The organism is Longimicrobium sp. (assembly GCA_036389795.1).
Classification (GTDB): Bacteria; Gemmatimonadota; Gemmatimonadetes; order Longimicrobiales; family Longimicrobiaceae; genus Longimicrobium.
This window is the reverse complement of the sequence record DASVWD010000139.1, coordinates 1-56,890: the sequence shown is the minus strand read 5'-3', so window position 1 is coordinate 56,890 and position 56,890 is coordinate 1. Positions and strand designations below refer to the sequence as shown.

At 72.8% G+C, this 56,890-nt stretch carries 49 protein-coding genes and 1 riboswitch (1 of these 50 cut by a window edge); of the genes, 29 read left to right on the top strand and 20 right to left on the bottom strand.

What is annotated here, in order from left to right:
* From VF746_18425 to VF746_18415, 3 genes are all read left to right on the top strand, one after another.
* Nucleotides 1-621, top strand: the 3' portion of a protein-coding gene (locus VF746_18425) for a multicopper oxidase family protein (protein ID HEX8694404.1). The gene continues 786 nt to the left of window position 1, outside the view; only the last 621 of its 1,407 coding nucleotides appear in the window; the start codon falls outside the window, past its left edge; it ends in the stop codon at nt 619-621.
* Between the two features lie 207 nt (nt 622-828).
* A complete protein-coding gene (locus tag VF746_18420) occupies nt 829-2,502 on the top strand; it encodes an ABC-F family ATP-binding cassette domain-containing protein (GenBank protein HEX8694403.1) in 1,674 nt (557 codons plus the stop codon).
* A gap of 137 nt (nt 2,503-2,639) precedes the next feature.
* Nucleotides 2,640-4,940, top strand: a complete 2,301-nt coding sequence (locus VF746_18415; GenBank protein ID HEX8694402.1) for a ribonuclease H-like domain-containing protein — start codon at nt 2,640-2,642, stop codon at nt 4,938-4,940.
* A gap of 137 nt (nt 4,941-5,077) precedes the next feature.
* Here VF746_18415 and VF746_18410 read toward each other — a convergent pair whose 3' ends face one another.
* Together VF746_18410 and VF746_18405 are read right to left on the bottom strand one after the other, a co-directional pair.
* Nucleotides 5,078-5,677, bottom strand: a complete 600-nt coding sequence (locus VF746_18410) for a hypothetical protein (protein HEX8694401.1) — start codon at nt 5,675-5,677, stop codon at nt 5,078-5,080.
* Nucleotides 5,674-6,777: a BtpA/SgcQ family protein gene (locus tag VF746_18405; protein HEX8694400.1), complete on the bottom strand. Its 1,104-nt coding sequence runs from the start codon at nt 6,775-6,777 to the stop codon at nt 5,674-5,676. The genes VF746_18410 and VF746_18405 overlap by 4 nt, the downstream gene beginning before the upstream one ends.
* Here VF746_18405 and VF746_18400 point away from each other — a divergent pair.
* The 4 genes from VF746_18400 (at nt 6,776) to VF746_18385 (ending at nt 10,727) form a co-directional block, all read left to right on the top strand.
* Complete coding sequence (locus tag VF746_18400; protein ID HEX8694399.1) at nt 6,776-7,354, top strand: hypothetical protein; 579 nt, start codon at nt 6,776-6,778, stop codon at nt 7,352-7,354. The two genes, VF746_18405 and VF746_18400, sit on opposite strands and share 2 nt — an antisense overlap.
* A gap of 111 nt (nt 7,355-7,465) precedes the next feature.
* A complete protein-coding gene (locus VF746_18395; protein ID HEX8694398.1) occupies nt 7,466-7,870 on the top strand; it encodes a VOC family protein in 405 nt (134 codons plus the stop codon).
* 91 nt (nt 7,871-7,961) lie between these two features.
* A complete protein-coding gene (locus VF746_18390; protein ID HEX8694397.1) occupies nt 7,962-8,411 on the top strand; it encodes a nuclear transport factor 2 family protein in 450 nt (149 codons plus the stop codon).
* A 456-nt stretch (nt 8,412-8,867) separates the two neighbouring features.
* Nucleotides 8,868-10,727: a DUF4157 domain-containing protein gene (locus tag VF746_18385; GenBank protein ID HEX8694396.1), complete on the top strand. Its 1,860-nt coding sequence runs from the start codon at nt 8,868-8,870 to the stop codon at nt 10,725-10,727.
* A gap of 548 nt (nt 10,728-11,275) precedes the next feature.
* Here VF746_18385 and VF746_18380 read toward each other — a convergent pair.
* A complete protein-coding gene (locus VF746_18380; GenBank protein ID HEX8694395.1) occupies nt 11,276-12,148 on the bottom strand; it encodes a sigma-70 family RNA polymerase sigma factor in 873 nt (290 codons plus the stop codon).
* Nucleotides 12,145-13,374, bottom strand: a complete 1,230-nt coding sequence (locus VF746_18375; GenBank protein ID HEX8694394.1) for a DoxX family protein — start codon at nt 13,372-13,374, stop codon at nt 12,145-12,147. The genes VF746_18380 and VF746_18375 overlap by 4 nt, the downstream gene beginning before the upstream one ends.
* A 106-nt stretch (nt 13,375-13,480) precedes the next feature.
* Here VF746_18375 and VF746_18370 point away from each other — a divergent pair, with 106 nt between their 5' ends.
* Nucleotides 13,481-13,675: a hypothetical protein gene (locus VF746_18370; protein HEX8694393.1), complete on the top strand. Its 195-nt coding sequence runs from the start codon at nt 13,481-13,483 to the stop codon at nt 13,673-13,675.
* A 355-nt stretch (nt 13,676-14,030) separates the two neighbouring features.
* Here VF746_18370 and VF746_18365 read toward each other — a convergent pair whose 3' ends face one another.
* The 4 genes from VF746_18365 to VF746_18350 all read right to left on the bottom strand — a co-directional run bounded on the left by VF746_18365 (nt 14,031) and on the right by VF746_18350 (nt 18,011).
* Nucleotides 14,031-14,429: a surface-adhesin E family protein gene (locus VF746_18365; protein HEX8694392.1), complete on the bottom strand. Its 399-nt coding sequence runs from the start codon at nt 14,427-14,429 to the stop codon at nt 14,031-14,033.
* A 141-nt stretch (nt 14,430-14,570) separates the two neighbouring features.
* A complete protein-coding gene (locus tag VF746_18360; protein HEX8694391.1) occupies nt 14,571-15,335 on the bottom strand; it encodes an SRPBCC family protein in 765 nt (254 codons plus the stop codon).
* Nucleotides 15,336-15,567: 232 nt separating this feature from the next.
* The gene (locus VF746_18355; GenBank protein HEX8694390.1) at nt 15,568-17,862 is read right to left on the bottom strand and encodes a DEAD/DEAH box helicase family protein; all 2,295 of its coding nucleotides are present in this window, start codon (nt 17,860-17,862) and stop codon (nt 15,568-15,570) included.
* Nucleotides 17,859-18,011: a hypothetical protein gene (locus tag VF746_18350; GenBank protein HEX8694389.1), complete on the bottom strand. Its 153-nt coding sequence runs from the start codon at nt 18,009-18,011 to the stop codon at nt 17,859-17,861. Before VF746_18350 ends, VF746_18355 begins: the two co-directional genes overlap by 4 nt.
* 245 nt (nt 18,012-18,256) lie before the next feature.
* On the opposite strand from VF746_18350, the gene VF746_18345 reads away from it, so the two are divergent.
* The 9 genes from VF746_18345 (at nt 18,257) to VF746_18305 (ending at nt 28,091) form a co-directional block, all read left to right on the top strand.
* The gene (locus VF746_18345) at nt 18,257-18,880 is read left to right on the top strand and encodes a nucleotidyltransferase domain-containing protein (GenBank protein HEX8694388.1); all 624 of its coding nucleotides are present in this window, start codon (nt 18,257-18,259) and stop codon (nt 18,878-18,880) included.
* A complete protein-coding gene (locus VF746_18340) occupies nt 18,877-19,374 on the top strand; it encodes a HEPN domain-containing protein (protein ID HEX8694387.1) in 498 nt (165 codons plus the stop codon). The genes VF746_18345 and VF746_18340 overlap by 4 nt, the downstream gene beginning before the upstream one ends.
* Before the next feature lie 293 nt (nt 19,375-19,667).
* Complete coding sequence (locus VF746_18335) at nt 19,668-20,192, top strand: DUF305 domain-containing protein (protein HEX8694386.1); 525 nt, start codon at nt 19,668-19,670, stop codon at nt 20,190-20,192.
* A 55-nt stretch (nt 20,193-20,247) separates the two neighbouring features.
* A complete protein-coding gene (locus VF746_18330; protein ID HEX8694385.1) occupies nt 20,248-22,011 on the top strand; it encodes a hypothetical protein in 1,764 nt (587 codons plus the stop codon).
* A gap of 445 nt (nt 22,012-22,456) precedes the next feature.
* Nucleotides 22,457-22,840 (top strand): hypothetical protein, encoded by a 384-nt coding sequence (locus VF746_18325; protein HEX8694384.1) that lies wholly within the window; start codon nt 22,457-22,459, stop codon nt 22,838-22,840.
* A gap of 239 nt (nt 22,841-23,079) precedes the next feature.
* Nucleotides 23,080-24,012, top strand: a complete 933-nt coding sequence (locus VF746_18320; protein HEX8694383.1) for a hypothetical protein — start codon at nt 23,080-23,082, stop codon at nt 24,010-24,012.
* A gap of 156 nt (nt 24,013-24,168) precedes the next feature.
* Nucleotides 24,169-25,557 (top strand): glycosyltransferase family 39 protein, encoded by a 1,389-nt coding sequence (locus tag VF746_18315; protein ID HEX8694382.1) that lies wholly within the window; start codon nt 24,169-24,171, stop codon nt 25,555-25,557.
* 306 nt (nt 25,558-25,863) lie between these two features.
* On the top strand, nt 25,864-26,676 hold the full coding sequence (locus VF746_18310) for a dolichyl-phosphate beta-glucosyltransferase (GenBank protein ID HEX8694381.1): 813 nt from the start codon (nt 25,864-25,866) through the stop codon (nt 26,674-26,676).
* Between the two features lie 26 nt (nt 26,677-26,702).
* Entirely contained in the window at nt 26,703-28,091 is a 1,389-nt protein-coding gene (locus tag VF746_18305) for an O-antigen ligase family protein (GenBank protein ID HEX8694380.1), read from the top strand.
* Between the two features lie 430 nt (nt 28,092-28,521).
* Here VF746_18305 and VF746_18300 read toward each other — a convergent pair whose 3' ends face one another.
* Nucleotides 28,522-30,039 (bottom strand): lipopolysaccharide biosynthesis protein, encoded by a 1,518-nt coding sequence (locus VF746_18300; protein ID HEX8694379.1) that lies wholly within the window; start codon nt 30,037-30,039, stop codon nt 28,522-28,524.
* Nucleotides 30,040-30,360: 321 nt separating this feature from the next.
* Here VF746_18300 and VF746_18295 point away from each other — a divergent pair, with 321 nt between their 5' ends.
* The 4 genes from VF746_18295 to VF746_18280 are packed head-to-tail and all read left to right on the top strand — an operon-like array spanning nt 30,361 to nt 34,998.
* The gene (locus VF746_18295) at nt 30,361-31,428 is read left to right on the top strand and encodes a GNAT family N-acetyltransferase (GenBank protein HEX8694378.1); all 1,068 of its coding nucleotides are present in this window, start codon (nt 30,361-30,363) and stop codon (nt 31,426-31,428) included.
* Nucleotides 31,425-32,687, top strand: a complete 1,263-nt coding sequence (locus VF746_18290) for a hypothetical protein (GenBank protein HEX8694377.1) — start codon at nt 31,425-31,427, stop codon at nt 32,685-32,687. Before VF746_18295 ends, VF746_18290 begins: the two co-directional genes overlap by 4 nt.
* 11 nt (nt 32,688-32,698) lie before the next feature.
* Nucleotides 32,699-33,814: a glycosyltransferase gene (locus VF746_18285; GenBank protein HEX8694376.1), complete on the top strand. Its 1,116-nt coding sequence runs from the start codon at nt 32,699-32,701 to the stop codon at nt 33,812-33,814.
* Between the two features lie 2 nt (nt 33,815-33,816).
* The gene (locus VF746_18280) at nt 33,817-34,998 is read left to right on the top strand and encodes a glycosyltransferase (GenBank protein ID HEX8694375.1); all 1,182 of its coding nucleotides are present in this window, start codon (nt 33,817-33,819) and stop codon (nt 34,996-34,998) included.
* Between the two features lie 174 nt (nt 34,999-35,172).
* On the opposite strand, the gene VF746_18275 is transcribed toward VF746_18280, so the two are convergent.
* A complete protein-coding gene (locus VF746_18275; protein HEX8694374.1) occupies nt 35,173-35,862 on the bottom strand; it encodes a PHP-associated domain-containing protein in 690 nt (229 codons plus the stop codon).
* A gap of 359 nt (nt 35,863-36,221) precedes the next feature.
* Between VF746_18275 and VF746_18270 the strand changes: the two genes are divergently transcribed.
* From VF746_18270 to VF746_18260, 3 genes are all read left to right on the top strand, one after another.
* A complete protein-coding gene (locus tag VF746_18270) occupies nt 36,222-36,746 on the top strand; it encodes a response regulator (protein ID HEX8694373.1) in 525 nt (174 codons plus the stop codon).
* Between the two features lie 259 nt (nt 36,747-37,005).
* Nucleotides 37,006-37,377, top strand: coding sequence for a hypothetical protein (locus tag VF746_18265; GenBank protein ID HEX8694372.1), 372 nt, complete (start codon nt 37,006-37,008; stop codon nt 37,375-37,377).
* Nucleotides 37,374-37,745 carry a helix-turn-helix transcriptional regulator gene (locus tag VF746_18260; protein ID HEX8694371.1) on the top strand — a complete coding sequence of 124 codons (372 nt, stop codon included), beginning with the start codon at nt 37,374-37,376 and terminating at the stop codon, nt 37,743-37,745. Before VF746_18265 ends, VF746_18260 begins: the two co-directional genes overlap by 4 nt.
* Nucleotides 37,746-37,829: 84 nt before the next feature.
* Here the strand turns inward: VF746_18260 and VF746_18255 are convergent, their stop codons facing one another.
* From VF746_18255 to VF746_18230, 6 genes are all read right to left on the bottom strand, one after another.
* Nucleotides 37,830-38,807 carry a hypothetical protein gene (locus VF746_18255; protein ID HEX8694370.1) on the bottom strand — a complete coding sequence of 326 codons (978 nt, stop codon included), beginning with the start codon at nt 38,805-38,807 and terminating at the stop codon, nt 37,830-37,832.
* The gene (locus tag VF746_18250) at nt 38,807-39,994 is read right to left on the bottom strand and encodes a hypothetical protein (protein ID HEX8694369.1); all 1,188 of its coding nucleotides are present in this window, start codon (nt 39,992-39,994) and stop codon (nt 38,807-38,809) included. The genes VF746_18255 and VF746_18250 overlap by 1 nt, the downstream gene beginning before the upstream one ends.
* Nucleotides 39,991-40,218 carry an acyl carrier protein gene (locus VF746_18245; protein ID HEX8694368.1) on the bottom strand — a complete coding sequence of 76 codons (228 nt, stop codon included), beginning with the start codon at nt 40,216-40,218 and terminating at the stop codon, nt 39,991-39,993. The genes VF746_18250 and VF746_18245 overlap by 4 nt, the downstream gene beginning before the upstream one ends.
* A complete protein-coding gene (locus tag VF746_18240) occupies nt 40,208-42,508 on the bottom strand; it encodes an HAD-IIIC family phosphatase (GenBank protein HEX8694367.1) in 2,301 nt (766 codons plus the stop codon). The genes VF746_18245 and VF746_18240 overlap by 11 nt, the downstream gene beginning before the upstream one ends.
* A gap of 713 nt (nt 42,509-43,221) precedes the next feature.
* Nucleotides 43,222-44,292: a GNAT family N-acetyltransferase gene (locus VF746_18235; protein HEX8694366.1), complete on the bottom strand. Its 1,071-nt coding sequence runs from the start codon at nt 44,290-44,292 to the stop codon at nt 43,222-43,224.
* A gap of 119 nt (nt 44,293-44,411) precedes the next feature.
* Nucleotides 44,412-45,482 carry a GNAT family N-acetyltransferase gene (locus VF746_18230; GenBank protein HEX8694365.1) on the bottom strand — a complete coding sequence of 357 codons (1,071 nt, stop codon included), beginning with the start codon at nt 45,480-45,482 and terminating at the stop codon, nt 44,412-44,414.
* A 380-nt stretch (nt 45,483-45,862) separates the two neighbouring features.
* On the opposite strand from VF746_18230, the gene VF746_18225 reads away from it, so the two are divergent.
* The 3 genes from VF746_18225 to VF746_18215 all read left to right on the top strand — a co-directional run bounded on the left by VF746_18225 (nt 45,863) and on the right by VF746_18215 (nt 48,159).
* Nucleotides 45,863-47,170: a VanZ family protein gene (locus VF746_18225; protein ID HEX8694364.1), complete on the top strand. Its 1,308-nt coding sequence runs from the start codon at nt 45,863-45,865 to the stop codon at nt 47,168-47,170.
* Nucleotides 47,171-47,324: 154 nt separating this feature from the next.
* Entirely contained in the window at nt 47,325-47,891 is a 567-nt protein-coding gene (locus tag VF746_18220; GenBank protein HEX8694363.1) for a Panacea domain-containing protein, read from the top strand.
* Nucleotides 47,869-48,159, top strand: a complete 291-nt coding sequence (locus VF746_18215) for a hypothetical protein (GenBank protein HEX8694362.1) — start codon at nt 47,869-47,871, stop codon at nt 48,157-48,159. Before VF746_18220 ends, VF746_18215 begins: the two co-directional genes overlap by 23 nt.
* 170 nt (nt 48,160-48,329) lie before the next feature.
* Here the strand turns inward: VF746_18215 and VF746_18210 are convergent, their stop codons facing one another.
* From VF746_18210 to VF746_18195, 4 genes are all read right to left on the bottom strand, one after another.
* Nucleotides 48,330-49,085, bottom strand: a complete 756-nt coding sequence (locus VF746_18210) for a sugar transferase (protein HEX8694361.1) — start codon at nt 49,083-49,085, stop codon at nt 48,330-48,332.
* A gap of 401 nt (nt 49,086-49,486) precedes the next feature.
* Nucleotides 49,487-50,563, bottom strand: coding sequence for a HAMP domain-containing sensor histidine kinase (locus VF746_18205; protein ID HEX8694360.1), 1,077 nt, complete (start codon nt 50,561-50,563; stop codon nt 49,487-49,489).
* A gap of 28 nt (nt 50,564-50,591) precedes the next feature.
* The gene (locus tag VF746_18200) at nt 50,592-52,103 is read right to left on the bottom strand and encodes a sigma-54 dependent transcriptional regulator (GenBank protein ID HEX8694359.1); all 1,512 of its coding nucleotides are present in this window, start codon (nt 52,101-52,103) and stop codon (nt 50,592-50,594) included.
* 114 nt (nt 52,104-52,217) lie between these two features.
* Nucleotides 52,218-52,928: a hypothetical protein gene (locus tag VF746_18195; GenBank protein HEX8694358.1), complete on the bottom strand. Its 711-nt coding sequence runs from the start codon at nt 52,926-52,928 to the stop codon at nt 52,218-52,220.
* 58 nt (nt 52,929-52,986) lie between these two features.
* Nucleotides 52,987-53,061: riboswitch (cyclic di-GMP riboswitch) on the bottom strand.
* Nucleotides 53,062-53,989: 928 nt separating this feature from the next.
* Between VF746_18195 and VF746_18190 the strand changes: the two genes are divergently transcribed.
* Complete coding sequence (locus tag VF746_18190) at nt 53,990-56,374, top strand: GNVR domain-containing protein (GenBank protein HEX8694357.1); 2,385 nt, start codon at nt 53,990-53,992, stop codon at nt 56,372-56,374.
* A gap of 263 nt (nt 56,375-56,637) precedes the next feature.
* Nucleotides 56,638-56,853, top strand: a complete 216-nt coding sequence (locus VF746_18185; protein HEX8694356.1) for a hypothetical protein — start codon at nt 56,638-56,640, stop codon at nt 56,851-56,853.
* Nucleotides 56,854-56,890: the final 37 nt, after the last annotated feature.

Below are 56,890 nucleotides of genomic sequence, written 5' to 3'. Positions count from 1 at the left end.
GGCCTCCTCGCCGCGCCGGTGACGGCGAGCGAGGTGCTGCTCGCGCCGGCGGACCGCGTGGACCTGGCCGTGGGGCCCTTCGCGGAGGGAGAGACGCTGCGGGTCGAGTCGCTCCGCTACCGCCGGGGCTCGTTCAAGCGGGCGAAGCGCGAGGAGCTGTTCGCGACGCTGCGGGTGGGCCCGGCCGCCGCCTCGCGGGCGGTGATCCCGGAGAGACTGCGGCACATCGAGCCGCTGGTGACGGGGCCCGCCGCCCCCACGCGCGAGGTGCGCCTGGGCTTCAAGGTGAGCCCGCGGAGAGGCGTCGACTTCGTGATCAACCGCGAGTCGCACCACCGGGCCGACCCGGTCAGGCTGGGCGAGCTCCAGGTGTGGGACATCGTCAACGCCACGCCGGTCGACCACCCGTTCCACCTGCACGGGTACTTCTTCCAGGTGCTGGAGGTGAACGGCCGGCCGCCGGAGTTCCTCTCCTGGGAGGACACGGTGAACGTGCCGGCCCGCGGCCGGGTGCGGATCGCCTGGATGCCCGACGAGCGGCCGGGGGAGTGGATGTACCACTGCCACATCCTGGAGCACCACGCCGGGGGGATGATGGCCCACTTCGAGGTGGTGCCGTAGCGGGCCGCGCCCGTCCGGGTCGAGGGAGCAGGAACCCGGGTCGGCGCGCCGCCCGGCGCTCGCGGGACGGTTCGAGCCGCCGGGCGGCGCGGCTCCGGGACGAACGAACCCGGGCGTGCGGCGTACCAGCGTCCCGGGCCGGCGCGCGCGACCCGCCGGGTCCGCCGGTGCCCGCCGTCGATGGCGATTCCCCCTGTATCCTCCGGAATGATCTCCGTCTCCAATCTCGCGAAGGAATTCGGCGACCGCGTGCTGTTCGCCGACGCCTCGTTCCAGCTCAACCCGGGCGAGCGCTACGGCATCGTGGGCGCCAACGGCTCCGGCAAGACCACGCTGCTCAACCTCCTGAGCGGCGACGCCCAGCCCACCCGGGGCGCCGTCTCCATCCCGAAGTCGCTGCGGCTGGGGGTGCTGCGCCAGGACCAGTTCCTCTACGAGGACGAGGAGGTGCTGGGCGTGGCGCTCCGCGGGCACCCGGAGCTCTGGGACGCCATGGTCGAGAAGGAGGCGCTCCTGGCCCGGGCCCACGAGCACTTCGACGCGGACCGCTTCTCGGCGCTCGAAGAGACGGTGCAGCGGCTCGACGGGTACACCGCCGAGGCGCGGGCGGCCACCATCCTGGAGGGGCTCGGGCTTCCCGCGCAGGTGCACCGCCAGCCGCTGTCCACCCTCTCCGGCGGCTTCAAGCTGCGGGTGCTCCTGGCGCAGGTGCTGGCGGGCGCCCCCGACGCCCTGCTCCTGGACGAGCCCACCAACCACCTCGACGTCCTCTCCATCCGCTGGCTGGAGAAGTTCCTGCGCGACCAGGAGGGCCCGGTGGCGGTCGTCTCGCACGACCACCGCTTCCTGGACAACGTGGCCACGCACATCCTGGACGTGGACTACCAGACGGTCACGCTCTACCGGGGCAACTACACGGAGTTCCTGGAGCAGAAGCGGGAAGACCGGGAGCGCAAGGAGAAGGAGATCGAGGGCCGGCAGAAGGAGATCGCCCACCACCAGAAGTTCGTGGACCGCTTCAAGGCGAAGGCGAGCAAGGCCCGGCAGGCGCAGAGCAAGCTGCGGATGATCGAGAGGAAGGCCGAAGAGCTCGTGGAGCTCCCCGGCAGCTCCCGGCGCTACCCGAAGTTCCGCTTCGAGCAGCGGCGCCCGAGTGGGCGCGAGGTGCTGGCGGTCACCGGGCTCCGCAAGGCGTTCGGCGACACGGAGGTCCTGCACGGGGTGGACCTGCGGGTGGCCCGCGGCGACCGCCTGGTCATCCTGGGCCCCAACGGGATCGGGAAGTCCACGCTGCTCAAGATCGTGATGGGCGAGCTGCGGCCCGACCAGGGGCGGGTGGAGTGGGGGTACGAGACCCACCCCGGCTACTTCGCCCAGGACCACCACGAGCAGCTGGACGACCCCGAGCGCACGGCGGAGGAGTGGCTCTGGGACTTCTGCCCGGGGAAGGACCGGGGCTTCGTGCGGGGGCACCTGGGGCTGATGCTCTTCTCCGGCGACGACGGGGAGAAGCGCCTCTCCACCCTGTCGGGCGGGGAGGCCACCCGGCTCGTGTTCAGCCGGCTGGCGCTGGAGCGGCCGAACGTCCTGGTGCTCGACGAGCCCACCAACCACCTGGACCTGGAGTCGATCGAGGCGCTGGTCGCCGCGCTGCAGGGCTACGAGGGCACGCTGATCCTGGTGTCGCACGACCGCTGGCTGGTGGGCCGGCTGGCCACCCGCGTGGTGGAGATCACCCGCGAGGGGATCCGCGACTACCACGGCACCTACGAGGAGTACGTCCACGCCTGCGGCGACGACCACCTGGACGCCGACACCGTGGTGCTCAAGGCCCGGCGCGAGGAGCGCAAGGGGAAGCGGAAGGAGCTGCTGGAAGCCTGAACGGTCTCCCGGCTGCGGGCGCGAACGCGGGACAGGCCGGCGCTTCCCGGGGAGGTCCGCCCCTGGAGCCCTCGAGAGCCGGCCTCCGCGAGGATGAATGGCTGTGGGGGTGGGACCCCACGCCGGGGATCGTCTCGGTGTGGGCCGAGCCGGACGGCCGCGCGATCGTCTGGCGCAGGCTCCCGGAGACGGGCGCGCTGGTGCGCGAGGACGAGCGGTTCCGCCCCTGGATCCTCCTCGACCGCCTGGACGACCTGCGCCACCTGGGCCCGCGGCTCGGGCCCGGGGGCGACGCCGGCGCCGACGTCTGGGTCCGCGAGCTGGGCGGCCCCGGCGAGCTGCGGTTCCTGGTCTCCGCCGCCGACGGCAGGGCGCTGGCGGCGGCGGTGCTGCACGGCGCGTCGCACCGGCTCGGGCGGCGCGTGGGGCACCTGCGCGAGCTCGGCCAGGCCGGCGTGCTCGCGCTCCCGCCCGAGGAGCAATACCTGGTGGCGACGGGGCGCACGTACTTCCGCGGCCTCGCCTTCGACCAGCTGCACCGGCTGCAGTTCGACCTGGAGACCACGGGGCTCGACCCCGCGCGCGACCGCGTCTTCATGGTCGCCGTGCGCCATCCGTCGGGCGCCACCGAGGTGCTGGAGGCGGAGGGTGCCGGCGACGCGGCCGAGGCCGGCCTGATCCGGCGGCTGGTCGAGGTGGTGCGGGCGGCCGACCCGGACGTGATCGAGAACCACAACCTGCACGGGTTCGACCTCCCCTTCCTCGCGCACCGTGCGCGCCGGCTGGGGGTGCCGCTCGCGCTCGGCCGCCTGGGGAAGCTGGGGGTGCGCGAGCGCGCCGCCCGCCGCGGCACCGCGCGCGAGGGCGACGCCGGCCGGCGGGTGCGCCTGGTGGCCCCGGGGCGCGAGCTGATCGACACGCTGGACGCGGTGCAGCGCTACGACTTCGCCGCGCGCGACCTGCCGGGCCACGGGCTCAAGGTGGTGGCGCGGCACCTGGGCGTGGCGGTGCCGGACCGCGAGTACGTCCCCGGGAGCCAGGTCTACGCCGTCTGGCGGCGCGACCCGGAGCGCGTGCGCCGCTACGCCACCGACGACGTCGAGGAGACCGCCGCCATCTCGCGCCTGCTGGGCGGGGCCGCGTTCGCCCTGGCGCGCATGGCCCCGCGCCGCTACGAGCGGCTCGCCGACGCCGGCCCGGCCACCGGCGTGATCGACCCGCTGCTGGTGCGGGCCTACCTGCGCGCGGGCGCCGCCCTCCCCGCGCACCGGCCGGGCGACGGCACGCCCCACAGCGGCGCCGCGCTCCACCTCTTCGCCACCGGCGTGGCGTGGCGCGTGGTGAAGGCCGACGTGGCGAGCCTGTACCCGTCGCTCATGCGCGCCTACCGCATCGGCCCGGCGCGCGACCATCTGGGGGCGCTGCTGGCGCTGGTGGACCGGCTGGTGGAGCAGCGGCTGGCGGCCAAGGCCAGCGCGCGGGCGGCGCCCCCCGGCTCGGCCGAGCGCCACACGCACGAGGCGACCTCCGCGGCGATGAAGCTCATCGTCAACTCGGCCTACGGCTACCTGGCCGCGGGGGGCGAGCTGACGCGCTTCGCCGACGTGCACGCCGCCAACGAGGTGACGCGCCGCGGCCGCGAGACGCTGGCGCTGATGTGCCGCGAGCTCGCTGCGCGCGGGGTGACGCTGCTGGAGGCCGACACCGACGGCGTCTACTTCGCCGTCCCCGAGGGGTGGGGCGAGGCCGAGGAGCGGCGCGTGGTGGCCGAGGTGGCCGCGCTCCTGCCGCCGCTGGTCCACCTCGAGCTCGAGGGGCGCTACGCGGCGATGCTGTCGCACGAGCCGAAGAACTACGCCCTGCTCGGCTACGACGGGACGCTCACCCTGCGCGGGGTGGCGTTCCGCTCCAGCCGCGCGGAGCCGTTCGGCGAGGCGTTCCTGCGCCGCGCGCTGGTGCGGCTGTTCGCGGGCGACCTGGGCGGGGTGCGCGAGGCGTACCTGGCCACGCTCGACGCGCTGCGCCGCCGCGAGCTTCCCACCTTCGACGTCTCGTCGCGCGTGCGGCTGACCAAGTCGCCCGCCCGCTACGCCGCCACGCGCGAGACGCGGCGCGAGCTCGCCTACGAGGCGCTGCTCGCCAGCGGGCGCACGCAATGGCGCGTGGGCGAGCGGGTGCGCGTCTACCGCACGCAGGGCGGCGGGTGCGCCGTGGCCGCGCCGGCCGACGAAGCGCCCGGGTCTGTTGACCGGCGTGACTACGACGTGGAGCACTACGCGCGTGTGCTGCGCGACACCTACGCCGCCCGGCTCGCGCGCGCGCTCACGCCGGGCGACTTCGCCGCGGTGTTCGCCGACCCCGACCAGCTGTCGCTCTTCGCGCCGCCCACCGCGGCGATGCGGCCGGTGCTCGTCCCGCGCCCGGGGCCGGGCCGGTGACGCGGGCGGGTTGATCGGGGAACTCCCGGCGGCGGCAAAGCCCGCCCGGTCCGGCAGCGCGCTACGAGCTCAGGCCGCGTCCCGGTCCTTCAGAATGCTCGACTCTCCACCGCTGATCGAAGGCGGCCGTCGCGGGCTCAGGAGATGACCGCCGTGTTGAAGATGGTCTGGACGAGCAGGGCGACCCCGAAGCCGAGCCCGAGCAGGAGCCAGTGCACCCGGCGGCGCCGCGTGAAGAGCAGCGGCACGTAGATCACTGCGATCCAGCCGACCAGGAGCCCGGCGTAGCGGACCCCGCCCAGGCGGGCGAAGTGCTCGCGCCTGTGCAGGAGCGTGTCGGGGATGTCCAGGAGGATGTAGAGCGCCATCAGCGGGACCACCCAGCGGACCACGCCGAAGTAGTGCGTGTCGAGGTCGATGTTCGTCCCCGGCTCCACGTCGGGCATGAACAGGCGCGCCATGAAGAGCAGCAGCGACGGCTTCACCAGCAGGAACGCGAAGAGCCAGAAGCCGAACGGCGCCTGGTGGCGCCACCCGTAGAGCAGCCACCACTCGTAGGCGTTGAACAGCACCAGGCTGAGCGCCCAGAACACGAACAGCCCGGACCAGCGCACGCGGCCCGAGCCGGGGCGCAGGTGGTGCTGCACCAGGTCCGCCAGGCCGCCCAGCACGCGCGTGAGCGCGAGCGCGGGGATCAGGGCGATGAAGGTGACCAGGTAGGAGAACGCGTCCATCATCCCCCGCACTGTGCGTGCGCCGCCATGAACCGCTCCACGCGGCGCGGGTCCACGGCCCCGTGCCACCGGCCGTCCACCTTGAACGCCGAGCCGACGATGAACCCGTCCGCGCCGGCGTAGTACTCCCGGAGGTTCTCCGGCGTGATCCCGGAGCCGAGGTAGAGCGGCAGCCGGCAGCGCGCGCGCACCTCGTCGATGTCCCGCAGGCTCGGGCGCTCGCCCGTCGCCGAGCCGGTGACGATCACGGCGTCGGCGCGCATGAACTCCGCCGCCCCGGCGGTCTCGCCGATGCCCACGTCGGCGGTGAGCGCGTGCGAGGCGTGCTTCTTCTTCACGTCCGCCCACACCTGCACCCGCTCGGCCCCGATGTGCCGGCGGAAGCGCAGCAGCGGTGCCGCCGACGACTCGATGATTCCCTCGTCGGCGACGTGCGCGTACGCGAACCCCTCCACCCGCACGAAGTCGAGCCCCGCGGCGTGCGCCACGGCCAGGGCCTCGCGGTTCGCGCCGGCCAGGATCTGGATCCCGCACGGGAGCCCGCTCGCCTCCTTCACCGCCCGCGCCAGCACCGTCATCGCCGCCGTGATCTCCGGGCCCACGCCGCCGCGCAGGTAGGGCACGTCGTGCATGTTCTCCAGCGCCACGCCGTGCACCCCCGCCTCGCGGTAGACGGCGCACTCCGCCACCGCCCGCGCCTCGAGCTCGCCGAGCGTCTCCCGGCTCGCCGGCGTTCCGGGGAGCGCGCCGACGTGGACCATCGCGATGACCGGCTTCGGTGAAGCGAACAAGGGACGGTTGCGGAAGAGGGTGGCGGCGGAGAATGCCCGCGTCCTGGCGAGCTGTCGCTCGAGGGACGGAAACTGGCCGCGGCACAATCTACAGTGCGAAGCGACCCGGGGGAGAGGATGGCGGAAAGCCGCCCGTGGCGCTCGACATGGGCAGCCGGCATTCGTCTTGATGGGTGCGGTGCGGCGGCGTAGTATCCCGCGAAGGGGCAGGTGGCGCAAGGAACGCAAGGGCTTTCGCTCCCTCGTGACTCCGGCGCCCGGACCCGCGCCACCGGGCCTGGTTCCGTCAGGACGCGACGCACGAACAGCCATGCGCTTCCGCTCAGCCGTTGCCGCGCTCCTCCTCGCCGGATGTACGGTGGGATCGACGAGCGATCCGGATCGGCCCACCGTCCTCGTCGGACGCGAGAGCGACGATCCCGGGGCGCACATGGCTCGGCTCAAGGCGGTCGTCCGGCAGGATGCCAGGACGAGCTACGGTGCGGAGTGCGGCACGATCTCCGTCCCCGACGATGCGTTCATCCCCATCGAAATCACCGGCGGAGGATTGGCCGAGGTGGCCGTCACCTTCGGACGCGTCCGCTGCGGTCTCGGGCCGACCCGGTTCAGCGGCACCGGAGGCGTCCTGGTGCAGTTCTGGATCGGGAGCGGCGGTCCCGTGCGGCTGCTCCTGGAGCAGCAGATGCACGGCTTCACCCCGGTGGATGAGGGTCTGGTCACGATGCAGCACGGCGGCTACTGTCCGGACGGCGCCGGACCGGACCAGTGCCGCGTCACCTACCGGTGGAACGACCGGGACCGCCGGCTCGAAGTGGTCGAGCGGCGGCTCGCCTCGAGCCCTGGCCGGGTCGAGGCCATGGCGTACGATTGGGAGACGCTGTCGCGTTGACCGGATCGGGAATCCCGCCCGCTGTTTGGTCGGGCGGCAACACGGCGCCCGATCCATCCGGGCGGACCCTGCGACCGTGGCGGCGACCCACGGGGTGGACGGAGTGACGCGATGCGACTGGACGTCTATTTGAACTATCGCGGCAACTGCGAGCAGGCGTTTCGCTTCTACGAGCGGCACCTCGGCGGCAGGATCACCGGGATCGCCCGGCATGGGGAGCAGCCCAATCCCTCGCTGCCGGCCGACTGGAAGGACAGGGTCCTTCACGCCCGGATCGAGATCGGCTCGACGGTGCTCATGGGTGCGGACGTTCCCCAAGCCGAGCCCATGCGCAGCGCCTATCTCACCCTCACTTTCGACGGTGAAGCGGACGCCGAGCGCACGTACGCCCTGCTCGCGGACGGGGGCGAGATCTTCATGAAGATGGAGAAGACGCCCTTCGCCAACCGCTTCGCCATGCTCCGCGACAGGTTCGGGACGTCCTGGATGCTCCTCCATCAACCTGCATCCACATGAGGGCCTCGATTGCGGCTCCTCGCGCGTCGCGGCGGGCGTCAGGCCGGTTGCCTGACTCGACAGGATCGTCCCCGCACCTTTCGCCCCCGACATGACGGATCTCGACGGCGTCGCCGTGATGCGGGCCGTTCTCGTCGGCGAAGACGCACCCGAGATCGTCGCGTGCGAGGCCCGGATCCGCGCGGCCCAGCTGGCCGCCGACCTGGCCGCGCTCGATCCTCTCATCGCCGAAGAGCTCCTCTTCACCGGCCCCGACGGCCAGCTCGCGACGAAGGCCGGCGACCTGGCTGCGCACGGATCCGGAGTGGTCCGCTTCCGGGAGCACGTGCCCGAGGAATTGCGCGTGCGCCGCATCGGTGCCGACGTGGCCGTTGCCGCGCTCCGTGCGCGGCTGGCCGTGGAAGTCGCCGGCACGCTGCTGCGCGGTACGTACCGGTACACGCGGGTGTGGGCGCGTGAAGACGGCGGCTCCTGGAAGGTGGTCGGCGGGCACATCAGCGAAGTGCCCGCCGGCCCGGATGCCGGCGGCGCGCTGGCGTGACCCGGCTGCGGGCGACGCAGGCCGGCGCAGGCTCAGGGCGGAGATCTTCCCAGACCTTCCCGGGCGTGATTCCTGGATGTCGATGTGCATCACGTCCAGGTGCGACACGGCATCCACCACCGCATTCACGATGGCGGACAGGGTGCCGGCGGCCGCGCGGGGCAGGGCACGTCGTGCACGTTCTCCAGCGCCACGCCTTGCCTCGCGGTGGATGGCGCACTCCGCAACGGCCCGCGCCTCGGGACACAATCCAGCAGCCTGGGTCTGATGTTTGTGTTGTTTGGCGCGGTGTAGCGCCGTATCATCGGAGAAGTCAGGTGGACGAGGTGTAGGTTGCATTCGTGTATCCGAGCGGGTGACGGGCTGCGCGTGGGAAGGTGAGCATCTGCGCACGCGCTGCGAGGCGCAACCTGCTACGTGTTGGGCGGCAGATCCGCGGCAAAATAGGAATCAGACATGCGAGCCTTTGCACAAAAGCAGAAGCAAGCTCAAAAGCCAGTATCCTCCAGCCTTGCCCGGCCTGGCACGGCAGCGTCCACAACCCATCATGCGGCACCTCCTCACCTGCTCCTGCAACTCGCGACGGGGATTCTGACGGTGCAAAGGACGCCGCGGACTCATGCTGAAGAGCTCGATGGATCGAGCGGTCCGACATCACCTCACTTTGAGCACGATCATAGCCAGACCCCCGTACATACTCCTGCAGCAGGAGCGATACAGACGAAGCTGGAGATCAACCAGCCGGGAGACGAATACGAGCAGGAGGCAGACCGTGTTGCCGATCAGGCGATGGCGACGCCGGCCGCTACCGCCGTCAGCGGCGCGCCACCACGTATCCAGCGCTTCTCCGGGCAACCGAACGGGCAGAGGGATGCGGCGCCCGCCAGCGTAGACCAGGCCCTTGCCAGTCCCGGCAGGCCGCTGGAGCCGGCATTGCGGCAAGACATGGAACAGCGCTTGGGCCACGACTTTTCGCGAGTGCGGCTGCATTCTGGGGGTCTCGCAGAGCAATCTGCTCAAGATCTGAACGCCCATGCCTACACCGTGGGATCCGACGTGGTTTTCGGTGCCGGCCGGTTCGCTCCGGAAACACACGAGGGTCGCCGGCTGATTGCCCATGAGCTGGCGCACGTGGTGCAGCAGACAGGTGCGGATGGGACTTACGCTAGTCCACGTGATGAAAAACGGGGTCCGTCCTCGATTCGGCTGTTCGGCCATTCGCCTGCTCGCCTTCGCCACACCTCGGAGACATCGATTCAACGGCAGGTGGATTTTGGCCTGGCAACAAGCCAGAACGTCGGCGGCTATGCAACGAAAGTGAAGGCATTCCAGAGTGACAGGGCAAATCGAAGTAAATCGTTCGAAGTCCTGGCTCGTTATGCTCTGGACGTATGTAACGACGAGCTTCGGGCGATGGACATCCCAGCCGTGAAACTGAGAGTGGAGCCCATCGACACGATCGCGAACTTCTGGCCGATCGCCTGGAGGATGCGCGTGAACACGACCGCGTATACCGGAAAAGCCGGGCCTCTGACCATCGGGCAGCTGACCAGACAGCAGTCGACGGAACTGGTGGAATCCATCTACCATGAAGCCCGCCACGCGGAGCAGTATTTCAAGATGGCCCGGCTCCTCGCCGGTCAGGGGAAATCGGAAAGGACGATACGCTGGGATGTGGGCATTCCTGAAGAGATCGCAAAAGAGGCGAAGGCGAAGCCGCTGGCCGCTCTCAATCCCGAAACCGCGAGTTTTGCCGAGCTTGTGAGCGAGACGATGGATAAGCGCAAAGGCGTAGATCCCAAGACTACTTCAAAGCAACAGCAAGATTTCCGGAAAAGGGTCACGGAACACAATCAGGAGGTGCAGCAGGTACAGGACTGGTATCGAGAGAGGCCATTGGAAGATCTGATTTATGATTACGACCGCAAGACCCACGACGCCCTCTCCACGATCCGGGAGGAAGCGAAGCAACGGAAGAAAGGAAGCTGGGACACAAGCAAACTCCAGCCTGCAATAGATGTCGTCAAGAAGAACCTGATACCGCGGTTGGATACGGAAATCGCACGCGTGTCCGCCCAAAAAGGCCGATCCCGGATGGTTACTCACCTGAAGGCGCTGAAAACGAACGCCACCGAAATGGTGGACCTCGTTCAACGGCAAACAACCAGTCGGACGCTGATCACCGAATTCGAATTGATCGATCTGGATGCCCGCAGCATCGCCGCAGAACTGGAGGTAGCCTATCGAGAACTGCTGACCGAAGCGGACGCTTATGCGCAACAGTGGAAAGTCACGGCGGCAATGAAGCGAAATTGACGGGGGTCACCAGGGGGGAAGGGAGCCCCATACCCGGTTCCTTTCGCGGCAGACCCCCGTTGCAATCCGACTCGCCGCCTCGCTCCACCCCGGTGGGCACGCCGACACTACTGCTCTCCGCCGACGCTCCACCGGTCTCGCCGCTTCCGCTACTCAACCACCCTTCTCGTGCAGGATCTTCCACACCTACTCGGAGGTGATCGGGACGTCGATGTGCGTCACGCCCGAGTGCGACAGGGCGTCCACCACCGCGTTGGCGATGGCCGGGAGGCGCGCACACGGTGGCCGACTCGCCCACCACGCCCCCATGGCTCCAGCGAAGTAGGTAGTGCTGAGTGCCGAGTGCCGAGTGCTGAGTTGCTGAATCGTGTATCATCTGCGCAGTTCAGCACTTAGCACTTAGCACTCAGGACTTGAAAGTCGACAGAACTTTCGAGCACTTACTTAGATCGTCTCCCGGCCGACGCGAGGGTGTGAAGGTGCCTTCCAGCGGGTGACGACACTCGCGGGGGTCCGGCCGCCCCCGATACATGGCCGATTCGCCGCCGTCACCTCGCGCGGTCCGTCTTCCACGCGACCCCCAGGCGCTCACCGAACTCGTAGTATACGAAATGGGTGACTTCGCCTTGCCGGTTGCGCCCGAAGCGGCCTTCGCCGTCGTAGCGGCCCGTCACGAGCGACGCCTCGCCGAGCGACGCGAGGACATGGCGCTGCCGGCCGGAAATGCTGACCAGGGAATCCCCTTCCCTGACGATCGAGACGACGAGGTCGGGACGCCGGTCGAAGCGGTACTCGCCGACGTACTCGTCGTACATGCCCAGCCGCACTTTCTCCGCGAACGTGCGCGAAGGGGTAGCCCGCACGAACTCGCTCCTCACCGACGGCGGCAGCCGATGTCGAATCCGCAGCCTGGCAGAATGCAGGCGCTTGGCGACCGTTCCCGGCTTCAGGCGCAGTACCCTGGCGATCTCCGGCTGGCTGTACCCTAGGAAGTAGAAGAGGACGGTGACCTGCCGCTCGCCGTCCGGGAGCGCGGCGACGGCGGATGCGACCAGGGCCTGGTAGTCGACCCGGCGGCTCTCGGCCTCGACGAACCGGGGCAGCTCCGCGGCCTCGGGCCGGCGCGCCCGGCGCCGCAGCTGCCGTGCGCATTGCGAGGCGACGATCGTCCTCAGCCAGGTCGGGAACGCGGATGGGTCGCGGAGCTGGCGCAGGCGAAGCCAGGCCGTCGCGAACGCTTCCTGCACGGCGTCCCTGGCATCGTCTCCGTCGCGGAGCAGCGTGAGGGCGAGGCCGAACACGAGGTGCTGCGACTGCTCGACGAGCCGCGTGAACGCAAGGTGCTGCTCCTGCAGGGGAACGGCCGGATCGCGGGCCGTTTCGACCAGTCGCGCCGTGTCCGCCACTACGCTCGCGCTCATGGTGGGGTATCCCGCCGCTGGCGAAGGAGGAAGGATTTGCGGCGGCCGATCGCGACGACGGTCGCCAGAAGGAGCGGAAGGATCTCGCTCGTTACCTGGCCGGGCTGACCCCACCAGACGTGCGTGCCCATCGCGCCGAGCATGACGGCGACGATGATCGCCGCGCCCGCGAAGGCCGTGCGCCGGGTCAGGAGCAATAATGCCGCGGCGGTCTCGGCGACGCCAATGCAGAGCCGGAACCACACCGGGAACTGCCATGCGCGAAAGGCCCGCGCCCACCCGCTGTCATCGGAGAACTTGGCGATCCCCTGCCTGGCGAACACCCACGCGAGGAACAGGGCGAATACCCACAGGATCACGTCGAGCGCGATTCGGCAGCGGTTTCCCACGTGGCCTCCTTGAAGGTAGCTCCGGTCCAGCGTGTGCCCTGGAGGCGGCGCCGGCGCTCCGCGGCCGCATACCCTGCGCGGTTCGTGAGCACGGCACCGACCTTCAAGTAAGAGCCACCGGGTGCCCAAAACCTTACCCGCAAGCTGCTCGGCACCGGCATTGCCGGCGCAGCCAGATAGACGAAGCCGCCCGCGGTGGTCCACCGCGGGCGGCTTCGTATCCGGGGCAACGCCATGGAGGGCGTCTGATCCCCCTCTCGCTACTCCGCCACGCCTCTTTCGCGCAGGATCTTCCACACCTTCTCGGGGGGTGATGGGGATGTCGATGTGCATCACGCCCAGGTGCGAGAGGGCGTCCACCACCGCGTTGGCGATGTCGGGCGGGACGCCGACGGTGGCCGACTCGCCCGCGCCCTTGGCGCCCAGCGGGCGGTGCGGCGAGTTGTCCAGTTTCCAGCGCGGCGTCTCCATCGCCGTCGGCAGCAGGTAGTCCATGAAGCTGCCGCCCGGATGTTGCCCTCCTCGTCGTACGTGATCTCCTCGAAAAGCGACAGCGCCAGCCCAGGTCAACCCGCCGTGGATCTGCCCCGCCACGATCATCGGGTTGATGACGTCACCGACTTCGTCGCGAGGTGGGTCGGGAACTCGGAAACGTGGGCAGCGCCGAACTCGGCCAGGTGCCGCTTTCCTTGATGGATTACGTAGCGGCGCACCCAGTGGACGTAAGCCTCTCGATACGGCGGCTATGAGTGGCGGCGGACGCGGATCTCCTGGCGGACGCGGTCCGGCAGCCCGGGTTCTGACATTCGTCTTGATCGGTGCGGTGTAGCGCCCCATTATCCTGCGGAGAGGGCAGGTGGAGGCTGCGTAAGCTACGTCCGTTTGCCCGGGACCTGACGTCACCCGTCGCGTCGTATCCAGCCGCCTCGAACAGGAAATTCGAATGGAGCCACAAGAGAACAAGCAGCTTGCGCTACAAAAGGCGATCAGCTCTCACGAACAGGCCGCAGCAGGACTCACTGATTTGATGAGCGGCCTGTCCGAGGACAAGTATGCGGCGATGCTTTCCCGGATCAAGCAGAACATCGCAGACTTGCAAGCGGAAGCGGCGAGCTCACAGCCAGAGGATCACGTGTAACGATCTTGGGTTGCGGCTGAGCTCGTACGCCGTTCGGCGGCACCACGCTTCCCAGGGCCGGGCGACGTGAAGCATGACGGCCCCTTTCGCGGCAGACCCCCCGTTGCAGTCCGAAGCGCCGCCCCGCTCCGCCCCGGTGGGGCACGCCAACGCTACCTGCTCTCGCCGACGCCCCACCGGTCTTGCCGCCTTCGCTACTCCGCCACTCCCCTCTTGTGCAGGATTTTCCACACCTTCTCGGGTGTGATGGGGATGTCGATGTGCGTCACGCCTCCTGTACCCCGTCGGACCCTCGAGACAGGTCGCCCGCGGCCTGGTGGTCCTGGGAAGTCGAACGCTCACTTGCGCGATGTGTCTACTTCGGCGGCACGGCAAGGGTCGCGCAGACCGCCCGGAGCACGTCGCCCGCGGGGCCGGAAGGGGTCTCCCATTCACCGGGATCCCGGCTCCCCTGGATGCGCCGCTCCCCGGAGTACATCTCGAACGTGAGGGAGCGCTCGCGCATCTGCTCACAATCGTACTCCTTGAGCCCCTGCAGGCGATCGAACCGCTGGCCGGCGGGATTGCTCGTCGGAGACGCGAGGCTCATGCGGTAGAGCACCCGGTATCGCGACGGCCCGAGGGGGACCACGCCGCCGACGTCGATCGAATGTGCCGCTCCACCCACGTGGTGCACTTCCTGCCACCGCGCCGGCGTCTCCGGAGCCGCGGCGCGCGAGGCGCAGGCGCCGAGAAGGAACGGCACCACGAGCATCGCATGGAGCACTGGTAAGGGATACGTTCGCACGAGTCGCTGATCACCTGGATCTGGTGGATGCGGCCTGACATCGTTTGGAGGCTGCGCACTGCTGCCGCGGCGGTATGCCGCGGCAGCGTCCTGCCCGCACCATGCCCGTCAGCGGCTGATCAGCCAGACCAGGGCGAGGACGAGGAGGACGACGACGGCCCAGACCACGGGCCGCCTCGCGGCCCGTCCCGCGGCGCGCCCCAGCGCCGCGCCGCCGAGCGAGAGGGCGTCGATCGGCTCCGCCGCGTGTGGCGCGGGGGCCGGTGTGGCGGCGGGCGGGATCGTGGCCGCGGGACGTGGGGCGGGCGCGGCGTCGACCGACGCGGGACCCGCGGCGGCAGCGGGGGCCGGCGGAGCGGCGACGCTCTCCGCGACGGCATCGGCCGCGACCGCGACCGCTTCCGGGGGAGTCGGGGTGGCGGGGGCGGCCTCCAGCTCCGCGCGGGCGCAGTCGACGAACCTCTGGAAGAGCTGGTCGCTGACGTCCTGAATCATCCCGCGGCCGAACTGCGCCAGCAGCCCCACCACCTGCACGTCCGAGGTGACGTGGACCTCGGTCTCGCCCGGCGCGCGCTCCACCATGCGGCTGGTCATGCGCATCTGGGCGCCGCCCCTGCCGCGGGTCTCCTGGCCCGACGCCACGATCTCGGCCGTCCGCGCCTCGGCGTCCAGGCGCTCGAAGCGCATCGTCCCGCGGTAGCTGGCCTGCACGGGGCCCACCTTGATGCTGATGGTGCCGGCGTGCGTCCGCTCGTCCACCGCCTCGCCGAGGGCGGCGCCGGGGAGGCAGCGGACCACGCGTGCGGGCGTGGTGAGGAACTCCCACGCGGCGGCGGCCGGCGCGTTCACCACGAAGCTCTTCGAGATCTCCATCGGGTGACCGGGTGCAGGGGGACGGGTCAAGGTTGGGACGGTCCGCTCCAGCGACGAGAGCGTCGTCGCCATGGCGCAGACCGTGGAGATGGACGCCTCACACGTAGGCGTTCAATACCCTGCTGTCAATGCCCACACCCCTTGTACTGCTGCGGATGGAGCCTAGGGAGTCCTTGATTGCTGGAATTACTCAGCGCAAGCCGTAGCGGCGGAAAGAAAGCGGACTCGCGCTTCACGGCCGGTTCTCCAACCCGATTTGCATTGGATCGTGCTGGAGTTGCAACTCTTCCAGGGCGTAGCCGATTGTGCGATAGGTGCGCAGTCGTTTCTCGAACATACGCCTCAGCAACGGTACTTCGCGGTCGACGTAATCGTAGACGCGGACTTCCGCTTTTCCGGGATGGAATCGGTGCAGGCGCCCCGTGTACTGCACGAGCGTCCCTTTCCAGGAGACTGGCATCGCGAGGAACAGCGTATCGAGCCGCGTGTCGTCGAAGCCCTCGCCGATGTACCGGCCAGTTGCCACGACGAGGCGCCTCTCAGCGTCCGGAATGTCGGCGAGCTTCGCGCTGAAGTCACGGCGTTCCTTCGCGGTCATCTTCCCTTGAAGGACGATCAGGTTCGGGACTAGGCCCCGCAGCCGCTCGGCGAAGTACTCCAGGTGGTCCCGTCTTTCGGTCAGCACGATTGGTGAGCGCCCTTCCTCCAGGGCAGCAACCACGTCGTCGAGAATGAGACTGTTGCGTGCCTCGTTCTCCGCCAGCGCCTGGTAGATCTGCTGGATGCCCATTCCGGCCGCGGCGCTATCCAGCCGGAAAGCCGTATCGCGCATTACGACGCGGTGGTCGAAAGGCCGCCGCGCAGCGTGATGCTTCGAGTCCACGGAAAACCTTACGGGCCCGAGCTGCATCTCCAGGATGGGATGATGTCCATCCCGGCGGTGGGGTGTGGCCGTCAATCCCACGACGTATCGGGCCTTGATCTCGGAGAGCACCCGCTCGAACGACACGGCGGGCACGTGGTGGCACTCGTCGACGATCACATGGCCGTATGTTGCCGCGATGTCATCCACGCTTCCCCTGTGGACCAGGCTCTGGATCATCGCGACGTCCAGGCGGCCGTTCGGCTCACGCCTGCCGCCGCCGATCCGTCCCACGTCCTTTTCGTCGAGGTCGAGGAACGTCGAGAGCTGCGCGATCCACTGGTCGAGGAGCGGCCGGCGGTGCACGAGCACGAGGGTGCTCCGCCCACGTTCGGCGATGAGGTACGTGCCGAGGACGGTCTTGCCGATCCCAGGCGGCGCGACGAACACGCCGATGTCGTGACGCAGAAGCTCGCGCGCGGCCTGATCCTGAACCGGAGTGAGCTCCCCGTGGAAGCGGAATGAAGCCGCATCGCCGACGAGGCGCTGGTCGTCGACGACGAGTTCAACGCCATGTTGTTCCAGAAGCGCTTCGAGGTCGCTACGACATCCCCGTGGGAGAGCAATGTGCTGCGGGAATTCCTCGGCGCAGGCGATCACGCGAGGCGTGAGCGCCGTGGAGAGGCGCAGCTGCTGCTTCTTGTAGAACTCCGGGTTCTGAAATGCCGCGAGCCGCTTGATCTGGTTGAGCAGTGGCGAGGGGAGCCCTGTCTTGTCGATGAACAACCGCTGCGCGAGCACCGCACGCACTTCCTTCGGCAGCGGGCCTGGGATCGGGGTGCGAGGGAAGCGTCCCGACGGCGAGCGCGCCCACGGCGCTGCGGAATCGTCGTCCGCGGGCTCGGCGAGACGCACGCCGACGACTTGGCCGCGGCGGGTCGCTTCCCGGGCAATCGCCTCGACCGTGTCCGTTTCGATCCGGGGTGTCGATGCGAGAAACGCCCACTGGTCGGGATACGGCTCGAACGCGTCGTCCAGGAAGACGGTGTTGCCTTCCTTGCGCGGCTCGTACTGGAGGGGCAGCGCGATGAGATTTCCGAAACCGCCGCGCGGCAGGGTGTCCTGGTTGGGAAAGAGGCGGTCGTAGGACTCCATGCCGAGCTGGTGGCGCCTCGCCATCGTCTCGGTAATCAGATAGGAGCCCATCGTTCGGGCGACGCTCGCCGGGACCGTCGCCGTGAAGAAGAACCAGGCGTGTGCGCCGTTCCCCGAGCGCGAGCGTTCGATCGCGACCGGCACGCCGGCCGAGCGACAGGTCTCCACGAATGCGGCGGTGTCGTCTTTCCACCCCGTCTTGTCGAAGTCCACCGCCAGAAACCAGCAGGTCTCGTCCTGAAGGAGCGGGTAGACTCCCATCACGTGGCGCCCCTGCAGGTGGTCCAGGACGGCTCGGGCACCGACAGGGACAAAAGCCTGGTTCGGGCACTCACCGCACTTGATCCGAGGTAAGCCGCAGATTCCGGGCACGAACTTGTTGTTGCAGGCGAGCGCGTAGCCTGCCTTACCTGTTTTCCTGCTGACGAATCGCGTGGGAAAGACGTCTTCGCGTCCGCGGAAGAGCGAGCGGAAGAGCTTCACTTTCTCGGCGGGGGTGGTGGGGATCACTGCTCCAGCGAGAAGCGGAAGCCCAGGAGCCGCGGCCGGGTCAGCGGAGGTGGTAAGCTGCTGCCGCAGTGCCACCAGGCGCGCACGCGCCGCCGCCCGTTGATCGTCGAGTTGTACAAGCTGAGCTTCTTCAGCGGCGATTTGCGCAAGCAACTGGTCTCGCGTGGAAGTCAACGCTGCTCCTCTGGGGGCTTCCTATATCGGTTGGCGGGTAATCCGACACAGATGGCGGGTGGTCATCCGCTACTCAATCTGTGCACTCTGTGCATTTTATCAACCCCGGTGTCGACCAGTCACCTTTGAGATGCACGTTGCTGAACGCGGTAAAGCAATCCTTGACGAATACGATTAGTTGCTCCAAATTTTGGAACAACTGCCAGGAGAGAGTGCCGCCATGCACCGAAAATCAGTGAAGGAGGCGGAGCCCGGAGGCCTGGGCGAGGTGCTGGCGTCGCCCGCCTTCGCCCGGCTGGTGCTGCACTTCGCGCTGCACGGGGAGGAGCCGGAGCACGTGCGTGCACTTCAGCGCCACTGCGGTCTCTCGATGAGCTCCCTGCATCGCGAGCTGCAGCGGCTGGAGCGGCGCGGGCTCGTGGAGCGCGTCGCGGAGGGGCCGCGCGTGCTGTACCGCGCCGCCCAGGCACACCCGGGATGGAAGGCGCTGAGGCAGCTCATCCGCGACTTCGCGGACCCGGCCGAGGTCGTGGAGGAAGCCATCGCGGGGGTGGAGGGGATCGAGGCCGCGTTCGTGTTCGGCTCCTTCGCGCGGGGAGACGCCCGCGAGGACAGCGATGTCGACGTGATGGTGGTCGGCGACCGGGTCGCCGAGGCGCGCCTCGGCCGCGGGGCGGCCGAGGCGTCGGTGCTGCTCGGCCGACCGGTGGAGGTCCGCACCTACACGCGCGAGAAGCTGGAGCGGCAGCTCGGGGCGGGGAACGCGGTCCTCCGGCGCATCCTCGCCGGGCCGAAGCGGTGGGTCGTGGGTGACGAGGACCGGCTGGGGACGGTGGCCGCGTGAACCAGCAGCGGATCGACCGCTTGCTCGAAGCACGGAGCCTCGAAGCGGTGGCGGCCGACGACGCCGAAGTGGCGACGATCTGGGCGGCCGCGCTTCGCGAGTGGTCCGATGCCTCGGTGCCGGGGCTGAGCGTCGCGGGTGCGTTCATCCACGTCTACCAGGCGGCGTTCCGAGCGGCCACGGCAGTGCTCCGCGGCGCGGGCTACCGGCCGCGCGGGGCGGTGGGCGGGCACCATCACGTGACGTTCTTCGCTCTCGGCGCGCTCGGTGACGAGGAGCTCGAGCGGGCCGCCGATGCCATGCAGGGCCTTCGCGGGGGGCGGCACATCGCGATGTATGGAGACGAGGAAGAGCTGGAGCCGGAAGATCTGGAGAACGCGCGAAGGCAGGTTGCGCGGCTCCTGCAACAGGTTCATCGCTGGCTGAAAACCTCGCGACCCGCCCTGGCCGACCGGCTCGCCGCGCCCTCGACACCTCACGATTCACAGTGCTGACTGCAACACCGTCTGGGTGGATTCCGGATGGCGTCTTGCGAGGTGTTTACGAGAATCCCATTGTGCAGGCGATGCGAAGCATGATGTCGCCCGGGCGCAGATCCGCTCGTCCCGCAGGGAGCGTACGTCGCATGCGGACGCCGTCACGATGGACGGCGGCCGCGGGCGTGCTTGCGGCCGTCGCTCTCGTCTCGTGCGGCAGCGCGGCCCGCCAGTCTGCACCGGCGGACGTCCAGCCCGCTGCTCAGGGCGCGGCGAGCCCCCCGCCCGCCGCCGCGGAGAGAGCCGACACCGTGCCCGTGCCCCGGCCCGGGGCGAACGAGGCGGACGTGCGGTTCATGACGGGGATGATCGCCCACCACGCGCAGGCGCTGGAGATGACGCGCCTGGTCCCCGAGCGCAGCGGCCGCCAGGACGTGCGGCTCCTCGCCGAGCGGATCACGGCCTCGCAGCAGACCGAGATCGACCGCATGCGGCAATGGCTGCGGGATCACGGACAGCCGGTTCCCGATGCGCGGCACGCGCACCACGAGGCCGGCGGCGGGCACGCGCAGATGCCCGGGATGCTCACCCCGGAGGAGCTGGCCCGGCTGTCGGCCGCCACGGGGGCGGAGTTCGACCGGCTCTTCCTGGAGCTCATGATCCGCCACCACGAGGGCGCGCTGACCATGGTGGCGGAGCTCCTCTCCCGCTCCGGCGCCGCGCAGGACTCCGACGTCTTCCAGATCGCGTCCGACGTCGACGCCGACCAGCGGGCCGAGATCGCGCGCATGCGCAGGATGCTGGGCGGACCGCCGCCCGCTCCCCGCCGGCGCTGACGGGCTTTCGCGAGAGATACAGCCGGAACCGTCTCACCCCTCACACGGAACGCGTATGAGATCCAAGACGACCGCCCTGGCCTGGCCCGCGCTGCTCGCGGCCGGGCTCCTTTCCGCCGCGGGCCCGGCGGGCGCGCAGCAGCCCCAGGACCCGCGGGTGGGGCTGCGCGGCGGCTGGGGCGACGCCGCGACGGCCGCCCGCGGCATGGAGCTGGTGGCGCACCGCGACCGCCCGGCCGGCTTCTTCAACGCGGCCAACATGGGCGACTTCAGCTTCGCCAACGCCGACCTCGCCTTCCGCGGCAACCTCCTCTTCCTGGGCGGCTACAACGGCTTCCAGGTGTGGGACATCTCCAACCCGGCCAATCCCACCCTGCGCAAGACGCACGTGTGCCCCGGCGGCCAGGGCGACGTCTCCGTCTACCGCAACCTGCTCTTCGTGTCGGTGGAGGAGCGGCGCGGCCGCGCCGACTGCGCTTCGTCCGGGGTGGCGGACTCGATCAGCGCCGACCGGTTCCTGGGGGTCCGCATCTTCGACATCGGCGACCTGGACCGGCCGCGGCAGGTGGCCGCCGTGCAGACCTGCCGGGGCTCGCACACGCACACGCTGGTGACCGACCCGCGCGACCGGGAGAACGTCTACATCTACGTGCAGGGCACCAGCCCGGTGCGGCCGGCGCAGGAGCTCTCGGGGTGCTCGGGGCGCGCGCCGCAGGAGGACCCCAACACCTCGTACTTCCGCATCGAGGTGATCAAGGTGCCGCTGGCCGCGCCGCAGCAGGCCCGGGTGGTGAACACGCCGCGCATCTTCGCCGACCCGCAGACCGGCAACGTCGCCGGGCTCTGGCAGGGCGGCGCCCAGCGCCCGGGGACGCAGGAGACGGCGCAGACCAACCAGTGCCACGACATCACCGTGTACCCGGAGCTGGGCCTGGGCGCCGGGGCGTGCGCGGGGAACGGGATCCTGCTGGACATCAGCGACCCGGCCAACCCCCGGCGGGTCGAGGAGGTGTTCGACCCCAACTTCGCCTACTGGCACTCGGCGACGTTCAACAACGACGGCAGCAAGGTGATCTACACCGACGAGTGGGGCGGCGGCGTGTCTCCCCGCTGCCAGGCCGGCGACCGGCGCGAGTGGGGGGCGGACGCCATCTTCACGCTCACGGGACGCGAGCTGAGCTTCGCCGGCTACTACAAGATGCCCGCGGCGCAGACCGCGCTGGAGAACTGCGTGGCGCACAACGGCTCGCTCGTTCCCGTGCCGGGGCGCGACATCATGGTGCAGGCGTGGTACCAGGGCGGCGTCTCGGTCTTCGACTTCACCGACCCCGCGCACCCGGTGGAGATCGCCTTCTTCGACCGCGGCCCGATGACCACCGACCGGCCGGCGATCGGCGGGTTCTGGTCGGCGTACTGGTACAACGGCTACATCTACGCCTCGGAGATCGGCCGCGGGCTCGACGTGTTCCGGCTCCAGCCCGGCGAGCACCTGTCGCAGAACGAGCTCGAGGCGGCGAAGCTGGTGCGGATGGAGTCCTTCAACCCGCAGCACCAGACGAAGCTCTCCTGGCCCGCCAGCTTCGTGGTGGCGCGCGCCTACCTGGACCAGCTCACGCGCGGCCGCGGCCTCTCCGGCACCCGGGTCACCCGCGTGGCGCGCGACCTGGACCAGGCCGAGCGGCTTCGCGGAGTCGCTCGGCGCAACGCGCTCACGCGGCTGGCCACCCAGCTCGAGAGCGACGCGGCGGGCTCCGCCGACGCGGCCCGCGTGCGGGCGCTGGCCGGCGTCGTCCGCGACCTGGCCGGCGCGGGGCGCTGAGGGTCGCGCGCGGACGCAGGACTCGGATCGAAACGCACCGCGGGCGACGATGCTCGCGGTGCGTTTCGTTTGGCCCCATCGCCTGTCTCGGCGTTCGGAAACAGCAGGCCTCACGCAGAGTCAGCAGAGAAACCCCTCCTTCTGACCTCCGCTGGTTCTGCAAAAGCGTCTCGCCGAATCCGGGGATGAGGCAGGGGAAGCCCCGCGCCGTACCCGGCGGTCGGTCCGGCGGAAGTACGCGAAGTATACGGCCTGTCCCGCGGAATTTCGCGCCGGACCCTGTCCACCCCGGTCACCTTGGGCCTGATTTTCCGTTCATTTTCGCGCTTGTTGCGTGGACGGCGCAAAACCTCCTTGCGCTCCTCGCCAGGCCGAGGTAAAGTGGCGAGTGTAAAGCGAATTCAAGTACGCAGAGTATACGGCGCACGCCGCCCGGGAGGCCCGCTTGAGCGAGCCTTCCGGGTCGATCGTGTCTCTCGACGTGCTGCGCCGGGTATTCCGGCTGGCGATCGATCGCACATCCCTGCGGCAGGTGGCCCGCGAAGTAGGGATATCTCCCCGGGGGCTCGCCCTCTTCCTCAAAGGCTCGCAGCCGCACAGGGCCACGCTTGTCAAGTTCCGTAACTGGTACGCGCGCTACGCACCGGTGGTGGTCGGCGTTTCCGCGGACGTGGCGGCCGTCTCGCTCGCGAACCTCCTGGAGGGCCTGGACGGGACGGACCGCGAATACGGTGTGCTCGTGATCACCGGCGTCGTGGAGACCCTGCATCGAAGACGGGAGAACGATCCGCCGGATTGGATCGACGGCGTGCGGCGCCGCCCCGTGTGATCTTTCCGGCTTCCTGGCCTTTGCACGAGACACTCCGGACCTCTCGCGGTCCGGAGCGTCTTTGTTTCTGCCGGCGGAGCGCACCGCGATTCTCCGCCGACTCCGCCGGTTCTGTGTGGTCGCCCCGCCCACGCCGAAACGGGCGGCGCCGCGGTTGCATTCCTCTCGGTGACGCCCGGGGCGCCGCGCTCTCCGCGCGCCGGGCGGGACGATCCCGCAACCGCAACTCCCGCCGACAGATGCGAGCACGCCGCCCCGCTCCGCCGCCGCCCGCGCGCCCCCGCCTGCCGTCGCGGCGCTGTTGCGCGCGCGCAACGCGGGGGGCGCTCCTGGCGCTGGCGGCGCTCCTGGGCGGCGCCGGCGGGGCGGGGGCCCAGGCGGCCGCGCCGGCCCGGCCGGGCGGGTACACGGCCGTGGCGGGCGACGACTGGCGCGGCTACCGCTCGCTGGACGAGCTGCGCGCGGCGCGGCGCTTCTGGTGGTTCCGTCGCGAGGACGTGCACCGCTGGGTGGAGCTGGTGCCCGACCCGCTCTTCGGGCGGGCGGCGCGCGTCACCTTCGCGGCCTCGCCCGAGACGGGGTTCGCGCCCCGCATGCAGGCGCGCCTCCCCGAGCCGCTGGAGCGGATGTGGTTCCGCTGGCGGATGCGCTGGTCGCCGGGGTGGACCACGGTGGGGCCCGGCCCGGCCGGATACGCCAACGCCTACAAGCTGGCCTTCTGGCTGTGGGAGGGCTACGACGGCCGCGGCGGGATCGAGCTGACCAACGTCGACCAGTACGTGCTGGTGGTGGCCGCCTCGCGCGAGGGACGGTGGCTCCCCTACCGCAAGCGCATCCTGGCGGGGGGCGGCGACTTCGGCCGCATCACCACCGAGTGGCGCGACGGCCAGTGGTGGGAGTTCGTGGTGCACTACGAGAAGACCGGCCCCGAGACCGCCCGCCAGCACTGGTGGCGGCGGCGGCTCACGGCGGACGGGCGCGTGGCGCCGGGCCCGTGGGTCTACGCGGGCGTGGAGATCTCCGGCGCGCCCACGCCGCGGGTGCGCGGCGTGGAGCTGGGCGCCAACAAGAACCGGAGCACCCCCGCGGCCATGTACATCGATTGGGGGCCTTGGGAGGTGGTGGACGGCTCCCGCTACCCCGACCCCTGGGGGCTCCACCCGCCCCGCTGAGCCGCCCGTTTTCTCTCCCTCCCCTGGAGGAACCGCTTGCCCGATCCCAGCTCCCCGGCCGGCCCGGCGACCCTGCCGCCCCCGCCGCGGCCCGCCCCTCCGTCTCGCGCTTCCGGCGGCGCGACCCGCGCTGAGCGGGCTCGCCCCGGACTCGCGATGCGCCTGGCGCCGCTTGCGCTGGTGGCGCTCGCGGCGGCGCTGCGCCTGCCGGGGCTGGCGCGCTTCCCCTTCGAGCAGGACGAGCTGTACACGATCCAGGAGTCGCGCCTGCTCTGGGACGTCCCCCTGCTGCCGGGGATCGATGCGCGGCCGCTCTACTTCCTCCTGCAGCACGCGCTCTCGTGGCTGGCGCCGGAGACGCCCGTGGCGCTCCGGGCGATGCCGCTCGTCTTCGGGCTGCTGGGCGTGTGGCTCGTCTGGCGCGCGGGGGCGCGGCTGATCGGTCCGGCGGCGGGGCTGGCCGCCGGGCTCCTGGTGGCGGTCGCCCCCTGGCACCTGCACGCCTCGGGGATGGCCCGCTACTGGTCGCTCCTCTTCCTGCTGGCGGCGGCGTTCTACCTGGCCCTGGCGCGCGGCTGCGAGACCGACCGCCCCCGCCACCTGCTGGCCGCGCTGGCCGTGCTGGTGGCGGGGATGCTCACGCACCCCACCTTCCTCTTCCCCGCGGCGGGCGCCGCGCTGGGGGTGACGCTGGTGGACGCGCGCGGGCGGCCGGGGTGGCGCTGGCCCTCGCGGAGGGCGTGGGCGCTGCTCTGGGGGCCGTTCCTGGCCGCGCTGGCCGCCTTCGCGCTCCTCCTCGAGCTCACCGGCCGCGAGGAGGCGGTGCGCAACTGGGGCGGGCGGGGGTGGGCGGCCAGCGCGCGGCTGGTGCCCGCGATGGTCGAGTGGCTGACGCCGGCGGTGGCGGTGGCGGCGCTGGCGGGCGCGCTCCTGCTGCTGGCCGAGCGCGAGCCGGCGCGGCGCCGCTGGGGGGCGATGACGCTGGTGGGCGGGCTCTCGTCGATCGTGCTCCTGCTGGCCGCCTCCACGCGCACCGACGTGTACGCCGACTACGCGATCGCCGCGCTCCCGCTGGGCTTCGTCTCGGCGGGCGCGCTGGTGCAGCTCGCGGCCGAGCGGGCGGGGCCGCGCGCGCGGGCGGTGGCGCTCTCCCTGGCCGCCGTGCTGGCCGCCGCCGTCCTCCCGGGGACCGCGTCGCACCTGTCGGACGGGATGCGCTTCGACTACCGCCCCGCGTTCCGGCACATCGAGCGCACGGCGCCGCGGGTGGCGGTGGCCACCTGGCCGGTGGTGGTGCAGCAGCACTACGCGCCCTCGCTGCGCGGCCTGTGGCTCCTGACCGACCCCCGGCGGCTGGACGGCTACCTGGCCGCGGAGCGGGACCTGTGGGTGGTGACGTCGGTGCGCCGCTACGGGATCGTCGGCGACGGCGGCGGCCGGGCGGCGGCGTGGCTGGACGGGCACTGCCGCCGGGAGATGGCGTACGAGCGCCCGCGCTGGGACTACCGGGTGTACCGGGTGGAGGTGTGGCGGTGCAGGGGATAGAGTGCGAAGTGCGAGGTGCGAAGTGCGAAGTGCGTGGATCCGCGCCGGGCGGTTGATGCCCGTAGCGAATTGATCCGGGAAGCGAGTGGGTCCTCGACCGTCGAGTGATCCTCGCCTGCTGGGCTCTCGCACTTCGCACTTCGCACTTCGCACTTCGCACTTCGCACTTCGCACTTTCCTGTGGCACGGCCGCAACACCGGCGACGGCGGGGCGACATCCGGCAGCGGGAGGAGAGAGAAAAACCGTTGCGGCACCTGGGTTTTCTCCCCGTGGGAGCGGGCACCGCGATTGCCCCCGCGGCGGGCATGAACGGGCCCTTCGACCTCTCGGTGATCGTCCCCGCCTACAACGAGGAGGCGCGGCTGGAGCCCACGCTCCGCGAGGCCGCCGCCTACCTCCGCTCGCGCGGGCGCCGCGCCGAGCTGATCGCGGTGGACGACGGCAGCCGCGACGGCACCGGCGCGCTGGTGCGCCGGCTCGCCGACGAGATCGCGGAGCTGCGCCTGATCCGGCTCCCCGCCAACCGCGGGAAAGGCTACGCCGTGCGCACCGGCGTGGTGAACGCGCGGGGCGCCCGGGTGCTCTTCATGGACTCCGACGGCGCCACCCCCATGGCCGAGCTGGAGCGGCTCGAGGCGGCGCTCGACGCGGGCGCCGACGTGGCCATCGGCAGCCGCGCCATGGCCTCGGACCAGGTGCGCGTGAAGGCCCGACTGCACCGCCGCGTGATCGGCCGCGTCTTCCACCTGCTGGTGAGCGCGCTGGCGGTGCGGGGCTTCCGCGACACCCAGTGCGGCTTCAAGCTCTTCACGGCCGCCGCCGCGCAGGACCTGTTCACGCGCATGCGGATGAACCGCTACAGCTTCGACGTCGAGGTGCTGCTGATGGCGCGGCTGCGCGGCTACCGGGTGGACGAGGTGCCGGTGAACTGGGTGCACCGCCCCGGCTCGCAGGTGAACCTGGTGACCGACTCGCTGCGTATGGCCGCCGACCTGGTGGCGATCCGCGCCCGCCTCCTGCGCGGCGGCTACGCCCGGCCGCACCTGGCGCCGCTGCTGGAGCGCCCCGCCCCGCTCCCGCTCGCCCGCGCGGCCACCGAGCCGCCGGCGCTGGTCTAGGCGCCGCCCTCCCGGGACCCTCCCGCATGCAGACCACCGCCACGCTCGCGGCCCCCGCCGCCCCCGCGCGGGCGCCCCGGCCCCGGGCCGCGGCGCGCGCCGCGGCGGCGCCGTGGACGCCGTACCACGCGGCGCTGGTCGTGATGGTGCTCACCTTCGTCTGGCGCGTGCAGGACCTCTTCCCCCTGCTGGGGAAGTTCCGCCCCGCCATCCTCTCCTCGCTCCTGGCGCTGGGCTTCTTCCTGCTGGGCCCGGTGGGGCTGGCGCCCGCGCGGCTCAGGCACCCGGTGTTCCGCTGGGCGCTCGCCTTCCTGGCCGTCGCGGTCCTCTCGGTGCCGGCCGGCATCTTCCCGGGCAACAGCTTTCGCTTCCTGACCGACGACCACCTGAAGACGGTGCTCTTCGCCGTCCTCCTGCTCTGCGCCGTGCGCTCGGTGGCCGACGTGGAGCGCTTCGTGGCCGTGCACGTGGTGGGGGGCGCCCTCTACTGCGTGATGATCCTCGTCCGCTACGACGTGGGCCCCGACGGCCGGCTGGGGGGGCTGGTGTACTACGACGCCAACGACCTGGCCATGCTGGTGGTGTGCACCTTCCCCCTGCTGGTGTACCTCACCCGCCCGGGGTCGCGCTGGCTGCTGCGCCTGGTGGCGGTGGCGGCGATGGGGCTGTTCGTGGTCACCATCATCAAGACCGGCTCGCGCGGCGGCTTCCTGGGGCTGGTGGCGGTCTTCGGGACGATGCTGGTGGGCTTCCGCGCGGTGCCGAAGGCGCAGCGGCTGGGCGCGCTGGGCGCGGTGATGCTGGTGCTGGCGGTGGCCGGCGGGAGCGGCTACTGGAAGAAGATGGAGACGATCCTGCGGCCGCAGGAGGACTACAACTGGGGCGGCAACCGCGAGACGGGCCGGGTGGAGGTGTGGAAGCGGGGGATGGGGTACATGCTGCAGCGGCCGCTGCTGGGGGTGGGGGCGGCCAACTTCCCGGTGGCCGAGGGGAGGATCTCGCCGCTGGCCGGGCGGCAGGAGCTGGGGCAGGGGCTCAAGTGGTCGGCCGCGCACAACTCGTTCGTGCAGGTGGGGGCGGAGCTGGGGGTGCCGGGGCTGCTGGCGTTCCTGCTGCTGCTCTTCGCCGCCTTCCGCGCCACCCGCGCGCTGGGGCGCTCGCGCGCGCCGGACGGCTCGGTGCCCGACGCGGCCGCGCTCGGCCAGGCGCTCACCGCCACGCTGGTGGGCTACTGCGTCGCGGGCTTCTTCCTCTCGCAGGGCTACTCGGCCTACCTCTACACTATCCTGGCCCTGGTCGCCGGCCTCTCCGCGGTCTCCGGCGCCGGCGCGGCCCCCGCCGCCGAGCCCCGGCCCCCCAGCGCGCGCCGCCCCCTGGGCCGCGGCGGCCTGGTGGTCGGCTCCCGGGCGGCCTGACCACGATCTGGCCTCTCGCGGATCCTTGGGAATGAAGAGCGGGAGCAGAAGGCGACGGGTGTCGTCTCCTGCTCCCTTTTGCTTTCAGTGCGATACCGGGTCCGTTGAACGCCTTTCCTCACGCAGAATCAGCAGAGTATTTCTCCGCTGACTCCGCCTGATACCGGATCAGGATGAACAGCCTGGCGATCGGGGGATGAGCGGGCGGGCATCCGTGCCGCTGCCGCGCCCAACCCACCTGGCAAGGCGAGTAGATCCTTCGGCCCTGCAAGCATTCGGGCGGATGCTGGTTCCGTGTGTCCGGGCCTCAGGATGACAGCAACACCAGGTTCCGGAATGACGTCGACCACTCAGGCGAGAAGTCGTACTTCGTACCCCGTACTTTCGCACTTTCACACTCACGCACTCACGCACTCACGCGCTCACGCACTCACGCACTCCCCCGCGCCTCCCGCAGCGCCCCGCGGAACGCGCGCAGGCGGTCGCGGTGCAGGGCGAGGACGGCGAGGGCGTACCCCGCCGCGCCGGCGGCCACCTGCGCGGCGAAGAGCGCCCAGAGCGGCCAGGCGGCGGGCGCCAGGCGCGCCGCCGCCCACACGCAGGCTCCCAGCAGCGCGCAGCCGCTCGCCGCGGGGCCCAGCGCCCGCAGGTACGCCGCGGGAGACAGCTCCAGCCGCCGGAAGACGCGCGCGAAGAGCGGGGCCAGCACCAGCGGGTGCGCCAGCATCCACGCGGCCGCCACGCCCGTGGTTCCCCAGCGGGTGCCGAGCACGAAGGCCAGCGGGAGGAGGAGGGCGGCCGTCACGTTGTTGCGCATGGTGAAGCGCACGTCGCCCACGGCCGTGAGCACCTGCGGCAGGAGCGGCGTCACCGAGCGGATCGAGGCGTAGAGCGCCAGCAGCCGCAGGGGGAGGATGGCGCCGCGCCACTTCTCGCCCAGCGCCAGCAGCACCAGGTCGTCGGCCACCAGCGCCAGCCCCAGCGTCATCGGGAAGGTGACCAGCGCCACCCCCTCGGTGATGGTGAGCAGGTAGCGGCGCAGCGCGGCCCGGTCGTCCTGCACCGCCGCGAAGAAGGCGGAGGTGACGCGCAGTATCGTCGCGCTGACCTTGCCGATGGGGATGCTGGCCAGCGACCACGCCAGGGTGTAGGCGCCCAGCGCGCGCTCGCCCAGCGCCTTGCCCACCACCATGAAGTCGGCGTTGGAGTACAGGTACCACGACAGGCGCGCCACCAGGAGCTGGCCGCTGAAGGTGACGGCCTGGCGCACCGCGGACAGCCGCGGCCGGGCGAAGCCGTGCGGCCGCCGCGCCACCGCCATCCCGGCCGAGAGCAGCCCGCCGAAGAGCGTGCCTCCCACCAGCGTCCAGTACCCGGCGCCCGCCAGGGCCAGCAGCACCGTGACCAGCGCCATCACGATGGCGCCCACCCCCTCCATCAGCGCCAGGGTGCGGAACGCGAGCTCCTTCTGCAGCACCGCGTCGGGGACGGTGCGGAAGCCGGCCACCACGAAGCCCAGGCTCATCACCAGCAGCACCCCGACCAGCTCCGGGGTGCCGGTGAAGCGGCTGAGCGGCACCGCCGCGGCGCAGACGAGCGCGGCGCTGGCGACGCCCAGGAGCACCGACAGCGCGTTGATCTGCCGCACCTGCCCCGGGTCCAGCCCCCGCAGCACCACCACCGCCGCGCCTAGCCCGAACTCGCTCACCATGGTGACCAGCCCCACGAACACCGTCGCCATCCCCACGATCCCGTAGTCCTCGGGGGTGAGGATGCGGGCGACCACCAGGGTGGAGGCCCAGGTGAGCAGCTGGCTGGCCCACTTCACCCCGCCCGTCCAGGCGATCCCGCGCACCAGCGAGAGGTCGAGCGAGACCTGCCGCGCGGGAGCGGGCGCGTCGAGGGCGGCCGTCCCTGCCTGGGGCACCGCGAGCGTGGGAGGGGTCATCCGGGGAGGAGCCGTCGATCGGGAAAAGGGTTGGTGCTCGGGGTCGGTCGGCGGACGCCGTGTTGCGCGGGCGCCACACCCGGCGGGACGCATCGGCAGCGTCCGGACTCGACGTGGCGCCGGGACCGGGCACGGGAGACCGCGGATCGCCCGCGCGGACAGCGGCGGCGCGTCTTCTCGCCACGCGCGAAGCCACGCCCGCGCAGGCGCCGTCCGCCCGAGGCAGGGCACGTATGCTGCCACTGCGGCGCCTGGCGCGCGCCTCCCGTCCCGCGCGCCCGCGGTCCGGCCCCTCCTCCCACCCAGCGGACATCGGTCCCCGTGGACTCGTCTTCGGCCCTGCTCCTCCCCGACGCTCCCGCTCCCCGCGCTACCCGGCAGCCGTCCGCGCGCTGGGAGGCAACCCCTGTCGCCCCGGGCGACTGGGAGGACGCGCTGGCGGCGTGCGGGGGCACCTTCTTCCACTCGCCGCACGCGCTGGAGGTGAGCCTCCCCGCGGGGACGCCCGTTTACGCCCGCCTGGAGCAGGGCGGGCGGACGCTGGCCGTGGCGGTGGGGGCGGCCACCCGCTGCCGCCTGTCGCGCCGCTCCCGTCATGTGCGCTTCGCCGCGCCGCCGGCCGCGGCGCCGGGGGTGGACCGCGACCGCGCCGCCGCCGGGCTGGCGTCGTTCCTGGCCGCGCGGGGGGCGGCCGAGGTGGTGATGGACTCCTTCGACGCCGGGTACCGCGCGGACCCGCCGGGCGGCGCCCTCCCCGCGCGGGAGCGGCGCGAGTACGTCGTCGCGCTCGATGCCGACCCCGCCGAGCTGCTGCGCGGGCTCGCGCGGACGCACCGCCGGCACGCCGCGCGGGGGGACAGGGAAGGGTGGGCGGTGCGCGCGCTTCGCGGCGATGCGGCCGTCGAGCTGCTCGCCCGGGTGCAGCGGACGGCCTCGGGGCGCGCCGCGCGCCGGGGCGGCGGCTTCCCCACGGGCGAGCCGCCCGCCGCGGCCGGGCGCCCCGCCGACCCCGCGCGGCCCTGGGGCCTCTGCACCTTCGGGGCGTTCGCGGGAGACGCTCCCCTGGCGGCGGCGCTGGTGGGGTGGGCCGGCGGGTGCGCCTACTACCTGATGGGCGGATCGACCGAAGAGGGCTACCGGCTGGACGCCGCCACCTGGCTGCACTGGCGCCTCATGCGCACCTTCGCCGGGGCTGGCTGCCGCGCCTACAACCTGGGCGGCGCCCCGGCCGAGGCCGAGCGGGCGGAGCACCCCCAGCACGGGCTCCACCGCTTCAAGCTGGCGTTCGGCGCCCGGCCGACGGAGTGCCGCGGGGCGCGCTGGGAAACGGCGCCGCGGCACCTGTGGCTGCACCGGGCGATGGCGCGCCTGCCGGGGGTCGGGCGGTGAGCTCCGCGGCTCCCGCGCTGACGCTGCGGATCGCGCGCTCGCTCTCGGCGCGGCTGCGCTCGGTGCGCGCGAGCCCGGCGCTCTCTCCCGTCGCGCTGCGCGAGGCGTGGACCTCCCGCCGCGGGGGCCACCCGGTGGACGAGGCGCACGGCCCCCACCTGGAGGCCGCGCTCGACTGGCTCTGCCGCGCGCAGGACGCCACGCCCGACGACGGCTTCGCGCGCGCGTGGGCGCTCGCCTGGAACGCGCACTTCCGCGCGGCCGGCTGGCAGCCGTCGTACCCCGAGACCACCGGCTACATCATCCCCACCCTCTACTCGGCCGCCCGCCTGCTGGGCCGCCCCGCGCTGGCCGAACGGGCCGGGCGCGCGGCGCGCTGGGAGGTGGCGGTGCAGCTCCCCTCGGGCGCGGTGCGGGGCGGCGTGGTGGGCGAGGCGCCCTCTCCCGCCGCGTTCAACACCGGGCAGGTGATCCTGGGGTGGCTGGCCGCGTGGGAGGAGACGGGCGACGCGGCGTTCGCCGCGGCCGCCGCCCGCGCCGCGCGCTTCCTGGCCGGGTGCGAGGAGGGCGGGCGCTTCGCGCGGGGGAGCTCGCGCTTCGCCCGCGGCGACGCCACCGCCTACAACGCGCGCGCCGCCTGGGCCCTGGCCGAGGCGGGGCGCGCGCTGGGCGAGCCCTCGTTCGTGGACGCGGCCGCGCGGGTGCTGCGCGCCACGGCGGCCGCGCGGGACCCGTCCGGCTGGTTCCCCGGCTGCTGCCTGTACGACCCGGCGCGCCCGCTCCTGCACACGCTCGCCTACGCGGTGCGCGGGCTGCTGGAGGGGGGGCGGGTGCTGGAGGACGCCGACCTCGTGCGCGCCGCGGAGACCGCCCTGGAGCGGCTGGCGGAGCAGATCGGCGGCGACGGGTGGATGTCCGGCCGCTACGCGCGGGACTGGCGCCCGGCGGCCGAGTGGAGCTGCGTCACCGGCCAGGCGCAGATCGCGAACAACTGGCTGCGGCTGCGCGAGGTGACGGGGGACGGCCGCTGGCTGGAGCCCGCCGCGCGCTCGATCCGCTTCGTCAAGCGCACGCAGAACCGCGCCGCGCCGGAAGACGGGCTGCGGGGCGGCATCCCCGGCTCGTGGCCGGTGGACGGCGAGTACGGGCGCTACGAGGTGCTCAACTGGGCCGCCAAGTTCTTCGCCGACGCGCTGATGCGGCACACGGCCGCCACCTCGCCCGGCGGCGGGCGGGGCGGCGTCTCCCAGCTGGCCTGAGGGAGGGGGCGATGCGCGTGCTGCACGTGCTGGCGCCGGCGCCGTACGGCGGGTTGGAGCGGGTGGTCCGCTCGCTGGCCGCCGGGCTCGCGCGCCGCGGGCACGCGGTCGACGTCGCCGCCGTGCTGGAGCCGAACGGCCCGCCGGAGCGCCACCCCTTCGTCGCCGCGCTGGCGGAGACGGGGGCCGCCGTGCACCCGCTCGTCGTCTCCGGCCGCGGCTACCTGCGCGAGCGCTCGGCGGTGGCGGCGCTCTGCCGCGGCCTGCGGCCCGACGTGGTGCACACGCACGGCTACCGCGCCGACGTGGTGGACGCGGGCGCCGCCCGCAGAGCCCGCGTCCCCGTAGCCACCACGGTGCACGGCTTCACCGGCGGCGGCGCGCGCAACCGGCTTTACGAGGCGCTGCAGCGCGCCGCCTTCCTCCGCTTCGACGGCGTGGTGGCCGTCTCGCGCCCCCTGGCCGAGCGGCTGCGGCGCGGCGGCGTCCCCGCGCGGCGCCTGCACCTGATCCCGAACGCGTGGGACGGCGCCGCCCGGCCGCTGGGACGCGAGGAGGCGCGCGCCCGGCTCGGCATCCCCCCCGGCGCCTTCCACCTCGGCTGGGTGGGGAGGCTGAGCCGGGAGAAGGGGCCGGACGTCCTCCTCGACGCCGCCGCGCTCCTGCCGGACGCCGTCGTCTCCTTCGTGGGCGACGGGCGCGAGGCCGGGGCCCTGCGCGCGCGGGCGGAGCGGCTGGGCGTGGCGGGCCGGGTGCGCTGGCACGGGGCGATGGACGGCGCCGCGGCGCTCTTCCCCGGCTTCGACGCCTTCGTCCTCAGCTCGCGCACCGAGGGGACGCCGATGGTGCTCTTCGAGGCGATTGCCGCGGGCGTCCCCGTGGTCGCCACCCGCGTGGGCGGCGTCCCCGACGTGGTCGGCGAGGCGGAGGCGCGGCTGGTCCAGCCCGAAGACCCGGCCGCGCTCGCCGCGGCGGTCGACGACGTCCGCCGCGGTCCGGACGCCGCCGCCCGGCGCGCGGCCGCCGCCCGCGCGCGGCTGGAGGCGCGCTTCGGCGCCGACGCCTGGCTGGCGGCGTACGAGTCGCTCTACGCCGGCCTCGCCGCTTCCTCGCCTTCCTCCCGGTGACGATGCAGACCGCCGCCTGCGCCGCGATCGCCTTCGCCTTCGTCCTGGCCGCGTACGCCTACGCCGGCTATCCGCTCCTGCTGCTGGTCTGCGACCGGCTGCGCCGCCGCCCGGCCGCCGCTCCGGCGGACGGGTGGGAGTGGCCGCGGGTGAGCATCAGCCTCCCGGCGTACAACGAGGAGCGCGAGATCGCCGCCACGCTGGAGGGGCTGCTGGCGCTCGACTACCCGGCCGACCGGCTGCAGGTCGTGGTGGTCTCCGACGCCTCCACCGACCGCACCGACGAGATCGTGCGCACCTTCGCCGGCCGCGGCGTGGAGCTGGTGCGCACCCCCGGGCGGCGCGGCAAGACGGCCGCCGAGGACTTCGCCGCCGCGCGCCTCACGGGCGAGATCGTGGTGAACACCGACGCGTCGATCCGCGTGCCGCCGGGGTCGCTGAAGGCGCTGGTGGCGGCGTTCGCGGACCCATCGGTGGGGCTGGCCTCGGGGCGCGACGTGAGCGTGGCGCGCCTGGACGCGGCGGCCAACTCCGGCGAGGGGCGCTACGTGGGCTACGAGATGTGGGTGCGGCGGCTGGAGACGCGCGCGGGCGGGATCGTGGGCGCCAGCGGCTGCTTCTACGCCATCCGCGCCGCGCTGCACCGCACGCGCCTCCCCGAGGGGCTCAGCCGCGACTTCGCCGCCGCGCTGGTCACGCGCGACGCGGGATACCGCGCCGTCTCGGTGGACGAGGCGGTGTGCCTGGTGCCGCGCACGGCGTCGCTCCGGCGCGAGTACCGCCGCAAGGTGCGCACGATGGCGCGCGGGATGGCCACGCTCTCGCACCTGCGCCGCCTGCTGGACCCCGTCCGCCACGGCCGCTTCGCCTGGATGCTGTTCAGCCACAAGGTGTGCCGCTGGGCGGTGCCGTGGGCGGCCGCCGCGGCCTGCGCGGGCGTGCTGGTCCTGGCGGCCACGGAAGCCTGGGCGCGGGGCGCGGCGGCGCTGGGCCTGGCGGCGCTGGCGGCGGCCGCGGCCGGGGCGGCGTGGCCGGAGGAGCGGAAGCTGCCGCGCCCGCTCGCCGTGCCCACCTACCTGGTGATGGGGAACGTGGCCGCGCTGGAGGCCGGCCTGCGCGCCCTGCGCGGCGAGCGCAACGCCGTCTGGGAGCCCACCCGGCGCGAGCCCGCGGCCGCGGCGTAAAAAAGGAGATCGGCCGAATTCTGGCGAAGACAGACCGTCGCACCGCCCTGACGCCTTCGCTCGGCGTCGAATCGGATCAGAATCTCACGCAGAGTCAGCAGAGTTAGCAGAGAACCGCGTTCGTCCTCTGCTAACTCTGCGTGAGGCTTTGTTGTTGTTTTTCCAGGCTCGAGATCAGCTCTTCCCCCCGGCCAGGCGCACCCGTTCCGGGTCTGGACGATCAATGTGCCGGAAGGCGGTGCGCACCGTGTACACGCCGAGCGAGGCCGCGTGGATGAAGGGATTCGCGGTGCGGACGCCGACGGGGACGGCGCGGCGGGCGGCCTCCAGGAACGAGGCGGCGTCCGTGAACGGCGGCACCTCCGTCCAGGCGCGGCCCACCTCCCAGGGGAAGTGCGCGTCCGACGAAGCCGCGGCAGGGAGGCCCCGCGCGCGGGCGGCCGCGGCGGCCCGCCGGTTCCACGCCGGGAGGAAGGCGCGCGAGTTGAACACCTCCACCACGTCGGCCACGGCCAGCACGCGCCCGGACCGCCACGCCGCCCCCGTGGCGTACGCGAACGGGTGCGGCGCGTAGACCAGGCCCCCCTGCGCACGGATCCGCTCCACCGCCTCCTCCAGCGGCAGCCGCATCGGCACCCGCTCCGCCAGGAACAGCCCGATCAGCTCCGTCCCGCACCGGCAGCGCACCTCCTGCCCCACGATCACCCGCTCGCCCCCGGCCGCGCGCGCCTCCAGCGCTCCCTCGACCTCGCCGTGGTCGGTGACGGCGATGCGGTGGAGCCCCGCCCGCGCGGCCCGCTCCACCAGCTCCGCGGGGCGGGTGAGCGCGTCGCGCGAGGCGCGGGTGTGCGCGTGCAGGTCCACGCGCCAGACTTCCGGAGAGTGGCGGAGATCCATCAGGGGTGGACGGCCGTGGGGCGAGGTTGTGGCAGCCGCGCAACGAAGCGCGGCGCGGTCCGCCCGCGGAGCCGGCAAGCCCCGCGCCGGACCCGGGCGGCGGTCGGACGCGGAATGCGTCCCTGGTCCCGCGTCTCCGGCCGCGGTGGCGGGAAACGTTGGTCCCGGTGGCGGTTCGGGCGCGCAGACGGCGGGCGGGCGGCCGGAGAAATCCGCCGCTTCGCGTCGTCGCGGTCCGGTCAGGGGAGCGGCCTTCTTCTTGCTCCCGACAGGGTTCCCGTCCTGCAGCCCCGCCCGAGTCGTCTCCCCGGACTTTCGGAAAATTCATGGCGCAGCCCACCTCACAGGAGCCTCCCCCGCCGATGTTCAACGACCCCCCGCCCGAATCGCTGCGCGGCGCCCGCGTCCTGGTCACCGACGACGAAGACCTGGTGCGCACCGTGTACGCCGAGGTCCTGCGCCGCTACGGTGCCGAGGTGGCCGAGGCCGCCGACGGCGCCGAGGGCGTGAGCCTGGCGCGCGCGCTCCGCCCCGACCTGGTGCTGATGGACCTGCGGATGCCGGGGACCGACGGCTGGGAGGCGCTCGCCGCGCTGCGCGCCGACCCCGCCACGGCCGGCCTGGTGGTGGTGGCGTTCTCCAGCGACACCTCGCAGGCCACCCGCGGCCGCGCCCTGGAGGCCGGCTTCGACGCCTTCCTGGAGAAGGCGTACACGGCCGGCAACCTGGTCCGCGCGCTGGAGGGCCTGCTGCGCGAGGCCCGCGAGCGGCGCGAGAAGGCCAGGCCCGCCGACCCCATGTCGGTCGCGGCGGCCGCGCTCCTCCCCTTCCTCCCGCCCCTCCTGGGCTGACGGCAGGTCCGGATTGCGAGTGCGAGCGAGGGGCTCCCCCGGCGGGGAGCCCCTCGCTCGTCGTGTGGACCACGGCGGCACCGCGGTCGGGCACCACCAGCGTAATCCTCGAGCAATCAGGTTGACGATGAACTTGCGTGTGTTCACTTCGTACGTTTATTGTGCCGCCGCGCTTGCCCCGATTTTGTTTTGGAGACAGACGGGAGCGCCGAGAACCTTGCCCGCAGTATAACCTATAGCTTATAATTCCATCGGTGCGATGAGCGAGCACTGCGAAGTCCGGTTTACGCAGGCAGCCGAGAAGGAACTCAACAGCGTCGCAGCCAGAGATCCCAAGCGGGCGCTGATCATCCGGGCACTGGTTGCGCAGGTTGAGGAGAATGGCTGGAAGCTTTCCACCAAGTCGGAGGTGATAAAGGTTCTGCGCAACCAGACGTGTGTAGCGGAGATCCGCGACTTGGGGAGCGGCGGTTACCGCCTCTTCCTCTTCTGGTACGAGCGGGAGCGGGTGCGTGAGCTGTGGGTTTGTCGCGTGCTCCCCAAGCAGGACGTGGTAGGCCGGAAAAGGATCAGCAAGATCTGCGACGCGGTGGAAAAAGTCCGCGAGCGCTTTCTCAAGGAGCAGGAATGACTTTCAAGCGACAGGGCTCTCGGGCCAGCGAAGTGTTCGCGAGGCTCCTCGAAGACACGCCGGGACTTGCCCAGGCAGAGAAGGAGCTTGGAAGCAAGCTGGTTATCGCCGAGAACGTGATGCGGCTGAGGATCCAGCGCGGCTACACCCAGAAGCAGCTCGCGGACGCGCTCGGTGTCCGGCAACCGCGCATTGCGGAGATCGAGAGCGCGCGAGCGAACCTCCAGGTCGACACGCTCGATCGTCTGGCAGAGGTGTTCGGTGTGGAGACCGCCAGCCTCTTCAGGGTAGAGAAGGCGTCTCCGCGCCGCGCATTGAAGCGACGGGGATCCGTCGGAAGCCGCAAGCCCGAGGACGCGAAGAGATAGGATTCCTCTCCAGCCGAGCCAATGTGAGCGCGGCCGCCGAAGCACTCGGCGGCCGCGCTGTCGTTCTTCCGCGAGAGGCGAGCCTTACGCCCGCATGCGCTCTTCCTTGCGGCGGCCCTGGCGGCGCACCTTGCGGCGCACCAGGTCGCGGGCCCAGCGCCACTGCATGCGGTCCCACTCGTCGCGGGGGAGCTCGCCCTCCGCGCGGCGCGCCCGCAGCCAGTCCAGCAGCTCGCCCACGGGGACGAACCAGCCGTCGCGCGCGGCGAGCGACTCCAGCCGCCGGCGTACCAGGCGGTCCACCTCGCCGCCCTTCGCGAAGCCCTTCCCCAGGTGCGTGGCCACGATGCAGAAGCCGCCCTCGCGCTCCAGCTTCTCCTGCCGGTCGGGGCGCAGCAGCTCGGCGAACGCGTCGCGGTCCTCGGCGTCGGAGCACGAGAACCACCAGCGCACCAGCGGGCGCGCCGGGTCGTGGTACGGCATCGAGGGGTTCACCCGCGCCAGGTTCACCTCGTCGAAGGTGAGGTTGCGCACGTACTCCACGTGCCGCGCGCACAGGTCGCCCCACCAGAAGCGCGAGCCCTCCACGTGCCCCTCGAAGTACCCGGCGGGGGTCGGCAGCGCGCGCTGGATCACCGCCTTCAGCAGCGGCTGGTCGACGCGGCTGGTGCCCCAGTACAGGTTCTCGCGGTTGAACGAGTGGTTGGCGTGGATGCGCGGGTACGCGCCGAAGAGGGCGCGGAAGCGCTCCAGCGCCGCCAGAGTGCGCTCGCGCTCGCTGGACTCCATGGTGGCCCCGTGCCAGGTGACCTCGAAGCCGCGCCCCACCAGCCAGAGCACGAACTCCAGGTAGTCGGGGTCCTCCAGCGTCTGCGACGAGGAGAAGTTGCGGCTCCCCTCGGGGCAGGCGAGCGGCCACACGGTCTTGGTGGTGCGCATCCCCAGCTTGTCGAGCAGCCGGTAGACGGGGCCCACGTTGTCGACCGTGGCCACGTCGGTGTCGTCGAGGATGGTGAAGGCGAAGCGCTTCCCGCCGGGGAACTCGAAGTCGGGCTCCGTCATCAGAACACCTCGTCGGCGTGGCTGTCGCCGCGCGTGAGCCACCAGGCGGCCAGGCTGCGCGGCAGCGGCGGCTCGCCCGGGGCCTCGCGCAGCAGCACGTGCACGGTGCGGGGGAAGGGAAGGTAGGCGCGCCGCCGGTGCGCTTCGGCGGCGGCCGGGTGGGTGGCGGCGCAGACGAGCGCGTCGGCGTCGAGCGAGCGGGCCACGGCCTCCGAGCCGGCCAGGAGGGCGCGCGCCACGCGCGGCCGCTCCGGGGGGAACACCAGCTCGGAGACCGTGGCCAGCCGCACGCCGGCGAGCCGCGGGTCGCCGTCGGCGCGCGGGGGGCGCACCGCGGCGAAGCCCGCCAGGCCCCCGGCGCCCTGCACGCCCAGCAGCCGGTAGCCGCCGGCCTCGGCGTAGCGCGCCTGGAGATAACCGTAGTCCCGCGCGGGGGCGGCGGGGAGCGCGCGGCGGACGCGCGCCCAGAGCCGGGCCGCCTCGCCCGGGGGAAGCTCGGGGAGGACCACGGCGCGCTCGCCGCCGCCGCTCCCCCGCATTCCCGTCCACGCTCCCAGCGCCGCGGACGCCAGCGCCCCGGCGGCGCTCGCGGCGAGCGGGGAGCGCCGCAGGAGGCCGGCGGCGGAGCGCGCGGCGCGGGGGAGGCCGGCGCCTAGAGACTCCGGGTCGATGCAACGCAGCACGCGCGCGGGGTCCAGCAGGCGGACGGCGTCGGGGAGCGCGCCCAGGTCGGTGAATCCGGCGGCGGCGAAGAGCTTCCGGGCTTCGGGGGCGACGACCATCGCCAGGGCGCACCCCAGGTGGCGCACGGCCTCGCGCACCAGGAAGAAGCCCACGGGGCCGTTGCGGTGCTCGGGGAGCACCATCAGCCCCTTCACCCAGTGCGCGCTCCGCTCGCCGGCGGCCGTCCACAGGCGCACGGGGAGCGTTCCCACGTGGCCCACCGCCTTTCCTCCCGCCAGGAAGAGGAAGGTGGGCGGCTCCTCGCCCGGGTGCACCGGGTTGCGGGCGGCGGCGGCGCGGCGGGCGGCGCGCACCTTGGGCAGGGTGGCGGCGGGGTCCCAGGTGCGCCGGTAGAAGTCCGCCAGCAGCTCCAGGTGCTCGGGGCCGGCGCGGACGACACCCGTCGTCGTGGACGCGTCGACCGAAGCCGGAGCCGGGGGAGAGACGGCGGCGGGCGCGCTCACCAGGTGACCCCCCGGCGGGCGAGGACGCGCTTGATGGCGCCCACGCTGGTGGCCTCCAGCGCCTCTTCCACCGAGAGGCTCACGCCGTAGGTGGACTCGAGCGCCAGCACCAGGTTGATGTGGGCCAGCGAGTCCCACCCCGGCGTGTCGGCGTTCGAGGTCTCGTCGCTCACGCGCGCGGGCTCGACGCCGAAGACGCGGCTCACCAGCAGCTCAGGACGCATCGCGCACCGTCAGCCGGATCCAGGCGGGAGGCGCCACGGCCCCGGCGGCGATCCCGCGCTCCCAGGTCTCCACTCCGTCTTCGCTCGACCGGAGCGCGAAGCCGTGCCGGACCCAGAAGCCGGCGGCGGGGCGGTTCTTCGCGCTCTCCACGAACTCCCCCTCCAGCCGCGTGGCCCCGGCCGCGCGCGCGGCGTCGCAGACCACGGCCAGGAGCGCCGTCTCCAGCCCGTAGCCGATGGCGCGGCAGGAGAGGAGGAGGCTGTCCACCGTCCACGCGTCGCCGCCGACGCGCACCAGCGCCGCGCCCACCAGCCCGTGGTCGCTGAAGCGGTCGCCGGCGGAGAGCGTCCACAGCCGCCAGCCGGGGTCGGCGGCCAGGGCGGCCAGGCGCGCGGCGTCGTGGCGGCGGGCGGTGAGGTTGAACTGGTTGGTGCGCTGGAAGAGCTGGGCGACGCGCGGGAGCGTGGCGGAGCCGGCCAGCGCGGCCTCGGCGGCGATCTCCAGCGAGTGGAGGAACTGCTCCAGCGAGGGGGCGCCCTCGCGGGCCCGCTCGCGGCCGCGGCGGGCGCGGTAGAGCGCGGCGCGGCCCCGGTCCTCGCCGGTGACGGCGAGCGCCTGCAGCTGGGGGAGGCGCTCGACCGCGGCGCGGTAGAGCGCCGGGTCCGCCGGGAGGTCGGGGGTGAGCACCTCGGGGAGCATCTGCCGCATCAGCTCCCGCTCGTCGGGGTTGTCGTCGAGGAAGACCAGCGAGTCGGCGCCGATCCCCAGCTCGGCGGCCACGGCGAGGACGTTCTCGTGCTTGGGCTGCCAGTTGATGCGGAGCGCGGCGAAGTGCTCCTCGCGCAGCACCATGGCGGGGTGCGCGCGGATCACCTCCAGGGCGTCGGCCTCGTTGTTCTTGGAGACGGCGGCCAGCAGCACGCCGCGCGCGGCGAGCGCGGCCAGGGCGCGCTGGAAGTCGACGTACTCGGACCCCGGCGAGGTGTCGCCCAGGCGCAATCCCGCGGGGCCGTCTTCGCCCACCACGCCGCCCCACAGGGTGTTGTCGAGGTCCACCACCACGCACTTGCGGGTGAGGCCCCTGAGCGGGACCACGTAGCCGGCGTACGCGCGGGCCAGCTCGGGGAGCACGGCGGGGCCCACGCGCATGCGCGCCAGGTGCCGCAGTTTGGGCTCTTCGGGGGCGCCGCCGGGGCGCCGGGCCAGCAGGTCCTGCACGTCGAGGAGGTGGACGGCGGGGAGGTCGGCCAGCCGCCCGGCGAGGCTCCCGTTCAGCTCCGCGAGCCAGGCGCCGCGCGAGGCACCCGGGGGCGCGGCGGCGCCGAGCGGGTCGGGGTAGGCGGTGTGGAACGCGTGCACCACCAGCGGGGCGTCGCTCCACTCGCGCAGCGCCCGCGCGGCCGCGCACACGCGCTCGACCGCCGTCTCGCCCGCGGCGCGCAGCTCGTCGGGCGACGGGGTGCCGGCGAGGGCGGGGACCAGGTCGTCGAGCGCCGCGGAGAGGAAGACGGCGTCGGGGGCGAAGGCGCGCAGGCCCGCCGCGGGGTCGAGCACCTCGCGCTCCCACGCGTTGAAGGGCGCGGCGTACAGCTCGGGGACGACGCCCGCGGCGCGCAGCTCCAGGTCCAGGAACGGCTTGAGCGGGTCGATGGTGAACGACGACAGCAGCGCCACCCGCGCGGGGGCGCCCGCCTGCGGGGGGAGCCCGCCGCGCGCGCGGGCGATCCAGCCCACGGTGGCGGGGGAGGGGTCGGCGCGGCCCAGGCGGGCGAGCAGAGCGTGGCCGCGCGGCCCGTCGCCCGCGGCGACGGCGAGCTCGGCGGCCAGGCGCAGCAGGCCGGGGTGCGCGGGGAGGCGGTCCAGCTGGCGGGCGACGAGGCGGGCCAGCGCGTCGGGGCGCCGCTCGCCCGGGACGGCGGCGGCCAGGGCGACCACCGTCTCGGGGGCGACGGCGTCGGCGTGGGTGGCGGCGAAGGCGACGGCCAGGTCCACCAGCGCGGCGTCGCCCCGGGCCAGCACTTCGCCGGCGAGGACGTCGAGGACGCGGCGCAGGTCGGCGTCGGAGAAGAGGGTGCGCGCGGCGGAGCGGACCTCCAGCAGCCAGGCGACGGCCGCGGCGGGGTCGAGCCGCGCCAGCGCCTCGAGCGTGGCGGGCGCGGGGTGGGCGCGCGCGGCGGCCTCCTCCAGCCGCGCGCCCAGGTCGCGCAGCGCGGCCTCGGCCTCGAGCGCCTGGAGGAGGCCCGAGTGCGCGATGGGGGTCGTCGTGGGGGCGGCGGGTGCGTCCGGCATGCGTCGGGGGAGAGGTGCGGTCGTGTCGGGGCCGGCGTCGGTGCCACGGCCGGCGGCAGGGGGGAAGGCAAGCCGCATACGCCGCGGAAGGCGGGGTCGCGCCCGGGCGGCGCTCCCGTCGTAAGTGGTTGGGGAGCAGGGGATTGGGAGAAGGCGCGGAGCTGTGGGCCTGGGATGGCGACGGGGGTTGCCGTGATGCACGGGCGCAACGGTCGTAGTCGCGGGGAGGGGGAGACAGCGCGCCGGGGGCTCCGTCGCGCTTCGACGTGCCGCGGCGCGGCGTCGGGGGGCCCTCACCCGCCGCCTTAGAGCGGCAACCCTCTCCCAACTTCGGGAGAGGGTGGACTTTACGAGGTCGATCGTGGAGAGCGGAGTTTTCGTAGGGGCGAGGCCTGCCAAGGCCTGCCTCGACCGGCGATGCCAGGTCATGCGCGAGAGGTCGAGGGATGTGCCAGTGCTGCCTCCGCGCGGGCTCGCAGGCTCGCTCCTACGAAAAACCCTTCGCCGCGACGAGACCCGCGTGAGGGATGCGCGCCCGGAGGGCCGGGACGCGGGCGCGCCGTGGGGTTGGGCGCGACCGTGGCCCGGCGCCGTTGGCCTGCGTTGTTTGCAGGCCTACGGCGCGCGCAGCCCGGCCCGGAGCGCAGCGGAGGGACACGCCCAAACCCGAGTGCGAAGTGCTAAGCGCGAAGTACGAGGTCCACGAGATCATATCAGAAGTCCAGCCACCAGCCGCCGTCGAGGCCGGAGAGGAGGGCGTCGCCGCGCAGGACGGCGGCCAGCAGGTCGGGGTCGCGGGCGTGGACCAGGATCCCCGGCGAGGCGCGCTCCCAGGAGACGCCGGCTGCGTGGAGGTCGTCCTGGAACGCGGGATCCAGGCGGCCCCGCACGGCGATGGCGCCGGTGCGGTGCGCGTGCCGGAAGAGGTGGCGCAGCACGTCGGCGTGGCGCCCCGGCGCGGCGTGCGCCTGCAGGAGATCGGCGGTGCCGCCGCCGGCCGTCAGGTAGAGGAACCAGCCCGCCGGCGCGCCGTCTTCCGCGCGCACCACCTGCCGCTCGATGCGCCGGCCGCTCCACCGCTCTTCGGCGCGGGCGAGGAGCCACTTCAGACGATCCGCATCGTAGACGGGACGGATCGCGCGCGGGGACACGAGTTCAGGCAGGGCGTCCACGATGAGCCGAAGGTCGGCGAGCGGCTCGGCGGTGCAGGGTGGCTCGGCGCGCAGGACGGCCGGGGCGGCCAGTGCGTCGATCACCCCCAGGAGGGGCCGGGCCATCAGCCGGGCGCCGCGGACCAGCGGGGCCGAACCCAGCCTGGCGGCGGCGTGGCGGGCGGGGCGCAGCGGCCGGGTCCACGCGAATCCGCAGGCGTGGGCGACGCTTCCCCCCACCAGCTCCCACAGCCGGGCCACGTCGGGGGACACCACGTCGTGGTAGAGCAGGTCCTGCGCGCCGGCCATCACCTTCTGCAGGAGGCGCACGCCCACAAACCCGCGCCGCTCGGGCGCCACGAAGAACTGCGAGACCACCGCGCCCCGCAGCGCCTCGCCGCCCCGCGCGAGCGGCCGCGGGATCACGCCGACGAACCCCACGACCGCGCCGTCCTCGTCGGCCACCCAGCCGGGGAGGCCGGGGTCGCGCCAGGGGTTCTCGAAGAAGATCTCCTGGAGGTAGCGCTCCAGCTCGCCCGGGCCGGTGCGCCGGCCGCGGCGGAATACCCGTCGGCGCAGCTCCGCCACGCACGGGACGTCGCCGGGCCCGAAGGGGCGGAGGGTGATGGGCATCGGGGGCGGGATCGACGGCAGTGCGTGAGTGCGAAAGTGCGAAAGTGCTGGGGTCGTCGGGCGACGATCGGGCTTCGGGGCTGGCTGTCCCCTGTAACCTGTTCCCTGTCCTCTGCGGTTCAGAAGTCCAGCCACCACTCGCCGTCGAGGCCGGAGAGGAGGGCGTCGCCGCGCAGGACGGAGGCCAGCAGCCCGGGGTCGCGGGCGTGGACCAGCATCCCGGGCGGGGTGTGCTCCCACCGGCAGCCGGCCGCCTGCAGCTCGTCGAGGAACGGCGGATCGAGCCGGCCCCGAACGGCCATGGCGCCGGCGCGGTGCGCGTGGCGGAAGAGCTGGCGCAGCACGTCGCCGTGGCGCCCCGGCGCGGCGTGCGCCTGGAGCACCTGCGCCGTCCCTCCGCGGGCGTCCAGGTACAGGAACCACCCCGCCACCGCGCCGCCGTCGGCGCGCACCACCTGGCGCTCGATGCGGTGGCCGCTCCAGCGCTTCTCGGCGTGCGCGAGCAGCCACTCCAGCCGGGGCGGGTCGTACGCGGGACGGACGGCGCGCGGCGGGGCCAGCTCCGGCAGCGTGTCGGCGATGACGGCGAGGTCGGCGAGCGGCTCCAGGGTGCAGGGGGGCGCCCGGCGGACGGCGGCGGGGACGGCGACGGTGTCGATCACGCCGAAGAGGGGCCGCGCCACCAGCCGCGCCCCGCGCACCACGGGCGCCGAGCCCAGACGCGAGGCCGCGTGGCGGGCAGGGCGCAGCGTACGGGTCCAGCTGAAGCCGTACTGCAGCGCCACGCTCCCGCCCGCGCGCACCCACGCCTTGCGCAGCGGCACGGTGGCGACGTCGCTGAACAGCAGGTCGTGCCCGCCCGCGAACGCCGCCGCCAGCAGGTGCGCGCCCACCACGCCGCGCCGCTCGGGCGCCACCATCACCTGCGTGGCCACCGCGCCGCGCAACGCCTCGCCCTGTCGAACCAGGGGGAGCGGCACCACGCCCAGGAAGCCCGTGACGGCGCCGTCCTCGTCGGCCGCCCACGAGGGGAGCGCGGGGTCGCGCCAGGGGTTGTCGAAGAAGATCTCGTGGAAGTAGCGCTCCAGCTCGCCGGGGCCGGTCCGCCGGCTGTGGCGGAAGACGCGGCGGCGCAGCTCGGCCACGCGGGAGACGTCCCCGGGCTCGAACGGGCGGACGGCGAGGGGCATGATCGGCGCGGCGTCGCGGGGAAGGGGACAGGCGGTCGGCGGCCACCTCAAGCAAGTCGCGCACGCGTGGGGACGGGCGGATGCTCGGGGCGACGCAAGCGCCGGAGTGAGAAGAATGCAGGCGTGAGCAGCCGCTTCCCACGCCTGCAAGGATGGACCGCGCGCCGTGTTGCGCCGTCGCAACAACTGCTCGGATGGGTTCGCCGGGCGTCGCGGAGGCTGCGTCGAACCCCAGACTTCGCACTTTCGCACTTTCGCACTTCCCCTCGGGAGTGGCACCCGGCGTGCTCCCCGGCGGCGCGGCAGGTCCGTCCGCACCACACCGGGAGATCCGACCTGATGAGCTCCGCCATGCCGTCCTCGCCCGTGTCGTGCCGGGAGTGACCGGGGAGACGCGCACCCCGCCGCGGCGGGCGCCCGGCGCGGGCGCGGCGGCGGACCGGCCGCGGCGCCGCCGGCTCGGCGCCGCGGTCTCCTGCTTCCTCTGCCTGGCCGCGATCCTGGCGGCGACGCTGTTTCCTTCGGCGCACGAGGGAGCCACCGGGTGGGACGGCTGCCTCTTCTGCGGGAGCCGGGGGCTGGCGGACGCGCTGCTGAACGTGGCGCTCTTCGTCCCCCTGGGCGCGGCGCTGGCGCGGCTCGGCGTCCCGGCCCGCTTCGCCCTCCCGCTGGCCGCGCTCCTCTCCGCCGGGATCGAGACGGCCCAGTTCTTCGTCCCCGGGCGCGACCCGAGCCCCCCCGACCTGCTCTTCAACAGCGCCGGAGCCGCGCTGGGCTCCCTGGCAGGGCAACATGCGGCGCGGCTCCTCCTCCCCTCCGGCCGTGGCGCCGCGCGCCTGTCGCTGGCCTGGAGCGCGCTCTTCGCGGCCGCCGTGGCGCTCACCGGCTGGCTGACGGGGCCGTCCTTCCCCCGCGACACCCTCTACGGCCAGTGGACGCCGGAGGTCGGCGACATGCCGGTCTACGACGGGCGCGTGCTGGCGGCGCGGGTCGGCCCGGCCGCGGTCGCACGCGGCCGGCTCGGCGACTCGCGGCCGGTGCGGGAGGCGCTCGTGGCCGGCGCCCCGGTGGAGGCGGTGGTCCTGGTGGGCCCGCCGCACCCGGCGCTGTCGCCCGTCCTGCGCATCGTGGACGAGGAGGAACGGGAGGCCGTGCTGCTGGCCGCGGAGGGGAGGGATTTCGTCTTCGGCTACCGGATGCGCGCGGAGAACGTGCGCCTCGACCGCCCGCTCTTCCGCGTCCCCGATGCCCGGCGGGACATCCCCGCGGGGGACACCATCCGCGTCGCGGTGCAGCGGCGGGGGCGGGGGATCGCGGCGCGGGTGGACGGCCGCCTCGTCGGCGCGCCGCGGCTGGACGTGGGGCGCGGGTGGACGCTGCTCTTCTTCTCGCTCTCGTTCGGCGAGCGGACTTCCCGCGCGCTGGACGCCCTCTGGATCGCGCTGTGGACGCTGCCGCTCGGCCTGTGGGCGCGGCGGCGCGCGCGGTGGTACCTGGCGGCGGGGATCGCGGCCGCCGCGCTGGTGGCGCTCCCCGGGATGGTGGCGCTCGCGCCGGCGGGGCTCGAGGAGGTGGTGGGGGCGGCGGCCGGCGTGGCGGCGGGCTACATCGTCCGGCATCGGGTGGAGCGCCGACGGGAGGAGCGACGACAGCCGGAGGCGGCCAGGTCCCTGCCGTGCGCACGGTAGCGAACGACCAGTTTCCGAGGCGGGGGCAGTCCCAGACCGGATTCCCGCGGAGAGCATCCCACTTGCGCATGAATCCGCAGGGTGCAAGCTTTCTCTCGCCCTTCGGGGTATCTTCGCAGCCTGTAGATAGGCCGCAGGTCCATGGAGGCTCCCCATGGTTCAGGACAGGGACAGAAAACTTGCCGAGCTCATCCTCTACGTTGCGGTCGCCTCGGAGGAGGACGAGCACTTCGGCAGCACCAAGCTGAACAAGATCCTCTTCTACGCGGACTTCGCGGCGTACGCGGTCACGGGCGAGTCGATCACCGGCCACGTCTATCGCAAGCTTCCTTACGGCCCCGTGCCGCGCGAGCTTCCCGCCGTTCGCAAGCGGCTGACGAAGAGCGGCAGCCTGGCGATCCAGAACCGCGCCAGGTACCTGTATCGCCAGGAGCGCCCGGTAGCCCTGCGCGAGCCGGATCTCAGCCTTTTCTCCGGCCAGGAGATCGCCATCGTCAACGAGGTCATCCGCTGGCTCTGGAACGACAGCGCCACGGAGGTCAGCGAGCGCTCCCACGGCTTCCTCGGGTGGAAGTCGGCGCGCATGAACGAAGAGATTCCATACCACACGGTGTTTCTCTCCGACGATCCCCCGACGCAGGCGGATTTCAAGTACGCGCGCGACCTGATCAGGCAGGAAGGGAAGCGGACGGCACCCGATGGCAAGCGAACCGCCGCGTAAGCTCAGGGAGATCGTCCGCGAGCACCGGTTCGAGAGCGACGTCGCGGCGATCCTCGTGGATGCGGAAGCGGCGGATGACGCGCTCGCGGCCCTGGAATGGAGGCTGGCCAGGCATCCGGAAGAGGGGTCACCTCTTCACCGACTTCGAGATCTGGATCATGAGGTCCGCGCGGGAACGCGGGCTCCGACTCTGACGGTGTTCTACACCTTCGACGAGGAGCGCGTGTACCTGAAGAGCGCGCGGCTGGCGCGACCGAACGAGTACTGAGTCGACCTGACCTCGGGCTCCGAGCTGGTGGCCCGCTCTCAGACACAGGTCTCGCGCAGAGCAGCAGAGCCGGCAGAGAACATGGGCTTGCTCTGCCGGCTCTGCTCCGAAAACGTGAGGGCCGGGCGGCGACGCCCGGCCCTCTCGCGCTTCGCAGCGATGACGCTGTCTCACCAGGCGCCCTTGCGCAGGAGCACCACGGGGACGGTGCGCAGCAGGATGGCCAGGTCCTGCAGCGGCGACATGCGGTCGATGTACTGCAGGTCGTAGCGCAGCTTGCTGCGCACGTCGTCCAGGCAGGTGTCGTACGTCTGGCTCACCTGCGCCAGGCCGGTGATCCCGGGGCGCACGCGCTGGCGGCGCGGGTACTCTACGATCTGCTCGCGCAGCGACAGCACGATGCGGGGCTGCTCGGGGCGGGGCCCCACCACGTTCATGTCACCCTTCAGCACGTTCCAGAGCTGCGGCAGCTCGTCGAGGCGGTACTTGCGCAGCACGCGCCCCACGCGCGTCACGCGGGCGTCGTCGGGCGAGGCCCACGCCTGCACTTCCGGGTCGGGGTCCGCCCGCATCGTGCGGAACTTGTAGATGGTGAAGAGCCTCCCCCCGTAGTCCACCCGCCGCCGCACCGACCCGCCGCTCCCGGTGCGGTAGGCCCGCCGGTCGAGCCCCACGCGCGTCTGCGTGTAGAGGACGGGCCCGGGCGAGGAGAGCTTCACCAGCACGGCGACCACCAGCATGAGCGGCAGGGCCAGCACCAGCAGCGCGGCCGCCGCGATCACGTTGAGCGCCCGGCACGCCGCCAGCGCGGCGAAGGAGGGCCGGCGCGGGGCCAGGTGGAGGGTGAAATCGACTTCGTACGGGGCGAGGAGGCCGGGGAGCGCTGTCGCGGGGGAGGCGGCGGACTGCTGCAGGACGGGGTTCATCGGGCTGATCCGGCTCTGGCTGGGTGGGTCGGCAGCGACGGGTCGCGACGTCCGACAGGCCAGGAGGGCAACGCCCGTGCGCGCCCGGATCACCCTCTGAATCACCTCGTAAGTATCTGCCGATAAACCAGATGCGAGCACCGTCGATAATAGTGTGCAATCCCCGTCCGTGGCGACCCGCCGACTGGTGTGGGCGCCTCGCCACAGGATGAAGAAAACCGCCGTCGGCATCCCGGGGGACCGGGCTGGAGGAGGAAGACGTCGGGGGGTGGATCAGGAGAGGTGTGGCGGGCGGGAAACTTCCGTTCGGAGCTCAGGACCAGCGCTCAAGGACTCCGTACCTCGTACTCCGTACCTCGTACTCCGTACCTCGTACTTTCGCACTTTCGCACTCACGCACTTCACAGCCCCGCCGGCGGCAGCTGCAGGTCGAAGTAGAAGCGCGTGCCCCAGCTGGGCGCCGTCTCGTAGTGCAGCTCCGAGCCCATGGCGTGCACCAGGCGCCGGCAGATGGCCAGGCCCAGCCCCGTGCCCGAGAAGCCGTAGCGGTCGCCGCCGGGGCGGCGGCGGAAGGGCTCGAAGAGGACCCGGCGCGCGTCGTCGTTGATCCCCGGGCCGCTGTCGCGCACCGAGAACTCGAGCGTCGCCAGCCCCTTGGCGCGGGTGGTGATCTCGACGAAGCCCTCGTCGGTGTACTTGAGCGCGTTGCTCACCAGGTTCACCAGCACCCGGGAGAGCGCCGCCGAGAAGCCGATCCGCTGGTCGCCCGGCGGGGGGAGCACCCGGAGCGCGATCTTCTTCTCCTCGGCCAGCGGGCGCACGATGTCGCACACCGACTCGATCACCTCCAGCACCGAGAAGGGCGAGGGCGTGGTGTCCACCAGCCGGTCACCCCCCTGCGCCAGCTCCACCAGGTCGCTGGCCAGCGACACCATCCCCAGCGCCGCGCTGTAGACCAGCCCCAGCTGGCGGCGCTGCAGGTCGTTGACCTCGCCGCTCTGCCCGCGGCGCAGCGTCTCGGCCAGGAAGAGGATGGAGGTGAGCGGCGAGCGGAGGTCGTGCGCCACCTCCACGATCAGCTCCAGCCCCTCGGGGCCCGTGATCCCGAGCGGCGCCGGCCCCGGCGGGTCCACGTGCAGCTCGGCCCGGAGCGCCTCGAACACGCGCAGCATCGACAGCAGCTCGGCCGCGTCGGGCGGCGGGTCGGCGCCCAGCCACTCGCGCGTGACCGCCAGCCTGAGCGGCCAGAGGAGGCGCTTGCGCAGCACCGCGCGCGAGCCGTCGGCCGCGGGGAGCGCCTGGCCGCCGTCCTCCAGCGCGCGCGCCAGGGCGGAGAGCTCGGCCAGCACGTCGCCCGAGCGGCCGCGGTCGACCCCCGCCTCCAGCCACTCGGCGGCCACCCGCTCCACGGCCGCCTTCAGCGAGGGGGAGGAGATCCCGCCTTCCTCGCCGGGGCCGTAGAACGTCGGGACCGTCACCGGAGCCTCCGCCACCGACGCGCCGGCGTCAGGCCTGGAGCCGGCCACGCTCGTCCGCGGGCTGCGCGGTGATCACCGTGTCGCGGTGCAGCCGGTGCTTCTCCATCAGCCGGTACAGCGTGGTGCGGTCCACCCCGGCGATCTTGGCCGCCTGCGACATGTTGGCCCCGGCGCGCTCCACCAGCCAGCTCAGGTACGAGAGCTCGAACTCGGCCAGCACCCGCTCGCGCTCGGCGTGGTAGCCGTCCTCGCGGAAGGTGGAGGGGGGGCGCCAGGCGGGGGTGAAGGGGAGCGCGCGCGCCGGCGAGCCGTCGCCGTCGGGGATGTCCTCGGGCTGGATCTCGCAGCCGGGCTCCAGCAGCACCACGGCGTGCTCGATCACGTTCTGCAGCTCGCGCACGTTGCCGCTCCACTCGCGCTCCTGCAGGGCGCGCACGGCCGCGCGGCTGAAGTGCGGCAGCGCCGCGCCGCGGTCGCGGTGGCGCTTCCAGTACACGCCCAGGAAGTGTTCGGCCAGCAGCGGGATGTCCTCGGGCCGCTCGCGCAGCGCCGGCAGCCGGATGGGGACCACGCTCAGGCGGTAGAAGAGGTCCTTGCGCAGGACGCCGTTCTCCATGGCCTCGCGGGCGTCGCGGTTGGTGGCGGCCACGAAGCGCACGTTCACCACCGCGTCCACGCTCTCGCTCCCCACCCGGCGCACCACGCCGTCCTGGATCACGCGCAGGAGCTTGGCCTGGATCGGCTGGCTCATCTCGGTGAGCTCGTCCAGGAAGAAGGTGCCGCCGCTGGCCGTCTCCAGGAGCCCCGGCTTGTCGCGGATGGCGCCGGTGAACGCCCCCTTCACGTGGCCGAACATCTCCGACTCCAGCAGCGTCTCGGGGAGCGCGGCGCAGTTGATGGCCACCCAGGCGCGGCTGCTGCGCCGGCTGTGGTGGTGGATGAACTGCGCGAACATCTCCTTCCCCGTCCCGCTCTCGCCGGTGATGAACACGCTGGCGTCGGTGGCGGCCACCTTGCGCGCCAGCTCCACCGCCTGCAGGAAGGCGGGCGAGCGGCCCATCAGCGCCACCTTGTCGCTGTGGCCGTGGCGGGCGTGCCGGTCGGCGCGCTCCGCGGCGCTCTCGCGCGCCACCCGCACCGTGTGCGCGGCCCGCCCGAAGAGCACCTGCAGGTGCGTGGCGGCGAACGGCTTGGGGAGGTAGTCCCAGGCCCCGGCCCGGAGCGCCGCCAGGCTCGACTCCACGGTGGGGTTGCCGGTCATCACCACCACCAGCGTGTCGGGGCTCTTCTCCAGGCAGGTGCGCAGCAGCTCCATCCCGTCCACGCCGCCCATGTACAGGTCCAGCAGCACCACGTCGAAGGCGCGCCGCGCCAGGAGCTCCCGCGCCTCCTCGCCGCGCCCGCACCCGGCCACGTCGAAGCCCTCGTGCTCCAGGACCGACACGCAGCTCTCGCGCAGCGTCATCTCGTCTTCGACCACCAGGATGCGGATGGTGCGGTTGGCCTCGCGGTTCGCGGCCAGGTCCAGCTCGGGGCTCACGGGAGCCTGGGACTTCCGTTCCGCCGTCAACGTCGCCGACATGGTGCACCGTCTGTCTGTGGGGATGCGGCCCGGCGCCAGGGGCGGCGCCGGGGGCCTGCTCGGCGAGGTGGACTACCCCAGCCAGGTGGCGCCGGGGAAGAGCTCGGGGACGGCCCCGCGGGCGCCGCCCGCCGCCGCCAGCAGCGGGGCCTCGTCCGTGGCCATCCCGGGGAGCCAGGGGCCGGCGGGGAGGAAGGCCTCGCGCTCCTCGGGCTCCGTCTCGTCGCGCACCGTCTCCTCGCGCGCGGCCTCGGGCCCGCCGCGGACGAGCTCCAGGTGGGGCGGGAGCTCGGGCCCGGGCTCCGCGGCGGCGTCTTCGGGGACGACGTAGAGGACGGCGCCGCCGGGGTCGGAGCGCGGGCCCACGAAGTCGTACTCCTTGCTCCAGGCGCCGGCCGGGGCCCACTGCGGGCGGCCGCGGTCGTCCACCCGCCGCAGCAGCTTCCCCTCGGCCACCTCCACGTCGTTCCAGAAGCGGAAGTCCTCGGGGCCCGACCAGGGGTACGCGGCTCCCCGTGCGCTCCAGACGCCGTTGTCGTACAGGCGCCGGGCGCAGGCGGCCACCCAGTGCCGGGGGGCGCCGGTGCGGCGGGCGAGGCGGTCGATGTTGAAGCGCGCCGCGGGGGCGGCGAGGAGGACCAGCGCGGCGCGGAAGGCGGCTCCGCCGCACGGCAGGTCGGGGCGCAGCGCCCGCAGGCGCTCGCGATGGCCGGCGCAGAGGTCCGCGCACGGAGGGACGCAGCCGGCCGGCGGCTCGAACGATGGGTCGAGCGAGGGGGACATGGGGAGGTCCTCGTGGCTCGGAATGTCCCGGGCGGGAGGCGCCGGGACGTGACCCACCTTCGGCGGCCGGGCTGTCTCGGGGAGACCCCTGGCTTTGCGGACCGGCCTCGCGGCCGGGGTGCCTTTTCGGGTTATGGGAGGTTTGACCGCGCTTCGCCGACCGCACCCGGGGATCGGTGCGTGGAAACCGGCTTACGCGGGCCTCCACGGTGGGGCAGTTTCCATGCCCTGTCAAGGAAGTTTGATGAGCCCGTTCCTGCGCGCATCGCGCAGAAGATGCGGGGGCGAGTCGCCGAGCGCGCGACGTCGCAACACGTTGCGCCGTAAACGGATGGAGGCTCCGCCCGCTCCTGGCCGTCACAGGCGATGGGCTTCACGGGGGATCGGAATCGTCTGCGGTGCTTGACCTTACGAAGCGAAAGCCTGTCGGGGCGCGCGCGGACGCGCGGGTACGCCCCCGCGTCCGCGCGGCACCGGATGCCCCGACCCCAACTGCTACGTTCCGTTGCATCAGTGCAACACTCTACTGGAATCGGCGCCTTCGCGGGGCGCCGATGTCCCACCCGGCCCGGCGATCCAGATCCGGGTAATCAGCGGGTGTTCGCCGCGTCAGTCGAGCACGATGTCATCCTGGGGTCCGGCCACACCAACCGGCTCTGCACGAACGACGGCGGGGAGCGAAGATCGTCTCACCTTGCCACGGGTCTTCGCTTGCTCCATCCCGCCGTAGATCCGATACGAATCCAGGGCTGGAAAAGACTTCGATCACGCAGAGTCAGCAGAGTCAGCGGAGGTGTTCTCTGCTGACTCTACTGACTCTGCGTGAGACCTGATGTTTTTCGGTCCCGGTCGAGAACGGGGCCGCGGCGGGCCTCCGACCCGTGCGGCGTGTTGCGGCCCCGCCACATGCGTAGTCGGAGGCAGGGGCGCGCGGGACCGGGAAAACCGTGGATCCACGCGGATTTCCGTGATTCTGCGGGCGGTCCCGCGCTTGCTCGTGCGTCGGTCCCGCGCGCGCCGCACGGGCGTGCCGCACCCGCTTGCTCCCGGATCGCTCCCGTATGCCGACCCAGCTCCCGGCTCCCGCCGACCCGCCGCCCCTCCCGCAGACCGGGGCCGCCGCGCGCGTGCCCGCCCTTTCCCTGGCGCCCGCGAGCGAGGCCCCCGCACGCGGCGGGGGCGAGCTGCTGCGCTTCGCGGCGGCCGCGTACCGCCACAAGTGGCTGCTGCTGGCGTTCACCGCCGCCGGGGTGGGGGCGGGGCTCTTCGCCGCGCGCATGGTGCGCCCCGAGTACGTGGCCCAGGGCACCGTGTGGATCGAGGGCACCGACCGCGCCGCCGCCAACCAGGGCCCGATCCAGAGCGCCCGGCTCCTCCAGTCGTACGCCTGGGTGGAGCTGCTCAAGAGCTACGCGGTGCTCGACCACGTGGTCGCCGAGGAGCGGCTGTACGTGCAGCCCGCCGCCGCGGCCGACCGGCCGGCGTTCGCCGGCTTCGCGCTGGGCCCGCGCTTCCGCCCCGGGAGCTACCGCCTGGCGGCCTCGGCCGACGGGCAGAGCTGGGTGCTCTCCACCGAGAAGGGGGTGGAGGTGGAGCGCGGGCGCGCGGGGGGCCCCGTGGGCGCGCGCGCGGGGTTCGTCTGGCGGCCGGCGCTCACGCCCGGGCGCGAGATCGCCTTCACCGTCAGCAACCCGCGCGACGTGGCGGTCGGCCTCGGCGAGTCGCTCGACGCGCGCATGGTCGAGGACGGCCACTTCCTGCGGCTCTCCCTCTCGGGGAGCGACCCGCGGCGGCTGGCCGCCACGCTCAACGCCACCATGACCCGCTACGTGGAGGTGGCCGCGCAGCTCAAGCGCGCCAAGCTCGACGAGCTCACCGCCATCCTCGAGGAGCAGCGCCAGTACGCCGAGCGCTCCCTGCGCGACGCCGAGATCGCCCTGGAGGCGTTCCGCGTGCGCACCGTCACCCTCCCCTCCGACCAGGCCACCCCGGTGGCGCCGGGGATCCAGCTCACCCGCGACCCGGTCTTCAACTCGTTCTTCGAGATGCGCGTCTCGCGCGAGGACCTCCGGCGCGACCGGCTGGCGCTGGAGCGGGTGATGGGGCAGGCGGCCGCGGGGCGGATGGGCTTCGACGCGCTGGCCGTGATCCCCGCCGTGCAGCAGAACCCCGAGCTCGCGCAGCTGCTCACCGAGCGGACGACGAAGCGGGCGGAGCTCCGGGCGCTGCAGCAGCGCTACACCGACGAGCACCAGCCCGTGCGGCGCCTGATCGGCGAGCTGGCCGCGCTGGAGGGCGCCACCATCCCCGCCGCCGTGCGGGGCCTGGCCGCGCAGCTCGCCGGGCGCGAGGACGAGATGGAGGGGCGCATCGCCTCGGCCAGCGCCGAGCTGCGCCAGATCCCCCCGCGCGCCATCGAGGAGGCGCGCCTGGAGCGCCGGGTGCAGATCGCCGACAACCTGTACGGCACGCTCCGCCAGCGCTACGAGGAGGCGCGCCTGGCCGCGGTGAGCAGCCTCCCCGACCTGCGCGTGCTGGACGAGGCGGCGGTGCCCTGGGCCCCGGTGAAGGACCGCCGGATGCTCATCGTGGCGCTGTTCGTGGCCGCCGCCGTGGGGCTGGGCCTGCTGACGGTGCTGGTGCTGGACCGGCTGGACCGGCGGGTGCGCTACCCCGAGCAGGTGACGGCGGGGATGGGGCTGCCGGTGCTGGGGACCATCCCCAGCGCGCGGGGCGCCTTCGCGGCGAAGGGGACGGCGGCCGCGCAGGTGTCCGAGGCGTTCCGCGAGCTGCGCCTGTCGCTGGTGCACGCGCACGGCTCGGCCGGGCCGCTCCTGGTGTCGATCACCAGCCCCGAGAGCGGCGACGGCAAGACCACGGTGGCCGCGTGCCTGGCGCGGGCCTTCGCGGGGCAGGGGCACCGCGTGGTGCTGGTGGACGCCGACATCCGCCGCGGCGACCTGCACCGCCTGCTGGGGGGCCGCCGCGCGCCGGGGCTCACCGACCTGCTGGCGGGGCGCGCGACGCTCGCCGAGGCGCTGCAGGCGCCGGGCGGCGCGGGCTTCGCCTTCCTGGGCTCGGGGACGCGGATGGAGGGCGGCCCCGAGCTGCTGGGCTCGCCCGCCATGAGCCAGCTGGTGGGCGAGCTGCGCAGCCGCTACTCGGTGGTGATCGTCGACACGCCGCCGCTGGGGGCGGGGGTGGACGCCTACGTGCTGGGGACCATGACCGGCAACCTGGTGATGGTGCTGCGCACGGGGGCCACCGACGGCGCCCTGGCCGAGGCCAAGCTGGACCTGCTGGACCGGCTCCCGGTGCGGGTGCTGGGCGCGGTGCTGAACGCGGTGCCGCCGTCGCGGGTGTACCGCTACTACTCGTACCTCCCCGGCTACCAGGCCGAGGACGAGGCGCCCGCGCTGGAGCCCGGGCCGCTCGCGGGGGTGTAGCGCCGGCGCAACACGGCCTCCGGAGTGCGGAGTACGGAGTGCGAAGTGCGAAGTGCGAAGTGCGAAGTGCGAAGTGCGAATCGGGCGGGGGCGGCCTTCGGGAGCCGGCCCCCGCCTGCTCGATGGTCCCGAATCCGATGTGGTCGAAGGAAAGGCGCAGCTCGAGCCCCGGGCTGGACACGGCCGTCGCGTCCCCGTAAGCTCAGGACGAATCCACCGTCGTTCCGACGGAGGAAAGCAGTCCACGCGAGGGCGACTGAGGCATGGGCGGTCCCGGATGGAGAGCGGCGGTGCTCGCGGCGGCGCTGTTGGGCGCGTGCGGCGGCGGGGGCGGGAGCGAGGGCGACGCCTCGGATCCCAACTACCAGCGCTACCTGGCGGACAAGCGCCACTGCGAGTCGGTGTCGAGCCTGGAGGCGGCGCAGAAGAGCTGCATGACCTATCGTGGGTGGGTGGACGGGAAGTACAGGCGCAGGTGAAACACGGCGGGGGCGGCTCTCGGGAGCCGCCCCCGCT

Excerpts from the sequence above, each read along its gene's own strand:
- VF746_18420 (HEX8694403.1), top strand. The coding sequence starts at position 829 with ATGATCTCCGTCTCCAATCTCGCGAAGGAATTCGGCGACCGCGTGCTG.
- VF746_18410 (HEX8694401.1), bottom strand. The coding sequence starts at position 5,677 with ATGATGGACGCGTTCTCCTACCTGGTCACCTTCATCGCCCTGATCCCC.
- VF746_18400 (HEX8694399.1), top strand. The coding sequence starts at position 6,776 with ATGCGCTTCCGCTCAGCCGTTGCCGCGCTCCTCCTCGCCGGATGTACG.
- VF746_18405 (HEX8694400.1), bottom strand. The coding sequence starts at position 6,777 with ATGGCTGTTCGTGCGTCGCGTCCTGACGGAACCAGGCCCGGTGGCGCG.
- VF746_18395 (HEX8694398.1), top strand. The coding sequence starts at position 7,466 with ATGCGACTGGACGTCTATTTGAACTATCGCGGCAACTGCGAGCAGGCG.
- VF746_18390 (HEX8694397.1), top strand. The coding sequence starts at position 7,962 with ATGACGGATCTCGACGGCGTCGCCGTGATGCGGGCCGTTCTCGTCGGC.
- VF746_18385 (HEX8694396.1), top strand. The coding sequence starts at position 8,868 with ATGCGAGCCTTTGCACAAAAGCAGAAGCAAGCTCAAAAGCCAGTATCC.
- VF746_18380 (HEX8694395.1), bottom strand. The coding sequence starts at position 12,148 with ATGAGCGCGAGCGTAGTGGCGGACACGGCGCGACTGGTCGAAACGGCC.
- VF746_18375 (HEX8694394.1), bottom strand. The coding sequence starts at position 13,374 with ATGGGGCGCTACACCGCACCGATCAAGACGAATGTCAGAACCCGGGCT.
- VF746_18370 (HEX8694393.1), top strand. The coding sequence starts at position 13,481 with ATGGAGCCACAAGAGAACAAGCAGCTTGCGCTACAAAAGGCGATCAGC.
- VF746_18365 (HEX8694392.1), bottom strand. The coding sequence starts at position 14,429 with ATGCTCGTGGTGCCGTTCCTTCTCGGCGCCTGCGCCTCGCGCGCCGCG.
- VF746_18360 (HEX8694391.1), bottom strand. The coding sequence starts at position 15,335 with ATGGAGATCTCGAAGAGCTTCGTGGTGAACGCGCCGGCCGCCGCCGCG.
- VF746_18345 (HEX8694388.1), top strand. The coding sequence starts at position 18,257 with ATGCACCGAAAATCAGTGAAGGAGGCGGAGCCCGGAGGCCTGGGCGAG.
- VF746_18330 (HEX8694385.1), top strand. The coding sequence starts at position 20,248 with ATGAGATCCAAGACGACCGCCCTGGCCTGGCCCGCGCTGCTCGCGGCC.
- VF746_18320 (HEX8694383.1), top strand. The coding sequence starts at position 23,080 with ATGCGAGCACGCCGCCCCGCTCCGCCGCCGCCCGCGCGCCCCCGCCTG.
- VF746_18315 (HEX8694382.1), top strand. The coding sequence starts at position 24,169 with ATGCGCCTGGCGCCGCTTGCGCTGGTGGCGCTCGCGGCGGCGCTGCGC.
- VF746_18310 (HEX8694381.1), top strand. The coding sequence starts at position 25,864 with ATGAACGGGCCCTTCGACCTCTCGGTGATCGTCCCCGCCTACAACGAG.
- VF746_18305 (HEX8694380.1), top strand. The coding sequence starts at position 26,703 with ATGCAGACCACCGCCACGCTCGCGGCCCCCGCCGCCCCCGCGCGGGCG.
- VF746_18300 (HEX8694379.1), bottom strand. The coding sequence starts at position 30,039 with ATGACCCCTCCCACGCTCGCGGTGCCCCAGGCAGGGACGGCCGCCCTC.
- VF746_18285 (HEX8694376.1), top strand. The coding sequence starts at position 32,699 with ATGCGCGTGCTGCACGTGCTGGCGCCGGCGCCGTACGGCGGGTTGGAG.
- VF746_18280 (HEX8694375.1), top strand. The coding sequence starts at position 33,817 with ATGCAGACCGCCGCCTGCGCCGCGATCGCCTTCGCCTTCGTCCTGGCC.
- VF746_18270 (HEX8694373.1), top strand. The coding sequence starts at position 36,222 with ATGGCGCAGCCCACCTCACAGGAGCCTCCCCCGCCGATGTTCAACGAC.
- VF746_18265 (HEX8694372.1), top strand. The coding sequence starts at position 37,006 with ATGAGCGAGCACTGCGAAGTCCGGTTTACGCAGGCAGCCGAGAAGGAA.
- VF746_18260 (HEX8694371.1), top strand. The coding sequence starts at position 37,374 with ATGACTTTCAAGCGACAGGGCTCTCGGGCCAGCGAAGTGTTCGCGAGG.
- VF746_18255 (HEX8694370.1), bottom strand. The coding sequence starts at position 38,807 with ATGACGGAGCCCGACTTCGAGTTCCCCGGCGGGAAGCGCTTCGCCTTC.
- VF746_18245 (HEX8694368.1), bottom strand. The coding sequence starts at position 40,218 with ATGCGTCCTGAGCTGCTGGTGAGCCGCGTCTTCGGCGTCGAGCCCGCG.
- VF746_18240 (HEX8694367.1), bottom strand. The coding sequence starts at position 42,508 with ATGCCGGACGCACCCGCCGCCCCCACGACGACCCCCATCGCGCACTCG.
- VF746_18235 (HEX8694366.1), bottom strand. The coding sequence starts at position 44,292 with ATGCCCATCACCCTCCGCCCCTTCGGGCCCGGCGACGTCCCGTGCGTG.
- VF746_18230 (HEX8694365.1), bottom strand. The coding sequence starts at position 45,482 with ATGCCCCTCGCCGTCCGCCCGTTCGAGCCCGGGGACGTCTCCCGCGTG.
- VF746_18220 (HEX8694363.1), top strand. The coding sequence starts at position 47,325 with ATGGTTCAGGACAGGGACAGAAAACTTGCCGAGCTCATCCTCTACGTT.
- VF746_18215 (HEX8694362.1), top strand. The coding sequence starts at position 47,869 with ATGGCAAGCGAACCGCCGCGTAAGCTCAGGGAGATCGTCCGCGAGCAC.
- VF746_18210 (HEX8694361.1), bottom strand. The coding sequence starts at position 49,085 with ATGAACCCCGTCCTGCAGCAGTCCGCCGCCTCCCCCGCGACAGCGCTC.
- VF746_18195 (HEX8694358.1), bottom strand. The coding sequence starts at position 52,928 with ATGTCCCCCTCGCTCGACCCATCGTTCGAGCCGCCGGCCGGCTGCGTC.
- VF746_18190 (HEX8694357.1), top strand. The coding sequence starts at position 53,990 with ATGCCGACCCAGCTCCCGGCTCCCGCCGACCCGCCGCCCCTCCCGCAG.
- VF746_18185 (HEX8694356.1), top strand. The coding sequence starts at position 56,638 with ATGGGCGGTCCCGGATGGAGAGCGGCGGTGCTCGCGGCGGCGCTGTTG.